The following is a 57671-nucleotide window of genomic DNA, read 5'->3' as shown; positions in this document are numbered from 1 at the left end:
GTCCATGAATGCTGAGTTTTTTATTGATGTTTTTTCTATGTTGCTCCACGGTATGGCGGCTGATAAATAATTCATCGGAAATTTCAGGATTGCTTTTTCCAGTTGCAAGCATTTTCAAAATTTCTGATTCCCTTTCAGTTAGCTGTTCAAACATAGCTCGGTGGTTATTGCGAAAAATCTCTTCTGAAATGACCCTTTGCATTTTTTTATTTAAACTGTCGAAATGGGTGATCGGAATAGTAAGGGTAAGGTATCCTAGACTTATAGATTGGAGTTTCTTAAAAAGCACCAAGCAAATACAGTAGGCATTGGTCTTAGGACTGAAAATTTGTTGATAGTTGGAGTAAATGGAACCCAATCGCTTGTTTTTAAAATAATTCCTAATTTTAGGAAACTCAAATCGCAACGTATCCGGATGGTAATATTTTTCATTGAAAGACTTTTCAGTATAGGATATGCTACCAGAAGGAAGTCCAAACCATTCTCTTCCCTTTTTGTTTAAGTGTCTTAAATTAAAATCTTCATCGATATAGGTTAAAATCTCCCTGCTCATTTCACCAACTTGCTCAAAATTCATTTCACTATTTTGTAGCAAATCCTCGTAAAAATCTAAATTTTCATACTGTTGGTTTAAAATGGAAGTTAATGTTTCCATAGTTAAAATAATTAAGGGTTAAATAAAAAAAAGCCAAATAATTGCGCTTAAAAAGCTGGTATTTCATTGAATTCAAAATTGATCGTATAAGTGCGCCCATCAACCTTAAAAGTGTTAAAAATTTCAAAGTTTTTTAATTTTACAACTGAAAATTAAATTCTGTGCGAAATCATTCTTGAACCATTGATTATTTACAAGTAACAAATATTTGCATATAAATATCAAAATAATGCCTGACAAAAACAATATTTTGCCGTCAAAATATTGAAGGTCAGTTAAGTATCAGTTATAATATCTCGCTTTTTCATGAAGCCATAAAAAAAATTAAAAATTGAACAACAAATATATTTTCACGTTTCAGAGCCCGAATAGGAGTACGATTCAGCACTTTCTCCCATCTGCTTAAGGAGGACAACGACACCAGATAATAAGCATGCAATTGAACTTAAGAGCAAGAGAAATTATTGGCCATTCCTGAATTCTGCAGTTCTATCCCAATAAAATTTGCATTCCTGTGTAATAGACCATTCCAAATCCCAGCCACTTTGTGATTACTTTTTGTTAAGATTTATTGACGTATTATTCTCTTCATTTGTCTCCTCTTTTTTAATTGAATAAAGGTCATCAAAACCCTGGAAAGAAAGTGGAGTATCAACCTCCTGAAGAAAACAGCTTCAACGATTTTGAAACTTTCACTAAATACGCTTTATTAAATAGTCAAAAAACTGGTTATTTGCCAAGCATATAAAAAATGGTATGAAAAATATACTTATCCTGATGGCCCATCCCAAATTGGAGCATTCAAAGGTGATTTCCGGGCTAGTGGCCTCTATCAATGGTTTGGAAAATGTTCAGATCAATGACCTATATGAGCGCTATCCAGATTTTAACATTGATGTGCAACATGAACAGGAGATGCTTTTCGGGGCAGATATAGTCGTTTGGATGCATCCCTTGTATTGGTATACGGGGCCACCGTTATTGCAACAATGGATAGACCTGGTTTTGGAGTATAACTGGGCCTATGGGCATAAAGGCACATACCTCAAAGGCAAATACCTGTTCAATGCGATCAGTACGGGAGGCTCCCCAGAAGCATACAGTGCAACAGGCCATCATGGTTATCCATTAAAGGAATTTCTCCTGCCCTATAAGCAAACTGCTAGGCTGTGCAATATGGAATACCTGCCACCTTTTCAAATTGCTGGCACCCATAACATTACCTGGGAGCAATTGAACCATGAGATTAATAAATTTAAAGCGCTTATCATCCACTTGAGAGACAGCCCCAATATAAGTGATGTAGTGAACCTTCCTTTTTTAAACGATTTCAAGCACTAACATCATGGAAAACGGGTTTTTATTTCAAGCAATCATCTACCTCTCAGCTGCTGTTGTCTGTGTACCCCTGGCAAAGAAATTCGGAATGGGTTCTGTATTGGGTTATTTACTGGCGGGTATTATCATTGGGCCTTATCTCTTCGGTTTTATTGGTGAAGAAGGTGAAGACATCATGCATTTTGCTGAATTTGGCGTGGTAATGATGCTCTTCCTGATTGGATTGGAATTGGAGCCATCCAAACTGTGGAAAATGCGTCAGATGATTACTAGGGTTGGCCTTTCACAGGTTGTGATCACAACACTGGTCTTTTTTGGCATCCTTTATTTTTCGGGTTTAGGCTGGCGACAGTCCCTTGCGATAAGTACATCACTAGCCCTTTCTTCTACCGCCATCACTTTACAGTCCCTTAAAGAAAAGGACCAGATGAACTCCTCTGCAGGGCGAAATTCATTTGCTGTGCTACTGATGCAAGATATTGCTGTCATTCCTATATTGGCTGTATTGCCATTAATAGCCCTCGCTGCTACATCCGATGTGGATATCGATCACATGAGCCCCATTTCCCAGTTCCCCGGATGGTTGCAAACACTTTTGGTTTTTGGGGCGGTGATCCTGGTGGTCGTTTCGGGTAGGTACGTAATAATACCCATGCTGAAATTGGTTGCCAAGACCCGATTAAGAGAGCTTTTTGTTGCCGGTGCCCTATTGATCGTGCTGGGAATAGCCTTCTTAATGGAGCTGGTGGGATTAAGCCCCGCTTTGGGTACTTTCCTCGGTGGCGTAATATTGGCCAACTCCCAATTCAAGCATGAACTTGAAAGTGATCTTGAGCCTTTTAAAGGTCTACTGCTAGGTCTATTTTTCATCGCAGTAGGCGCATCCATCAATTTTGGATTAATTGGAGAGAATGCATTGATGGTATTTGCCGCTACACTTTCCATCCTGCTAATAAAAAGCCTTATACTTTTTGGGATAGGTAAAATGAATAAAATCAGTACCGACCAAACGCTTATTTTCGCATTGGGTCTAAGTCAAGTAGGTGAATTTGCCTTTGTCACCTTTTCCTTTGCCACTGAATTGAACATTATAAATGCAAAAACAACAGAAATCCTTATGGCCGTGACTGCCTTAAGCATGACATTTACCCCATTGCTGATGATGTTCAATGAAAGGCTCTTGTTGCCTTATATAGGCACCAAAGAGAAAGAGGAGAAGCCCCAGGATGAAATGAATGAATCCAACCAGGTGATTTTGGCAGGGTTTTCAAATTATGGCAGTACCGTTGGTAGATTTTTAAGGGCAAATGGCATCAAACCAACAATCTTAGACATTGACTCAGACCGTGTCAACCTCCTTAGGAAAATGGGTTTTGAAGTCTACTATGGAGATGTCACCAGAGCAGATTTACTAGAGATGGCTGGTGCCAGAGAGGCCAAGGTATTGATTTCAGCGATAAAAAATCCCGAAACAAATAATCGCCTGGTCACAATGGTAAAGAAGCACTTCCCCAACCTGGAATTGATGGTGAGGGCAAAAGACAAAAGGGAAGCATTGGAATTACTGGAATTGGAAGTCCCACATATTTACATGCAGAATCTAGAAAGCGCCGTGAGAATGGGGAGAGATGTGTTGATAAAAATGGGTTATCGGGCACATACAGTACACCGCCTTGCACAGGATTTTATCAAATACGACGAGGACTCTTTGGTTGAGTTGGCCAAAGTGAAAAATGACAAAAAGGCTTTCATCTCCACCGTAAGGAAATCCATAGAAATGCAGGAGAACCTACTTTCCTTTGAACTCAACAAGCGCTTTAGCCTCAACGACCATGCCTGGGACTCTGATACAATCAAGGAGGGAGAGGAAAAGAAGAAGGAATAGGGTGGCTTTGGATCTAGTGGCCTCGACAAGGCTGGCTTCGACAAGCTCAGCCACCGATAACGGTATAGACCGGTCATGGACTGGTCTAAGTTTAGCGAAGCGTAACTTAGACCTATAATACCTAAAGTATTCAACTTTCATTAATTGCCCACATCGCTCAAACCGGTGGAAAGCTCCACGGGTTAATGATTTGGCTAAAGCCACAAATACGAGAGTTTCCATACAATCCCCCAGCTAAAGCTAGGGGCTATTGAAAAAAGTAATTTAGACCTCTTTTACAACATTTAATCCGGACCAATTGATCTTAGTAAAGAATTCAATAGGAATGGGCTTCAGCCCATTTATAAAGGTATTTTCGTATAAACTGGCTTTAGCCAAAATTTAGAGAACAAAAGGGTTTTTACTGAATATACCTTTGCCGATGGTTTTGGCCAGGAGATCTCCTTGGGTTATTAATTTCTTGAAACAATAAGAGCTGCAAAAATGAAACCCTTCCAGGTTGATTTGGCTTTCTAAGGTGATTTTAATACTGAAAACAAAGGATTAGCCGTTCATTTCTTTTCCCCTGATTTGCTACGCTTCAGGACAAGCCCTGAAAAAGACAGGGTAAACATGATGAAAAGAAACGAACCAAAGAAAAATCTAGCCAAAACTAATCTTCCCACCAAATGGCCCAACGCCCCTCGTAGTTTTGACTCGGCACTGCGCCCAGTCTGATCTAAGTTTAGCGAAGCGTAACTTAGACCTATAATGCTGAAAGTATTCAAATTCATTAAAATAAGCCCCATGTTTCTCCATCGCCTTAAAAGTTGGAGGTCTCCTCGATATGACTTCGACTCAGATGACTTCGACAAGCTCAGCCACCGGTGACCTTGTCAAAGTAATTCGTATATACCCGATTATCAACAGCTGAAGCTTTGGCTAATGAAAAGCAGAAATTGGGGAATCAGGGTGATCCAATTCCTGTAAGCATACCCGAATTGCATTTGAACATCATTACCTAGGCCATGACCGCAATCATGTCGAATATTTTTTCACCAAGCTTTTTGTTCCCAATTATCTCTGAATCCCTTATTGCATCTTCTCTTTTGATTCCCTTGGTAAATATTTTCCAAGCAATTTCATCCTTTATTCTGACTTCACAGTTTGGCTGTTGATTGGAAGAAATGAGCAGTTCCCATTTAGTCGTGTATTTCAAATACCAGCTTTTACTCGTTTGGCCTAAAAAGGTGAATTTAATTAAATCTCCATCTACATCTTCCAAATCTCTATAATGATGTGGAAGCGCCCTAACGGATGCGTCTAAATAAGGGAGGTACCATCTTCCTTTTAATAATTCCTGTTCGTCACCAACAGCAAGTCTTATTTGTTGTTGATGATGCCATTTTTCCGTGTACTCCCTTGCCAAATGAAACCAATTTTTTGATTCATTTTCCCCTGCCCATGCTACCGAAAAATTTGCCTTATCGTCAAGATTCAAAGTTGCCAAGAAATCACAATACTCTCTCCCAGAAATTTTTAGCAAATTGACAATTACTTTTGGACTCAATCGCTTCATAGCTTTTACCCAATCTTCATTCAACCCATTAAGGAAATCGATCAAATCCTGATAGGAGTTTATGTTTTCGGGTTTCTCTCCATAATATCCATCACGAAGCATTGAAAGTGACCTTAAATTGCCATCCAAAAGGTGTACAGCAATATCTTTTATTGTCCATTTGGGAGTAATCGTCTGTTTTTCCCAATCTTTTTCAGACAGACTTTCCAACAATTCGATGAGCATCTCATCAATCTGTGGCATTAAGTAAACTATATCTATTTTTTTGGGCTTGTTCATTTGAGGCATTTTTGATCAATCACAAAATTCGAATAAATCATTGTCTGTATGCTATCCACCTTTTCACCCGGCCTTATCAAAGTTACCCTCTTCTAAACTTTAGACCTGTAATGCTGAAAGTATTCAACTTTTGTTAAAATAAGCACAATTTGCTGCCAACGTTTTAATAGTCGGAGAGCACCTCAAGTTGGCTTCCACTCCGGTGGCTGAGCTTGTCGAAGCCACTGGTATGTGGACTTATCTTGTGCCTTGAATAGATTAGTTGTTGTACAATTTTATTCGGATTTCATCCCAGGTAATTAATTCAATGTTTTTTTCTTTGAGCTTTAACTTGACCTTCTCATTTGTGAAAAAATCAAAATCGATTTGCCTCCATTCAGAACCGAAATTGGGATGGTTGATTGTAACTCCTTTCATTTCATTGTCATCAAAGGCTGGATGAATTAAAATCAGGTTCAGACCGCTTGTTAATTCCTCGAAAATAGAATCGTAATAATCGGCAAGTTCACCTTTTTCGAAGTATTTAAACTCCCCCATATGTACGCTATTAATTAAAAAATCATCTTTTTGGATTAACTGTTCAGGATTTAAGCCGACCATTTCAAACAATTTTTCATTTATTACAACGGGAAGTTTGTACTTTTCTCCTAAACTTCTGTAAATGTTAAAAAACTCAGGGTCTGCCCCTACGCTGTACATATGAGAATCAATATGCGTTGGTTTTAACCCGAATTTGATGGCTTTTTCGATTTGAGCTTGAAGCTCCTTTTTAACGTGTTCCGCTTGTCCGTGTTTTCTGAGAAGCTCCCTTTTTTTATAGAAATGTCCATTTTCATCGACTAAACTTGGCACTTCTGAAACCGGCAACACAGGTCCGAATTTATAGTTTTCCCATTCGCAGGTTAGTGTCAAGTGTACCCCATAATCAAATTGGGAGTTATTTTTTGCAAATACTGCCATTTCATAAAACCATGGGCAGGGAACCATTATACTGTAGGAATTCACAATTCCTTTCTCCAACGCTTGAATCGTGGCCCTATTTTCAGAATGTGAAAGTCCTGCATCATCTGCATGTATTATCAATAACTTAGTATCTGTTGGGAACCCTAATTTTTGTGCTGAATTCATTTTTAACCTAACCTTTAATAATTTCCGTTTAATTTTTCCCGAATGGTAGATAACCTACAGGTAACACCCCTAACTCAAGACCACAATATCAACCTTCCTTGTTGATATTGAACTGATACTTGATGGTGTTATATACTTTTGGTGATTCCTCGGGTAGGCAGCGAAGTTAGGGAATTATGCAGTCATTTGTTTTAACTTTCCCATGAAAACAAAGGTTCAAACACTCGCTTTTTAGGCAACTGACCCCTCTTGTATCCAGGCTAGCTTTAATCTTTTAATTGTTTCAACCTATCAATAGCATTTTGATTTTGGGAATTCAATTCTAAGGACTTTTTAAAATTTTCAACTGCTTTGACTTTATTGCCAACAAATAGATATCCTTCTGCCAAACTATCAAAAAGATTTGCAGAATTAGGATAAAGCGCTACTGCAAATAAAAAAATGTTTATCCCTTGTTCAGCCGTATCAGAGTTGAATACTAGCTGTAGCGCAAGTGTGTTAAGATTTCCTTCGGGAATTTTAAATGAAGGATGTTCCTTTAAAGTTGAATCATATAACTGGGAAAGGTTTTGATAGTGCTGACTTGATGCTAAATCATTGAAATCCTTAAAAGTGAATTCGGGTCCTTCAGGCTGATTGGTGCTATGAGTGATCAAGCCATTCCTTACCCCATTCTCAGTTGGATTATTCTCGAGAAATTTTAATGCCTTTCCGTCATTTTTCAAATAGGCATTGAGGAAATTTAAAGTATAAGTGGCCACCCATTTGTAGGATTCCATTATTTCAGGATCGCTTTTGTCTTGTCTTAAATCCCTTTCTGCGAATAGCGTTCCTAAAATGCTGAAATAAGAATGGGTTAAATCATTGAATTTAAATCGGTAAGCTTTTCCTTTGGTAATATTGTCATAGAACTCAAATTTCGTATTAAGCTCAGCCTTGATATTGTCTTCTTTAAGCACTTTTTCGGGAATATCTTTTTGGGCCATATGAAGGTAGGGAACATTCATTTTTTCAATATCGAAAAAAGGGGATTCTTGTAACAGCGCATACTGATACCTTTCTGTACCGTCAAGACTGACAATCGCTTTTACTTTTTCATTTCTATTTTGGGCAATTACATTTGATAAACCACCAAAACTAAAACCCATAACTGCTATTTTGTCGTAATTGGCCATCGGGAATTTCCCGATCTCTTTTATCAAAAATGTTACATCACTAGCTTGGGTCTCCATTTCCTTTGCATTGTTATTGCTAAACCAACGGGTTTCTGTTCCACGACTTGGGCTTGAGATCACAATGTATCCGTGACTGGATATATATTCACAAAGTGCGAAATTCTCTATTGATGATGCCTGATAGCTTGGTGCGTAAACGATTACCGGGAATTTACCCTCGGCAAAATCGATTTCAGGGTAAGCTTTTGTTTGTTCCTTGAGGTGATTTTGATTTGCAGGTGTATTGGAGTAATAAAACCAATTTAAAAGTTGTTCGTCTGGCAAATATTCCCATTCCTCTTCTTCTTTCAAGATTTGAAAGTAATCCAAAATCTTCATTGGATTTTCATCTCCTTTAAGTTGTTCAGAAGGATACCATATACTTACATTAATAGGCCTCGCAATTTCTTTATTGCTGTAGTCAAAGCTTCTACTGTATGTCCTTGTGCTGTCAGACCTGATATAGTGTCGAAATCCTACTATATATTTCCCGTTGTCTAAGTTAATTCCCTCCAATGACGTTTGCCCATTACCTAAATAAGTCTGGAAAAGCAGCAAGATGAATATAAATACAATTCGCATGATAGGTGTTTTAGTACTCCTTTCTTAGGATTAGAACTTTCATTCGCATTCATTTCAATAAAATATTGAGAGCCAATGTCAAATCAATATATCTCTTCTCGGACTGGATTGCAACTTTGGCTTCCTTCACCCACTCATAAATAAAATCTTTTTGTAGAACAAAACAGGTTCCGATTATCTTCATCTAGGCGTAGTTTGAAACCTCGTCTCCTTATCCCGACCCACCACAGCCATCTTAAATTCGCAAAAAGCAGTTCCCAATAACTGGCTTCGGCTCCGCAAATCTAAGCGTAGTTTGCAACTACGCCTCCCTATCCCCACTCATCAACCGCCTAAAAATTTTGGAAAAAGCAGTTTCAAATAGCTGATGTTAGTTACATTGGCTTCGGCTCCGCTCATCCACCGTCAGGCTGAAGATTTTAAGTTTATGGCTATTACCTGGTGAAACATGTAATTACACTTCTTCCTATTTGGAAAGGTGGTGGGATGAATGATTTGGCTAAAGCCAGCGTTGCTGGGAAATCTAATATTACCTCCAGCTAAAGCAGGAGGCTATTGAATTGGGATCATTATCCTATTCCTAAACCAAGTTAAAAAGCCAGGCCTACGGTTAGCCCAAGCCTCAAGTCCTTCTTGTAATTTTCATTCAGTTCATGTGAGGTTTCGTTGGGCTTGGTGGTTGCTGTAGACCAAAGTGGCAAACCATATCCTACGAAAGCGGAAAGTGCCAACCTTTTATAGTTATACCGATAACCTGTATTTAGGCCTGTGAAAATGGCCTCATACTCGTGTTGTATATTGGCTCCGGTTGTGGTGCTTTCTTCTCCCCATCGGAATTTAGAATACAGACCAGCAAAAAGCCCATCTGCAACTTTGCCCTTAGCAAAAAAATAATACCGATACTCTAGTGCAAGAGAGTTCACCTGTTGGTCCTTATCCTCTGAAAGCTGATTTAGTTTATGTTCTATGCCCAGCCAAAAACCATTCTTTATAAAGCTGTATTCAAAGCTTGCTACCAGGCTTTGATCGGGTATACCCAAGACATTGAGGCCTATCCTATTTTTATAGGAAGGCTCGTCCTGTGCAAGAGCTGAAAACCAGGCAAATTGTAATACAAATAGCAATAAAAATGGCAGGATGGTATTTCGTTTCATGAAACTGGAGGTTTAAAATGATTCTTTACATTAATGCGAATGAAGTTTAATAGTAGTAGCATGATTCCTCTATCACTTCAGAATCCAGCTTTTTATCTGAATGGGAAGTGCTTTTTCGTCCAAATGAAGAAATCAATAGATCTGATCCAGCATTGATGCCTCTTTCCATTGTAAATAGGATTTGCCGAGCAAGTGCTGAAAAGTTCACTATGAACGGTAATTTCAGATTCAATAAACTGTTAAAAACCCAACACATCTGGTACATGGATAGCATGCCTATAATTAGTCGGGAAAGGCCACAAAACCTGACTACAATTCCGGGAAATTATTTCATTCAGTTGTAAGGGGGGATTATCTAGGTGAAATAATTTCTGATTTGGACCCTGCTGGCTTCGACCCCTTCTAGGCGTGAGTTTGCAACTACGCCTTCTTATCCCGACTCATCAAAGACCAATTTACTTAGTAGAAAAAGATTCCAATAAGATGACTTCAATTCCGCTGACTTCGGCAGACTCAGCCACCGGAATTATTCTCATGCCACGAAGCCTTTTCTATTTCCAAAATCTCAATAGCTATGGACAAAAGTCTATACCTATTGGGGTTTGTTTTTTCCTTATTATATTCACTGCAAATATTCTAATTATGGCCTCCTTCTTAAAATACTTTTGTGTTTGCATAATTTTACTCTTTATGTCTGTATTGAAAGTGCAGGCTCAGGGCTCAGGTGAAAACAATCCCATTATCACTGCTGCCGATCAGACGGATAAATACCTTCCCTACTTGAAAGGCAAAAAAGTAGCGATCATGGCAAACCCGACCAGCATTATTGGCGAAAAACATTTGGTTGATAGCTTGCAATCGCTGGGAGTGGATATTGTTAAAGTTTTTGGGCCCGAACATGGCTTTCGTGGCAATGTGGGCGCAGGAGTGCATGTGAAGGATGAAATTGACAGTGAAACAGGTATTCCCATTGTTTCACTGTATGGCGCCAAGAGAAAACCATCAAAAGAGGATTTGGCAGAGGTGGATCTTTTGATTTATGATTTACAAGATGTTGGTTGCCGTTTTTATACCAATATCAATGCTTTGGTCCGTCTTATGGAAGCATGCCATGAAAACAACCTGGAATTGCTAATCCTGGATAGGCCAAACCCAAATGGTTATTTGATCGATGGACCTGTTTTGGATATGAAATACAAATCAGGAATAGGGCAATTCCCTATCCCCATGTCCCATGGATTGACTGTGGCTGAATTTGCTTTGATGGCAAATGGTGAAGGATGGCTAAAAGACAAGGTGCAGTGTAAATTGAAAATCATACGGGTTGCCAATTACGCCCATGAAATGCCCTACACCCTCCCCGTCTCCCCCTCTCCAAATCTAAATACCCAGCAGTCCATTCTTTTATACCCCTCAACCTGCATGTTTGAAGGCACCTATATCAACCATGGCAGAGGTACTTACTTTCCGTTTACCATTTTTGGAAGCCCTGCCTATAAAGACATTTACACATTCTCTTTTACCCCAAAAAGTATAAAAGGAATGTCCCAAAGTCCTCTATTTATGGATCAGGTATGTTATGGCATTGACCTGCGTGATTATGACACCGATTTACTTAGAGAAACTGGTCAAATAAACTTAAAATGGATCATGGAGCTTTATAAAAATAGCCCTGAAAAAGAAAAGTTTTTTGACGGAAGTCTAAGCAAACAAATGAACAACATTGAAATTCAGGTAGGGTCGGGATTGTTCCGGCAGCAAATTATCGACGGGGTACCTGAAAGTGAAATACGAGCAAGCTGGGAACCAGGTTTGTCTAACTATAAATTGATGCGGAAAAAATACACGCTTTATCCTTAAAGGGTAATTATAATAAATTTCAATTGCGGTTTGCATTAAGGTGGCACTGAAATTGAAGATGAAATAGTCTTAGTTATTCAGCTGGCAAATGAGCAGCATTTTTAGGATTAACTTGTACCAGGTAAAACGTAAGGATTATGAAATTTGATTGGTTGAAAACATTGGTTTTTAGTGCTGCTGTAATAATTGCAGGCTTTTTTATTGGCAACATGCACAAAATTGGCAAGCAATATGACCGAACAGTTCAAGTAAAAGGATTGTCTGAACGTGAGGTAGATGCAGATTTGGCCGTATGGCCCATAAACATTTCGTTAATGGCAAATGACCTGAATGCACTTAGCCTTAATGTAGAAAAGCAAAACAAAGAAGTTTACAATTTTTTTATTGCTCAGGGCTTTACTGAGGATGAACTGACCAAAGGAAGCACCAATATTAGCGATTTACGAGCGGACAGGTACAATTCAAATGCTCAATACAGTGAATTCCGGTATTTGGCCAAGTCAGAATTCACGGTGAGAACCGATGATCTTGGCAAACTTCAGAAAGCACTTTCTGAATCACTCGCACTTATGTCAAAAGGCATTTTATTGGAATCGAAAAATACCTGGAGGCCCATTGAATATATCTTTACCGGACTGAACGAGCTAAAACCCTCCATGATAGAAGAAGCAACAAAAAATGCTCGTGAAGTTGCCGAGAAATTTGCCCGAGACTCCGATTCTGAAGTTGGGGAAATCAGAACAGCAAGGCAAGGCTTGTTTACCATCAATGACAGGGATGAAAACACACCCCAAATTAAAACAGTTAGGGTGGTTACCACCATTGACTTTCAATTGGAAGATTAGGCCTCCCCAATCTTCTTAAGTATCTTATACGTAATCAAATAGGCTGGCCTGACACCATCCATACCTAATGCTCCCGAAGCTAAAGTGCTACCAGTTTCCAATGGATTGTCTGAAGCATAGTAGGCATACATTACTTTTACATTCTTCCGAATGCTATTTCTGATTTTACTTGCAGATTGAATGGCTTTCTGGTAATGTGCGCCTTCCATTTCTAATCCTGCAGCTTTCCACGATGATTCCATAAAATAACCCAATACCTCCTTGTTTTGAAGGGAAGTTCCCAATACAGTAATCATTGGCCCATCATATACACCAAGTCCATATCCCTCAAAATCATTGGGGTTCAATTCATTTTTAAAAGGATAGTTGTCTGCTGTTCCTTCGAATACATGGGCATTGGGTATCATAATATCCCCCTTCTTTCCTTCCAAAATACCTGCTTTCCCCATAATAGAGGTGCTTATGATATTTAAAGGTATTTTCTTTTCCCCAATTTCATAAGGTTTTAACAATTCATCAAAACACTCATAAGCCTGCTCACCAAAAGCATAATCCATTACCACCAGAACTGGCCTCTTCCTTTTGCCTTCAGGCAGTTTTACACCTGGAATCAAAAAATCTGATACCATCTTCTCCGTATCTATAATTTGCACTCCAATATTGGTCCCCGAGGAATCTGGCACTTGTGTCAATCCATGCTTCATGGCATAGGCAAGTATTTCCTTTTCTTTACTCCCTTTTCCATTTACACTGATTTTCATGGCCATTTCTTCGATGGTTTCATAATCTTCCAATCCAAGGGCCTGAAACCCATAAATAGTATTGATGACGCTGTGAAGGTTGGCACTAATCACATGTATGGGTCTACTCAATAAGTCCTGTTCATCCAAAACCATTTTAATGGTATTGGCCCAGGATTCTCCATATACATGGTGTCCTACCCTTTCTCTAAGGGTTGCTGAGAAAGAAATCTCTCTGTCACTTCCATCCAGAATCTCTTCCATGGATAGCCTTCCCATATGGTAAATGATGGCAAAAAGACTATTGCTATTGTAAGAATTTTCAAATTTTTGAACCGCATTTTTAGTTTCCTCAAAAGTCCTCCCTGTCAAATGGCTGAGGTAAGAACAAGCGGCTTCCTTATTGAATTCTTCGCCTTTAATTTCCTTCTCTACGACCTCTTTCAATTTTCTCCAATTGAGGTTGATCCTACCTTTGGGGTCTGTACTGTTCTTTCGGATTTTCTCTGACTCTATGTATAAAAAAGTTAAGTGCGTGAGAATATCATAAATATCACTCTTCCCACGAGTCATTTCCACATACATCTGCTCCTCATCTACCCTATAGCAATTTCGCTTCCTTTTGGAAGGAATTAAGGGTGGAAAACCAGAATCCTCATAGCCTTCCCTACTGATCAGGCGAATGTACCTGCATTCTTCTATGCCTTGAGGTAGGCGCTCCATTACGTAAAGAAGCCCTTCCAACTCAAGTTTTTCGGAATCATTGACCAGGCCGTAGATTTCCGGACTCAGGGTAAGCAAAGCTTCCACCAAGGATTCACCAGAAACTCCGGTAGGTTTATAATTCCCCCGCATAAATAGGTGCCGCATGGTGATGTACAAGCGTTCAATGGCTGCCCTGGATTCCTGTGCTTTGGTCCTTTTCATAAATGTTGAGGTTTAAAAATTAGGTAATATTACAAAATTTTATTCTGCTTAGAGAAAAATAAAAGCCGATTTAACAAAAGTATAATTTATACATTGTCGGAAATCATATTATTAGGGTTTAAGAACGTCCGTTTGGTGCTTAGTTGAAATATATCTAATATTCATTAAGTTTAAACAGTCATTTGGCTTGAAGAAATACCGCAGCAGTATTATTTGAATTTCAGTATAGCCAACGGGCTATTGATACAGTTTTATTTTAGTTGACCCTCCAACAGTCAAATCATCTATGGACCGCCTTTCATTCTCTAAAGTGATACAACCCTTTTCGCACAACCAAACCACTGCCTCATTTTCATCCTCCAGGAAACTTTCCCAATCATTGGGGTAAATCCATTTTACCACTTCCGTGGGACTAAATGCCATTTCTTTTTTCCTTTTGCCATTTCCATTGTAGCCAATACAAGAATGCCTTTATCGAGGTAATTCATATTAAAAAAGTTTCAATTGTCCGTTACCTTTAAATTGACTGAAGTCGTAGGCAGGCATTTTTGAGTCTTTAGGGAGGTGTTTTTTAATAGAAAGTTGCACCATATCTGAAATGGTTTTACACAAAATGCCCTCACCTTTAAGTCTTCTGCCCCAATCCGTATCATTTGATTTGCCCCCATGTAGTGCTTCTATTTGATGCATCACTTTGTCTGTTCTATCAGGAAAATGCTCCTCCAGCCAATTTTTAAACAGTTCTTTTACCTGACCATTTAATCTGACAACGGTATAACCCACCTGCTTCGCACCCGCTTCTGCTGCTAATTTGATTATCTGTGGAATAGCGTCAGTATTAATCCCTGGAATGATTGGAGCAACCATAATGCCAACTGGTATTCCTGCCTTAGAAAATTCCTGAATGATTTCAATTTTTTTATGCGCTACAGCCGTTCTTGGCTCTAGTAACAGCTTCAATTTATTGTCCAGGTGATTGATAGAAAAATAGACATGAACCAGCTTTTTTTCTGCCAGCTTTTTTAAAAGGTCAAAATCTCGATCTATCAGGCTGTTTTTGGTAATCAAACTAACAGGATGTCGGTACTCGAGACATGTTTCAAGTATTTTTTGCGTGAGTTTATACTTGTTTTCTGCAGGTTGGTAACAATCCGTATTACCAGAAAGCATAATGGTCTGGGGACGATAATTCTTTTTTTCGAATTGTTTTTTCAGCTGGGTTACAATGTCTGTTTTCACCAGGATTTTGGTTTCAAAACCTAAGCCTGCATCATAACCCCAATATTGATGGGAATTCCTTGCGTAACAATAGATGCATCCGTGCTCACAACCCTGGTAAGGATTTACGGAGTAGTTTAAAGGTAGGTCAGGACTATCATTAACAGAGAGAGCAGATTTAGTGCTGACATTAATGAATTTAGTGCTGGGATTTTCTTCATATTCGGGCACATCAATTCCCTCTATATGTTCATGTACCAGGCTGGTATTTTCATACACATTACCCGGCTGATTCCCCGTACCTCTACCCTTAAAATCCGCACCTTTCATAAGGAGCAAGATATTAAATTAACAGCAAAAAACCTTATCAGGTATTACACACCATAATGAAAGCCGGAGGGAAGTTCTTAAGCGTAAAGGCTGTCTTAATGGTACTAAAATGCGTAGCAAACTGAAAGCGCAACAAATAAGAATAGCAAATTTGGATGAAAAAACCACTTGGCTTGAGCATCAGGCTACTTTTTTCGTAAATGGCAGTTCTGGACTCTTTCGCAATCAGGCTAAAGGGCAGTGAAGAAAGAAACAAATCTACAGGATTTCCTTTCAGGTGCTTGTCCATGTTTTCTGCTGAATCACAAATGATAACAACATTATCAGAACCATATTTCTTTCGAAGATTATCACAAAAATGCTCACTAATCTCAAATACATAAAGTACTGCATCTTTATCCATCCGCTCGATTATACCTGTGGTAATGCTGCCATCACCTCCTCCGAGCTCCACAATGACTTTTGCACCTTTGAACTCGGCAAAAGACAGCATTTTATTTACCAAAGACTTTGAACTAAATGTTACAGCGCCAGTAGTTTTAATATTGACAAACAACTCTTTGAAAAGCGAACTTTTATTCATTAGTTAATTGAATTAAACCAGGGTTAAGCTTTTAAACCTTCTGCAATTGAATTTTATAAATATTTAAATACGATCACAAATTTCAAAGTTACTAAAATCAACTTCATAAAATTCATTTTTTTTCAAAAAAAGAGAAATTCATTTTGGCGAAACAAAGTTAACAAGGCAAAATCGATTTTCAGGACAATTACCAACATTTAATAAATAACTATTCTAAAATTGACTTTTAAACCCTATTTTTAGCTTTTAGTTAAGTACAAAACATCAAAAATGAAGTCGAAAAAACAACTCATTTTACCTTATTATACTGTCTTTCTTGTTTGCACCCTTTTATTTTTAGGCCAGGCACAAGCACAAAGTGACAATAATGGGGACAGAAGGATAACCACAAGTTATTATATTTCGAATGCGACGGTCATTTCAGAACCAGGTAAAATACATAGCAATTATGCTATTATCTTTAAGAATGGTACGATTAGTGAAATCGGAAAAAACCTGACCATCCCTAAGGATGCGAAAGAAATCAAGGGGGAATCACTATTTGTATATCCCGGATTTATTGACTTGGGTAATCAATCCGGTGTCGAGGTACCTGTCCTACCTGAAAGGCCAAAAGATTTTGATACCTCAAAACCTATCCCAGAATTGGCGGGAATTCACCCCCATTTTTCTGCAGCAAAACTTTATCAATTCAATGAAAAAATTGAAGAAGATTGGCGTAAACTTGGTTTTACCATTGCACAAAAACTCCCTGAGGGGAAGGGAATGTTACCAGGTTTGACCACACTTGTTGTTTTAGGACATGAAGACAATAACAACCTAATCATCGAGAACCAATCTCAATTTTTTCAATTCAATACGGTACGTGGCGTTTATCCCCATACCAAGTTAGCCGTAATGGCCAAGTGGCGGGATCTTTTCCAGAACACAGTCCTTTACCGAGAACACCTGGCTATCTATGCCAAGAACAAGGGAATCGGTCGGGCAGAATTTGATCCTGTATTGAATGCATTAATTCCTGTATCTCAAAATCAGATACCTCTCCTTGTAGCTCCCAAAAGCGAACTAGATACCCGAAGAGCACTGAAAATGCAAGAAGAAAACAGCTTTAAACTTATATTGCTTGGTGTAAATGAAGGGGATGAACTTATTCCTATTTTGCGTTCGAAGAAGGTAGGAGTGGCACTTAACCTTGCACTGCCTGAAGATAAATTTTCAGATTCTCTCGATACTGATGAGCAAGGGAAAGATTACGAAGCAAGAATTGAAAGGGCCCGTAAGGCATTCCTTGAGCCTTTGAGTTTAGCTTCAAAATACGAAAAAGCCGGAATCCCTTTTGCCTTTACCAGTATGGGCTTAGAGAAAAAAGATTTTTATAGCAACCTAAAACTGATGATAGACAATGGTCTTTCAAAGGATGCTGCACTTGCTGCCTTAACCAGCAATCCAGCGAAAATCCTGGGAATAGAAGACATTAGTGGCAGTATCGCCCCAGGAAAAATGGCCAATATGGTATTAATGACGGACAGCCTTTTCTCTAAGGATGGTAAAGTTTCCATGGTTGTTAGTGATGGCTACCTTTTTGATTTCACAGACGATATCAGTTCAGAGAAATCTGGAAGTCAGGTTTGGAATTATGCAACTGAGACACCCGTGGGCCAATCAAAAGGTACATGGGAATTTATTAAAAAGAATGACAAATGGGAAGGTACTGTTTCTTATGACAGCCCAAAAGGAACCGGAATCAAAAAGGCTAAAATGGAAAACCTGGAGTTTACAGATGAATCTCTGTCGTTTTCCTTTATGGTTGAAACCAACGACGCAATCCTGGACGTAACGGTTAATGGAGATATTGATAATAATAAGTTTGAAGGTACCATGAACATTAAAGGTTATAACCAATTCACCGTTCAGGCTACTAAAAAAGAAAAACCGAATAAAGACCATGAATAAGAAAAGACTATTACTGGCTGGTTTATTAATTTGGTTGAGCGCAAAAGTTTACGCCCAGGAAAATCATTCAGCGGATTTATTGATAAAAAATGCCCAAGTAATCACCATAACCAATGGAACGCTGGAGAACACAGATGTGCTGGTTAAGAAAGGCATTATTACTGAAATAGGTACCAACCTTAAGGCTTCTAAAAACGCAAAAGTCGTGGATGCTTCCGGCCAATACCTAATGCCAGGCATCATTGACGCCCATTCTCACCTTGCGCTTGAAATCATCAATGAGGCAAGCAGTCCCATCACTTCTGAAGTTCAGATGAGGGATGTGATTGACCCTTTTGACATTTCTATCTACCGCGCTTTGGCAGGAGGCACAACGATCTCCCACGCCATGCATGGATCTGCAAACGTAATTGGAGGGCAAAATGTAACATTGAAACACCGCTATGGGACCAAAGATCCCAATAGGCTGATAATGGAAGAAGCACCAAGAACCATTAAATTTGCACTGGGTGAGAATCCAACACGTGTACATGGAATCGGAAAAAACTTACAGCCACGATCCAGAATGGGCGTAGAAGCAGTCATCAGAAATGGATTTGAAGAAGCACTAAAATACAAAGCGATCTGGGAAAAATGGGACTTAGAAAAGCAGAAAAAAGAAATCAATACTGCCCCACCAAAGTACAATTCAAGATTGCAAACACTTGTGGATATTTTGGATGGAAAAATCATTATTCACTGCCATTCTTACCGAGCAGATGAAATCTACATGCTTATTGAGGTATGCAAGGAATATGGCGTGGATAAGATTGTATTTTCGCATGTCAATGAAGGATTTAAAGTAGCTCCTGAACTGGCAAAATACACCATGGGTGCTTCCGTTTTTTCTGATTGGTGGGCCTATAAATTTGAGGTTTATTACTCAACTGCATTCAATGCGGCAATCTTGACAAAGAACGGTGTGGTGACTTCGATCAACTCAGACTCTGATGAACTCATTCGGCACCTTTACCATGAAGCAGCCAAAACGCAGCGCTATGGTGGACTTACTGATGATGAAGCATTGGCATTGATTACTATTAATCCAGCCAAACAATTGGGCATTGACAAATACGTAGGTTCTATTGAAGTAGGCAAACAGGCTGATCTGGTTTTATTTGACAATCACCCACTTTCTATTTATGCCATTCCACAGATGACCTGGGTAGATGGGATTAAGTATTTTGATCGAAAATCTGATGAGGCTGACCAAAGGATAAAAATAAACCTAAAAAGATCCCCTGACCCTTTTCGTCTAAGCACAGGTTCACACGATTGCATGCAGGACGTTGGCATGTTGTTTACTGAAAACTACCACAATTAATAGTTGAAAATGAAAAGGCAACTCAATTTCCTTGGTAATAATACGGTTCAAATGAAAAAGTTAAAAATATTGATATGGTCTTGTTTTTTCTTACTCAGTCAAGGTCTTATGGCCCAGATTGAAGGAGAAGTCATAAAGCCATACAAAGCCAACTTCCTGCTCACCAATGCGAAAATCCATACCATCACCAATGGAATTCTGGAAGGCCATGATTTGCTGATTGAAGAGGGTTTGATCAAGGCAATAGGGAAAGATATACCGCATGAAAACCATACTATAATTGACTGCTCAGGGAAGGCCCTCTATCCAGGATTCATTGACAGCGGAACAAGCTTGGGAATAGTAGAGATAAACTCATTGACCGAGACCCAGGATTATATGGAGTTGGGTAAATTCACACCCCAAATGCAGGCCTTAACCGTTGTGAACCCAAACGGTGTAGCAATACCTGTAACAAGGGTTAGTGGCGTCACTACAGTACTGACCCAACCCCGAGGTGGTTATTTTCCGGGAACAGCTGCACTGATTAATTTGAATGGCTATACGCCAGCGCAGATGTTCGGTGGTTTTAAAGGACTGATTATGAATTTCCCTTCTGCTTCAAGGTCGGGAAGCAATGATACCAGGTCATTAGAGGATTTAGAAAAAGCAGCAACAAAGAACTTGGATGAAATCAATGCACTTTGGGAAAAAGCAACTACCTATCTTGCGATTAAAACCAAGGGAGGGGAAATGGATTACTACCCTGAAATGGAGCAACTTTCCAGGGTTTTAAACAAAGAATTGCCATTATTAATAGAAGTAAATGCTGCCAAAGACATTGTTTTAGCTTTGGAATGGATCAAAGAAAAGGACGTTAAAGTAGTATTTACTGGAGTGGCTGAAGGTTGGAAAGTCGCAGAGAAAATTGCAGCCGCTGGTGTACCAGTGATTACTGGTCCGGTCCTGGCTTTGCCTACCAGAGATTCTGACAATTACGATGCACCTTATAACAATCCTGCTTTGCTCCATAAAGCCGGTGTAAAAGTAGCTTTGCGAACAATGGAAGCAGAAAACGTTAGGAACCTACCTTTTAATGCTGGTTTTGCAGCGGCATACGGAATGGGTACTACCGAGGCTTTAAAGGCCATTACCATTAATCCCGCAGAGATTTTCGGAGTAAGCGATAGTATGGGTTCTCTAGAAGAAGGTAAAAAAGCTACCCTCTTTATCGCTGATGGCGATCCATTTGAGCCTAAAACACAAATCCAACAGGTTTTTATCAATGGCTATAGAATTCCTATGACCAATAGGCATATTAGGCTTTACCAGGAATTCCTGGACAGGGAAATGCAACCGTAGTTTATAGGGTTACCCCATTGCCTCCTTAACTTTCCTTTCTTTTAGTGAAAACCTAAAGACCAATCAATGAAACACTCTTGCTATTTATATTTATTGCTTGTGGGGGCTTTATTTGCCTGTCAGACAGAAAACAACTCCGAGGGCCTTGAAACCATTATCTCTGAGGTCAGAGAAAGTCATGCGCCAGATAAAAGAGTGGCTCTATTTGACGTGCATTGGAAAGATGGTCAATTAAACGGTGAAACAAATTTGCCTGCCGCACATGATGAATTATTGCAGCGATTAATTTCAAACAATATTTCATTTACAGATTCCATACAACTCCTTCCAGATCCAGCATTGGGTACCAAAAACCTGGCTTTAGTGACCAATTCAGTTGCCAATATAAGGAGTGCGCCAAAACACTCGGCCGAACTAGCAACACAAGCATTGATGGGAACGCCTTTGAATGTCTTGAAATCAGAAGGAAGTTGGTACCTGGTACAAACCCCAGACAAATACTTATCCTGGGTAGATGCTGCAGCCATTGTCCTGATCGATCAAAAAACCATGGACGAGTGGCTACAGAAGGAAAAAATCGTCGTCACTGAAATGATTAGCACTGTCTATGAAAATGATAAATTCGAAGAAATAGTAAGCGATATTACAGCAGGGAATGTCTTGGAATTGGTGGGCTATGAAAATGGAAACTACCAGGTAATCCTTCCCGATCAGCGGGCAGGTGTAATCCATGGAGACCATGCCATAACCTACGAAGTATGGAAAAATAGCAGAAGTACCAGTGACACCAACTTAATCCAAACTGCGAAAAAAATGATGGGTGCCCCTTATTTATGGGGAGGCACTTCTCCAAAAGGAATCGACTGTAGTGGATTTACCAAGACCATCTATTTCCTTAATGGTATGGTAATCCCTAGAGATGCTTCTCAACAAATAAATGAAGGAGAGCTTATTGACAATGACAAAAACTGGGACAATTTACAAGTAGGCGATTTATTGTTCTTCGGGGTTCCAGCCACTGAAACGAGCAAAGAGCGGGTGGTGCACGTAGGCATGTGGATTGGAGATGGAAAATTCATACACTCAAGAGGAAGGGTTCGAATAAGTAGTTTTGATCCGGAAGACGAGCACTTTGATGCCCCAGAACTGGCCCGTTACTTAAGAACCAAACGCATACGCAATCAACCTAGTGAGCACATACTAACTGTAGACCAGGTATTACAATAATAAATATTACCCATGAAAAGATTACTTTTATTTTATTTAACAGTTGGTTTAACTTTCAACCTTTTAGCCCAATCCCAAATGGATGGCTTTTCGGAAAGTGATACAAAAAAGCAAACGGACTTAGAAGATTTATTTTTAGAGAAGGTGGATTTTGGAAGTTACAAAAACCACTTAAAAACCATTACTGCCAATCCACATACTGCTGGATCTAAAGCCAATGAAGCTGTAAGGGACTACCTGATGGAAGTGATGGGGAAAGCCGAACTAGAGACCACTTTGTATCCCTATGATGTATACATACCAAAAAACCCTGGAGATTCAAAAATAGAAATCGTCACTCCAAAGCGAAAGCCATTGAATCAAATGGAAGACATAATACCAGATAACCCCTATTCTTCTCATCCGGAACTTCGCAAAGGATGGAATGCCTATTCTGGGTCTGGGGATGTAACTTCAGAGGTAGTATATGCCAACTATGGCACGAAGGAAGATTATGAAAAATTAGCTGAGCTTGGAATTTCGATCAAAGGAAAAATCGTACTCGCAAGGTATGGAAGAAACTTCCGTGGTTTCAAAGCAAAATTTGCGGAACAATATGGGGCTGCAGGACTTTTGATTTATACAGACCCAGGCGATTATGGGTATAGCAAGGGACTGGTTTATCCTGAAGGCAATAATTACAGCGAGAGTTCCATTCAAAGAGGCTCTGTATTAACAGAATCATTTACCGGTGATCCTTTAACTCCCTTTGAACCGGCCTTACCTCTTGATGGAAAAACTAAAATCAATCGTTTAGATCCAAGCGAAACAAGTTTGCATACAATCCCAATTACACCTATTGGCTACGGTGCTGCTGGTGAAATTATGGCTTTGATGAAAGGGAAACCCGTTCCGGGAGGATGGCAAGGAGGCCTACCCTTTACCTATAGACTTGAAGGAGGAGCAGATTTAACGGTAAGACTAAGCGTCAATCAACCGAAAGCGTTTGTTCGGGTCAATAATGTAATAGGAACCGTTAAAGGTAGCGTATACCCAGATGAATGGATTATTTTGGGTTGTCACTATGATGCCTGGGCATATGGGGTCACTGATCCAGGAAGTGGAACAGCCATGTTATTGACCTTATCAGAAGCACTGGGTGAACTTGTTAAAGATGGTTACAGGCCTAAGCGATCAATTATGATAGCGCATTGGGATGCAGAAGAGTATGGTGTTATTGGCTCAACAGAATGGGTGGAGCAAATGAAAAAAGAACTGGGAACGAATGCAGTAGCTTACTTGAATTTTGACGCAGGTGTATCGGGTAGGAATTTTGGAGGTGCTGCAGCGCCAAGCCTAAAGAAGCTCATGACTGATGCTGCCAAAAAAGTAATTTACCCGGATTCTACCAAGACTGTTTTTGAAATGTGGTCAAAAAATGGAGAAAGCCTACCGATTGGTAATCTTGGTGGTGGCTCTGACCATATCGCTTTTTACATGCATGCAGGCGTACCATCTATAAGCGGAGGCACGGGAGGAAAAACGCTTTACCATACCAATTATGATGATTTTTTCTTCTATGAGAAATTTATTGACCCCAGTTTAAAAATGGGTGGTGCTGTCGCACAATGGGCAGGGATTATGTCCTTAAAATTAGCAAATGCGACGTTAATCCCTTACGACTTGCCTAGGTATGCAGAAGATTTGACCCTGCATTTTTCAACTGCAACTGACAACATAAAAGCCTATTATCCAGCATTTTCAGGGTTCCAAAAATCTGTCTCCGCAATCAAAACATTGGAGAAATCCACCAACGCATTTAGTAAAGCACTTCCCAAGGCAATCAACGAAGGTCGATTAAATGCGAAAGAAATAACGCAGCTCAATGCCGATTTGATCCAACTCGAAAAGAGCTTTCTGCACAAGGAAGGAATGCCTTTTGGTCCATGGTACCTTTCCCTGTATGCATCAAATGACCCCTACAGTGGTTATGCCTCCTGGATCTTACCCGCGATTGAATATCAAATCGCTAATTCCAAGAAGGACCAATTAAACCATTGGGATGCTGTTTACGAGAAAGTCATTTTGAACCTTAATCAAAAGGTAATGGCCATCAGCCAAAAATTGGAAAGCAGGTAATTATAGCCGAATTTGAAGGCATTTGAAAAAAAGTAACCTCAACCCAACCAATTGATAGTGTTGTTAAAAAATAACCCCGAGCGAAAACCCGGGGTTATTTTTTTTAATTTTTTTACGCTTTGCCGTAACAACTATTAGTAAAGCGTTAGAAGGGATTTTGAAATTGAGGTTCAATTCCCCTCCTGCATATTTAATTATATTTCTTTTGGCGTATCGTAAATGATTGTCCTGGTGCCTTTGTACAATTCAAATACCAAAAGTCTGCAATCGATCGTTCCATTGTAAAATGGAATCCTTCTTTTGGGCTTTAGGCCAATTTTCTTACCTAGGTCAAGGTTACCAGTAAAAACCAATCCAGTATAACCGGCGCAGCTCTTTTTCATAAAGTCACCAATCTCTCTATAGATTATCTCAAGTTCATCCTCCACGCCTAACCTTTCTCCATATTCAGGATTGAAAAAGATAGCACCCTTTTCTGTTTCCGGTATAGTAGCCTCTCTAAAATCACAAACTTCAAATTGAATAAAATCCTCCACCCCTGCCTCTCTGGCATTTGCTCTACTGGCATTGACGGCCCGCTCACTTATATCTGAAGCTATAATTGGGAAATCAGGTTGAGGTTTAATCTTTTGCTCCAACTTCTTCTTTAAGTCATAATATACCCCTGCGTCGTATCCATTGATATACATGATGGCATAATCGTCTCTATATAACCCAGGATACCTGTCTGTAGCCTTTAAGACTGCTTCAATGGCCACTGTTCCTGCTCCACACATTGGGTTTATAAATGGACTGTTTCCATCCCAACCGGAGGCAATTAAAGAGGCTGAAGCCAAGGATTCCATCATTGGAGCACTTCCAGGGATCTTCCTATAGCCATGTTTGATCAGGGTATCCCCTGAAGTATTGATATAGATGCTTGCTTGTTCTCCTTTCCAGAAGAACTGGAAAACTGCTTCATTAAGCTCAGAGCCTGAATCTGGCCTTATACCAAACTTATCTCTGAACCTATCTACGATGGCATCTTTAATTTTTACGTTAACAAATAAGGGATTGTCTACCGTCTCATGCTTTACATTACTGATGACAGAAAAATAACCATCTTTTAATATATAGTCTTCCCAAGGCATTGCTTTGATGATATCATAAAGACCTTGAATATGATCCAATGGGAAGGAATCGATCTCATAAAGCACATGACTGGCAGTTCTCAGGTGCATGTTCAAAAAAATACAGTCATTTAATGTGCCTTTTAAGGCTACATGCGTTCGGAAAACACCATCGATTTTGAAATCCAATGCAACAAGCTCAGCTTCTAAAAAGGGCGCATTTCTGTCATAACAGGTAATGACTATTTTTCCTTCCTTATTGAAATCTATCATGGCACAAATATACCTGAAAAAATTGGCTTGAAACGAAAATACCCTAAGGCTTCGGTTCTAAATCTATTGGTTTTTTAAAACCTTAAGCGCTGCTTCGTAGGAAGCAGGGTCGTTTACATTTTTAAACTCCTCCTTATCAGGAGCTTGTAATAGCGCTACATCTGAATTAATTAAAACTTTTCGCGGACAACTATAGCCCTGACTTAAATACCGGAATAAAACAGGATAAGCTCTGGGTTCCCATATGGTAACCAAAGGCTCTGGAAATTTACCTTCTGAATCCATAAAGCAAGTCGCCAATTTTGAAGGATTACGGTTGCTAATCAGAAAATCCAATGTTTTGTGACTTAAAAAAGGCAAGTCACATGCGACACTCAGCCAGGCCACATCTGGATTTTCCATAAAGGCAGAAATAAGCCCTCCCATAGGTCCCATTCCTATTAACTTATCCGTTATTGTCAATTGGCTAGCATCGAAACTTGAATCCTGGTCTGAGTTACATGAAAGATAGACGGCTTTGCAATGTGATGTCAACAGCTCGCTTACATGGTCTTTTTGACTTTTATCATGGTAAGTCAGGTTTGATTTATCACGGTTCATCCTACTGCTTTTGCCGCCTATTAAGACCAAACCATTAAGCAGTGGACGACTTTCTTCCATAAAATCAATTACAAAAGAGCGTATTTTATCTGTTTCGCCAATTTTTAATACAGGCAATTCCTCCCAGTTGGGGATATGGCTTTTAATACAATCTGGAATAGTTGTTTGGCCTTCTTGTAAAAGCAGTAATCTCACACGGGTAAGCTTTGCCAATTTTTTATCCATTGGCTTTTTGGGATCAATGACCAATACCTGGTCTTTGGCCTTGAAATGATTGGCATTGATCAGCACAAGCTCCTGATTGTTTAACCATTCCCTTTGCTCAAAAACAGATACCTGCTCTTGCCTTCTATCCAATCGCTTAAAAACAATCTTGTCTCTCAATTCAGCTACATCAGCGAATTGCATCAAGCTATCATTACTACCGCCACCTGCTAAGAGTTCATCCCCTTCTTTATGGTCGGCATCTACATAAGCCATCTTATAGGTGGTAGATAGATGCTGAATAATCTGGTGGGCTAACTTTTGTATTGTACTACAGGAAGTCCCCAGAAACCCCAATTCTATCCTGCCATAATCACCCAATGAAGGTTTGGCCAATTGAACATGTTTTTGGTGCTTATCTTTTGAAATCACGTTTACCTCCTGTTTTTTCTTCTAATTTCATTTCCGTAATCACGATATCATGTGAAAATCCTTTGCACATGTCATAAATGGTCAATGCAGCAACGGAAACTCCAGTCATGGCTTCCATTTCTACTCCGGTTCTACCTGTAACACGGGTAGTACAGCTGATAAGAATTTCCTCTTCTCCTGCTACTTCAATGGTTATCTTACAATCATCCATCCCTATAGGATGGCAAAGGGGTATAAGGTCGGAGGTCCTTTTGGCGCCCATGGTTCCTGCGATAATTGCCGTTTGAAAAACAGGCCCCTTCTTGGTCATCAGTTCTGAAACTGCATTGAGTGATTGCATTATTTCCTTACCTAAGATCACCCTGCAGGATGCCTTGGCAAAGCGTTGGGTAATTTGTTTCTCTCCTACATCAACCATTGCAGGATTGCCTGTTTTACTGTCCAGATGGGTAAATTCTTTTTTTGTCATTGCAATGCATTAAATTATGAAGCTGTTCGTAAATCATTTACCACTTTACTTATATAACTTATCGCAAAGTCCACATCGTTTTCGGTAGTAGACTTTCCAAGAGAAAGGCGCAAAGTAGCCATTGCCGTGGCCTTATCAAGGCCCATGGCGGTTAATACGTGGGAAGGCTTGTCTGAGATACTGCTGCAGGCAGCTCCAGAACTTACCGCTAATTCTTTATTGATTCTTATTAACAAAGGTTTTCCTAATATGCCCTTAAACGAGACATTGCAAACATGTGGCAATCGTACGGAAGACCCGTTCATCTGGCTTCCCGCTATTTTAAGTAATCCTGTTTCTAATTTATTCCTCAAGTTAAAAAGTCTTTGCGAATCTCCCAATTGATGGCTTAGGCTTATTGAAGAAGCTTTACCTAAACCCACTATTCCAGGTACATTTAAGGTTCCGCTTCTTATACCCATTTCCTGTCCTCCACCGGTTATTTGAGCTGCCAAAGCAATTTTGGGAATCCCTTTTCTCACATATAATGCACCTACCCCCTTAGGACCATACATTTTATGGGCTGATAATGTCAACATGTCCACGCCTAAATGTTTAACATTTAATGGTATCTTCCCAACAGCTTGTACCGCATCTGTAATAAAGAAAGCCCCGTGAGCCCCGGCCAATGCAGCCATTTCTTTGATAGGGTGCAAATTGCCTGTCTCATTATTGGCCATCATCGCAACCACCATTAACGTATTTGCCTTAAAGCTGGATTTTAATTGGTCCAGGGAGGTTTCTCCTTTTGCATTTACGGGAAGACAAGTGCACTCAAAACCTTGGCTAACCAAATGGTCAATTGTGTCAAGAACAGCCTTGTGTTCTGTTGCTATGGTAATCAGGTGTTTTCTTTTCCCTTTATCTGCCGAAGCAAGCCCCTTTATTGCCAGGTTAATGGCTTCAGTAGCACCACTGGTAAATAATATTTCTTTAGGTTCCGCACCGATCAATTCCGCTACCTCTTCCCTTGCGGTTTCAACCGCATTCTCAGCTATCCATCCATAAGGGTGGTGTACGCTAGAAGCATTGCCATAAGCAGCCGTAAAGTAGGGCAAAATTGCCTCTACTACCTCTGGATGGCATGGTGTTGTTGCATTGTGATCAAAATAAATGGGTAAATCCATCTCATGCGTATTCAGTTTATCCAATTATTTGGCCAATCTTTCAGCCATTTGAATGGCTTGATAAGCATTCACTATGCCTCCCGTTTGGCTCAAATCTCCAAAGCTTACCATTTCCTCTTGTCCAGGAAGATTAACTTGATCTCCTCCGACTTTATATACAGAGTTTTTCAGAATTGTTCTTACTTCCTCAGGTTTAAGTTTGGGATAATAGGCAAGCAATAAAGCTGCAACCCCTGAGACAGTTGGAGCAGCCATACTAGTGCCACTGTTGTTTTCATATTTTGAACCCGGGACAGTAGAGTAAATGTCTACCCCAGGTGCAAATAGGTCCACACCTTCTTTACTAAAATTAGAAAAAGTGGCGGCAAGGTTTTCATCCTCTCTTGGGCCAGAAGCACCAACTTCTATCCAGGCATCTGAGGTACCTCTCTTGGCAAACCATCTGTTAGGAAAATTATTTTCGGGCGTAACCTTCTTCGAGCTATTGCCTGCGGCATGGATTAAGAGTACTCCTTTTCTCTCCGCATATTTGACGGCTTTGTCAACATATTTTTTCCCTGGAGAGTAAGATTTTCCAAAACTCATATTGATAACTTTAGCGCCATTATCTACAGCATACCTGATGGAGTTTGCTATGTCTTTGTCTCTCTCATCGCCATTAGGCACAGCTCTTATGGGCATGATCAGTACATGGTCAGCTATTCCTTCTATTCCCAATTGGTTTCCACGGTTAGCTGCAATAATTCCTGCTACATGCGTACCGTGAGATGGATCAGGGCCTGTTGGATCATTGTTACCATAATCTTTATCTTTGTAATTTTCTGGGTCATCTCCCACAATATACCTGGGATCAAAATCAACATTATAGGCAAATTTGGCTTGCACTTCAAAATGTTCAACCGCTTTCCCAAGTTCTGCAAGGATGGTGTTGATACTTGCATCTTCGAGCCTAATCATCCCAAACATTTGCTTCAACATATCCACTGCTGCAGTAATTTTCTCATCATCAGAGGTAAACCCAGCCAATTCCTCTTCGCTGAAATCCGATACGTCAAATTCCTCCTTCACTAAATCCGCCATATTCGAAAACCCTTCCATCATGTTATTGTACATGTTGTAATTGGATTCCGCCTCTTTCTTGGTCTTCTCAAAGTTTTCATTGATTTTTTCCCAATAGGCGAACTCCTCTTTGTTTTTACGTTTTACATCTTCTTGGTCAATGTCCCCATATTTGGCTTTTAATCGGATATATTCTCTGGTCAATTCGTGTGAATCATTATCCACCTGAGAACCATCCTTGCCTCCAATAAAATTCCAGCCATGGACATCGTCTATATACCCATTTTTGTCATCATCTATTCCATTTCCAGCTATTTCGTCCTCATTGGTCCATATTTTCCCCTGAAGATCCTCGTGGGTAATATCTATCCCAGAATCAATCACAGCGACCACAATCATGGCTTTTGGAGATTTCCCTTGAAGTAATTTCTGGTAGGCTTTTTCTGCACCAGTCCCCATTATCCCATCATCTATGGGATCAAGTAAAAACCAATTGTCAGGCGTTTCTAGACTATCTTTAAGATATATAGTCTCTGAAAATGCGGATACAGAACCATAACCACTGAGAACAACACCCAGTAAAAAAGCATAAAAATAAGTTTTGAAATTTCTTTGCATAAAATTTGAAGTATAAATATGATTTAGTAGATTTTTTATTGCTGTTACTCGTGTTTTCTTAAATAGAAAGGTACCAAAGATTCAGTTTGAAACAAATCTCAAAAACTTTTACGGTAAGATTATCCTTTTTGTGGTTTAATTTTAAGACAGCGAAATCAAAGGGCCTGAAAACAAAAACAGAAAAAGCCTTGTTCTTATTTCTAAATGTTAAGTCAAATGGTGGAACAATGCTAGAATTTGTGGCTAAAATTTCAAAAATAAATAATAACAGATTAGGTGTCGGAATCTGATATTAACTCTTTAAATTTTAGAAAGTTAAAGAGATTTTTGATCTAAAGAATAGGTCAAGACTAACAATGTTTTTCTATTCCCTCTTAATTTTATTTGTTTCCTTGACAGTTTGTAACCTACTGATTACCTGAAAGATTGACTTTATATCATAAAAAATTACTGCCATCTATTGGAAAATTTAACAATGTAGGTTTATTTTGCATAATCCTTTTACTTTTTTAAAAGTGTCAGGATTTATATAGAAGAGGCAAGAGACAGGCTCGGTGACCCTCTGGCAACCTGGAAAATCCAAGGTGCCAATTCCTGCCAGATGAAAAAGTTTACATCTGGGAATATAAATTCAAAACTATATGGTTTTATTTTACAGCATAAAAAAGGATAAAGTTTCCAGAAATTTCTTCAATCATTTATTTTCTTTTCTAAAAGAATGGAAAAATTCTGCCTTAGATGCATTTAGTGCCAGGTAGTTTTGCACATTGTATACTTAATCAAGTTTATTAGAATTGATAACAAACCTAAAAAAACAAAGAACATGTCAAAAAATTATCGTTTCGAAACATTGCAGGTTCATGCCGGACAAGAAGTAGATCCTACAACCAATTCCAGAGCAGTACCTATTTATCAAACCAGTTCTTATGTATTTAATTCAGCTGAACATGGCGCCAATTTATTTGCCCTAAAGGAATTTGGGAATATCTATACAAGGATAATGAACCCTACCTCAGATGTCTTTGAGAAAAGGGTAGCAGCATTAGAAGGTGGCGTAGCAGCAGTGGCAACAGCCTCAGGCCAAGCAGCTCAATTCTTAGCGCTGAATAACTTCCTTAGCGTTGGTGATAATTTCGTTACTTCTCCTTTCCTTTATGGAGGCACTTACAATCAGTTTAAGGTTTCTTTCAAGAGAATAGGAATAGAAGCAAGATTTGCAAAATCTGACAAAGCTGCGGATTTGGCAGAAAAAATTGATGAAAAAACCAAAGCCATATACGTTGAGACCATTGGCAATCCGGAATTTAATGTTCCAGATTTTGAAGCCATAGCTGCGCTAGCCAAAAAGCATGATATCCCTTTAGTGGTTGACAATACTTTTGGCGCAGGAGGATATCTTTGCCAACCTATCAAACATGGCGCTAACATTGTCACCTCTTCTGCAACCAAATGGATCGGTGGCCATGGGACTTCTATAGGTGGCATTATTGTAGATGGCGGTAATTACAACTGGGGCAATGGTAAATTCCCTGAATTTTCTGAGCCATCAGAAGGCTATCATGGTATGAATTTCTGGGACACCTTTGGTTATAACAACCCTCTAGGGCTGCCTAACATTGCTTTCGCTATCAGAGCAAGAGTAGAAGGACTAAGAGATTTTGGACCGGCAATCAGCCCTTTTAATTCATTCTTACTATTGCAAGGTTTAGAAACGTTGTCCTTACGTGTACAACGTACTGTTGACAATGCTTTGGAACTGGCGAAATGGTTGGAACAACAACCTAAAGTAAAGTCTGTTAACTATCCTGGATTGACAAATAGCCCTTATTATGTAACCGCAAAAAAATATCTTCCCAATGGATTTGGCGGGGTGTTAAGTTTTGAAATTGAAGGAGAAAAAGAGACTGCTTCAAACTTTATTAACAATCTGGAATTAATTTCTCATTTGGCCAATGTTGGAGATGCAAAAACTTTGATCATTCAACCTTCAGCCACCACCCATCAGCAGCTTTCTGACGAAGCCCAGTTAGCAGCAGGTGTAACACCAACCATGTTAAGGATTTCTTTGGGTATAGAACACATTGAGGATGTGAAAGCCGACCTTATTGCTGCTTTTGACAAAGTATAAAACCAATTAAAATGAACCTTCAATCGCCGCATTTGACTATTGAAATGACTCAAGAAATCTTCTATTGCCAGGAAGCATTACTTTTGGAATCCGGAGAATCTTTTCCGGAATTCCAATTGAATTTCACTACCCAAGGCCAGTTAAATACCAATAAAGACAATGTGATTTGGGTATTGCATGCTTTAACAGGAGATGCCAATCCACAGGAATGGTGGTCTGGATTAATTGGGGAGGACAAATTTTTTGACCCCTCCAAATATTTCATTGTTTGTGCCAATTTCCTTGGTTCCTGCTATGGCTCAACCCAACCGTTGAGCAATGACCCAAAGCAGGGAAAGCCATATTATTATGACTTCCCTAATTTAACTACAAGGGACATTGCGGCAGCGTTGGATAAATTGAGAATTCACCTGGGATTAGATAAAATCAATACGGTTATTGGAGGTTCTTTAGGTGGGCAGGTAGCATTGGAGTGGGCAGTTACGCTGGGAAAAAACCTGGAAAATGCCATTATTGTTGCCTCCAATGCAAAAGCCTCCCCCTGGATCATTGGTTTTAATGAAACCCAGAGAATGGCGATTGAATCCGACAGTACCTGGGGCAAATTAAATCCTGAAGCAGGTAAAAAGGGTTTGGAAACGGCTAGAGCCATTGGCATGCTTAGTTATAGACATCCCTTGACATTTCTACAGAGCCAAGGTGAAACGGAGGAAAAAAGAGATGGCTTTAAGATTAGCAGCTACCTAAGGTATCAAGGACTAAAATTGGCCAATAGGTTCAATGCACTTTCTTACTGGACCTTGTCTAAAGCTATGGATAGTCACGATATAGGCAGGTCAAGAGGAGGAACAACTGTAGCACTATCAAAAATAAAATGTAAGGTTCTCTCAATTGGAGTGGATACCGACATTTTGTTTACAAGTGAAGAGTCCAGGTACATTAGCAAGCATGTTCCCAAGGGCACATACAGGGAAATAAATTCAATTTATGGACATGATGCCTTCCTAATAGAATACGAGCAATTGCAATATTTTTTAAAATCCTTTTATTTGGAAAATAACGGTTAAGAAAAAAATCAGCATTCATGATTCCATACACTAAGATAAAGGAAACTTGTTTGTACATCGATGACCTGGATTTAGCTGAAGAATTCTATCATCAGGTATTAGAAATGCCCCTAATTTCCAAGGTGGAAGGAAGACATGTTTTTTTCAGATGTGGAGAAAGTGTTTTGCTTTGTTTTCTTCCAGAAGTGACAAAAAACGAAACCAATTTACCTCCCCATTATGCCTATGGAAAACAGCACCTGGCCTTTGAGGTAAAAGCGGAAGATTACCTGGAGATTAGGAAGAAATTAAGTAAGAAAGAAATTGAAGTCACCCACACGCAAGACTGGGGAAATGGCTTAAGCAGTTTTTATTTTGAGGATCCATTTGGTCATGTACTTGAAATTGTACCTCAGGGGATTTGGGAATAATTTTATTTCATTTTTTAGGCTTTATAAAGTTATCTAGCCTGCTTGCTATATTATTTTAACAATAATTTTTCAACTATGAGTTGTGGATTGTGATTTCTTTTAGAATATTGCAAGAAAACCAACCATCAAGTTAAATGTCTTATCAATTTATTTTTACATTAGGATTGTGTGCATGTCTTTTATCCTGCACTGCCCAAAATATGGAATTTCACAAAAACAAAGTAATCGCCCATAGAGGGGCCTGGAAAGCAAGTCCGCACCCTCAGAATTCATTAGCTTCCTTACAGGCCGCAATTGACCTTGGCTGTGAAGGATCAGAATTTGATGTCTGGATGACTGCAGATGGAGTCCTTGTAGCCAACCATGACGCTGACCATGAAGAAATGGTGGTTGAAGAATCTACTTATGCCCAACTGTTAGAAAAGCCATTGCCCAATGGTGAAAAAATCCCTACTGTAGAGGAATACCTCAAACATGGCATGAAGCAAAGCAAAACAAAGCTTATTTTCGAAATCAAGCCTTCAGGAGTATCTAAAGCAAAAGGAATTGAACTTGCAGAAAAGTCTGTAGCCATCGTAAAGGAATTAGGAGCAGAAAAGTGGGTTGACTACATCACTTTCGATTATGACATTGGCTTGAAAGTAATTGAATTGGATCCAAATGCCAATGTAGCTTACCTTACCGGAGATAAAACACCGCAAGAATTAAAAGACAATGGCTTTTTTGGTTTTGATTATAACATCAAAAAAGTAAAAGAAAACCCACATTGGATTAAGGAAGCACAAGACCTGAACATGACTGTGAATGTCTGGACTGTTAATAAAGAAGAGGACATGCAATGGCTATTGGATCAAAATGTGGATTTTATCACTACCGACGAACCTGAAAAGTTATTTTCACTAATTAAATAAAAAATGAAATTTAAGGGAATTTCCTGTAGTACTGTATTTATGCTTGCATTGGTGTTGTTCATCAGCGTTTCCTGCAATGAATCATCTACATCTGATCGGAAAGTAAAGCATACCATTCTGATTGGTCTTGATGCTTTTGGAGCCAGAGGATTCCAAAAAGCATCTACTCCCTATATGAATAAAATGATCGCAAATGGGGCAATTGCTCCATTTGCTCGTTGTTTGTTACCTACGAATAGCTCCCCAAATTGGACCGCAATGTTAACAGGGGTTGGGCCTCTGCAGCATGGAGTCTATGACAACGATTGGGAAAGGGACAAAGTAAAATGGCCTCCTGTAATTGCTACAGAAAAAGGTGTTTATCCAAGCATTATTAATTGGATAAAAAATCAAATACCTTCTTCAAAAATCCATTTTTTCTATGAATGGGAAGGGTTGGCTAGATTATTCGATTTAGACGAGGTAGACAAAATCTACCGAGGAAAAAATGCCGATGTTATCTTTGAAAAAGCAGTAGATGCATTTTTTGAAGATCAGCCAGACTTTCTATTCCTCAATATTGATGAAATTGATCATCAAGGACACTCCGAAGGACATGATTCTGAGGAATACTTTGGTGCAATTGCTCATTTCGACAGTTTAATTGGGGATTTTGTCCAACGACTGGAAGTTGCTGGTTTAATGGACGAAACCTTGATAATGATTACTGGGGATCACGGTGGGATTAATAAAGGCCACGGCGGCACTTCATTGAATGAGATTGAGATCCCAATAATAATGTATGGGGCCGGCGTTAAAAAGGGATTAATCATCAATAAACCTTGCTATATCTACGATGTTCCAGTCACCCTTGCTTATGCCTTGGGAATAACACCTCCTGCTGCAGGTATTGGACGACCCATATTGGAAGCTTTTGACCCCAATAGTGCATCTGCACCTTATGTAACTATGCCTTTAATTTCTCCTACACAGGGCTTTTTCATATCTTCACCTTTAACGGTTGAAATTAAAGTGGACGATGTGGATGCCGAAATATTTTATTCTTTAGATGGGTCGGTTCCTTCAAAAGACGAAGGAAAAGTTTATAAAGGACCTATTCTACTTGAAAAAAGCACTTTGCTCACAAGCGTTTCTTATAAAAATGGAACCTACAGTCGCCCAGAGATCAACCAATACCGTATTGGAAATGGAGGGAAAGGAAAAATTTCATGGGATTACTATGAAGGTGAATTTTCACAATTACCTGATTTTAATGGTCTTAGCATTGTAAAATCAGGAACTAGTAATGAATTTAGCCTTAAAGAAATACCGCATCGTCCAGACCATTTTGCAATAAAATTTAAGTGTACGCTACAAATACCAGAAAGTGGTGACTATACTTTTTTCTCTCAGTCAGATGATGGAAGCAAAATATTGGTGAATGGGGAAGTTATTGTAGACAATGACGGCTCTCATTCCAGCCAGTTAAAGAAAAACAAAATAAACCTATCGAAAGGAAATCATCCAATTGAAGTTTGGTATTTTGAAGATTCCGCAGGTCAAGAGCTTGAAGTTTATATTGACGGTCCTGGGCTACCCAAACAAATAATTACTGATATATTTATCAAGTAGAAACTGTATCTGAATTATTTTAATACTGATCTGGGAATCGCTGCTGGCAAACGGCTAAGCATTTCATTGTTCAGCAACTGTGTCGCATTGGTAAAACTGGACACATTGATTACGTTATTTTTTTGTCTACCGATCAATACCACCTCATCGCCAACCTTCGCTTCTCGAATATGTGTGATGTCCACCATAAACAAATTCATATTTATTAACCCTACAATGGGCGCTTTTTTTCCATGAATCAATACTTGACCTCTATTTGACAGTGCTCTCGGGTAACCATTAGAATAACCTAAAGGAATAACAGCAATCTGCATCTCCTGGGTTGCCTGAAATGCCGTTCCATAACCTATAAACTCTCCCTGATCTACTGTCCGGATATCCATTATGTCTGTTTTCCAGGTGAAAATCCGTTTCATGGTAGCATCTGACTTTTTGTTGGTTTGGTGCAAATGAGCATAATAAATATCTGGACTAGGCCAAAAACCGTATTGGGCCACGCCTATCCTGACCATGTCATAAACGGTATCCTCCATGGCCAAAGCAGCTGCAGAACAAGCAATATGTCTGATTTCAGGTAAGAACTTTCTCTCTTTACAAATTTTTAAAAAGGCTTTGTACTTTTTGTGTTGTTGGTCGATTTTAAATTGGTTTGAGATGCTCTCTGCACCGCCAAAATGGGTACACAGACCTTCAAATATAAGATAGTCCTGATGTTGCTTTAGATATGTGAGGGCCTTGGGAAATTCTTTGGCGTGCATGCCAGTTCTGTTGGCTCCAGTCTCTACTTCCAGGTGAACCTTGGCTTTTTTATCCACCTGCTTTGCAGCTTCCAAAACCTTAGAAAGGCGATTAAAATTATAAACGAAAAATGCAATGCCATTGGAAATGGCCCAGCCCAGGTCTTCTTCGTAGATTATTCCCATGATCAGAATATGGCTGTCTGGTTTACAAACGCTCAATACCTGTTCTGCTTCAAATGAAGAAGCCACACAAAAATGATTGACACCACATTTTTCTGCCATGGGAACAAACACCTCAATGCCGTGGCCATAGGCATTCGCCTTGACCACGGATGAGAGAATGGGTTTTTCACCAATCTTTTTCCTAATAAAATTGATATTGCCCTTATAGGCCACTTGATTTAATTCAATTCTAGAAGAATGCTTTACCATTGTTTTTTAAATTCTAACCAGATATAAGATTTTCCCCAACTATCCTTGGCCAGTTCCATTACTGTATCCACTTCACTTTGGGGAATTTTATCCATTTTAGATGCTGCGTCCAAATTATTGTAATGAAAAGCATAGATTCTGGCCGCAAATTGGTGAATGGGAAGGGATGATTCACCATGGATTTCCCCATTGCCGTAAACGGAAGGGGTAATTCCCTGCCCCCAATTCTGTCTTCCTTCATTATTAGGATTCAGAAAATAGGCCCTTACTTCACCTTTTGGATCCTTTTCCACGCGAAGTAAAGATATGGCGTGAAAACCTAACATCTCCCCTTTCGCAGAGGTAATAAAAATTCCAACAGGGTTGGGATATACCAATCGATGTCCTCCATTGTATTCAGGATGACACATGCCATAAAACACTCTAAGGAAGCCATCAAAATCCACAATGGCATTTGATAGATAATCATATGCAGAGGCAAAGCCAATCTGGATCCATTGACCATATAAACCTGGATTCACCCATTTATGCGGATCTTCTCCTCTACCTGACGCTCTACGCATCATTTCGTTGTAGATTTTATCAAGCATTGGCACCAATGTCACAGACACTGCATCTAGCTGGTGATCCAGTTTCTGGACCAAACCCAAAGCAGATTCCGAATATTTGATTTCACTACCTTCAAAGCGGAAACTTAAATCGTCATGAACGGCCGCAGAATGAACCATGTGGATCAACTTGGCCGGAGCATGTTGACTCCACATACTTATCCCTCTTGCACTCTGGCAAGTAGGATTGTTCCCCTGCCCTACCCCTAAAGGTTGTCCCAGGATCCTTAGCAATGCACCTATTAGGTACTGTTTAGGGCTGACAACACCGGCTGAACTCCCTACTGATTTAATGATTCTTTCCTCCACTTCAGGATGAAGTGAAATGGTAAGCAGGTTGTGCAAACCGGCTCTTACTGCCGTTCTGGATAGCACCCCGTTTTCTAAGGTCTTAGACAATCCATAAATACACTGCGCATTATAGGGATGAATTACATCAGCTATTATTGAGCAAACGAATTCCTGGTGCTCGTTAAACCTAACCACACCAGACTCATCAAGCCCTAAACATTTGGCAACCAGTTCATATTTTTTCTCCTTCACCAAAAACAGCAAAAGGGTGGCATGGTAGGTACTGACCAACCCATAGGACAACATGCTTTCACTAATTTGTTCTGCTTCAGTCTTAAGTTGACTTTCCTTGAGACCACTTAAATAAGCTTCATATTCATCAAAGGTTTTATCTATAGTGCCTGAAGTAGGCCTATAAATAGAACGCTGAAAGGCTAGTAAAGCACTGTCTGCTGGATCATTGGGGTCAAGCTCAATTTTTTCTTTTACCAAAGCGATAATCCGCCGCTGTTTTTCAGTCACGACTGGTCTTTGCTCACAAATAAGTTCAAGCTCTTCAACCAGCGCAGCTTTAACCTTAGACAACTGAATCTGATCTGAAACAAAGCCAAACAAGGAATGCACCTTTTTTAACTCATGTTCACTCATCAAAAGTCTGGTTTCTTCCTGCGGCTCATTAAAAACAAACTCCAGGTTTAGAACAAGGGCTTCTTGCAGGTAACTTTCGGCTTCTTCCTTCATACTCTCCGAAGCCTCTATCTTACCTCGTGCCAATGCCAACATCCTTAGCTCACTTAACAATTCATAAGTTGAATTGGGGTGGCCGCTCTTGTAGGTTCCATTTACCAATAACGGAACCAATCTTGAGGGATTTTCCCAGGGAGTACCTTTAAATATTCCCGCCTGATCTAAGGCGGGAATGCGCTCGTAAATTTGTTGAATACCTTCTATGGTGTCGCACCATGCATCCAATTGTCCTAATATTTTTTGTGCTTTTTCCCCTCTTGTCAGCACAGTGGCTGATTTATAGCTCTCAAATAACTCTTCAAAAGATTCTAAATTACTTATTGAGATCACTCCTTCTTGCATATTAATTATTAAGATTCATTAATGATAAAAATCTACATTCTCATAATGTAGCAACAATTCTGTCATTCGATCAGGATCATCTCCTTTGAAATTAACGGTACCAAAATGATTACCGAAACCCTCTCTTGAGTTGACCTTTTGATTGGTTAATGGAGGTATCAAATTATGGTCCAGAAAATAAGACTCTTCTTTGAGTTCTTCCGGAATGATTAATTTTGATATTAAATTTTTATGAGGGTAAATCATTACGTTCCCATAAAAAGTACTCGGTCTTGCATCCAATGGGGGTAGCAACTCATTGAGTTCCTCTTCTGAGAGCTCTGGGTCATGACAACAAACAAAAGCAGCAAGGGCATCAAAACCGTAGGCTTGACCGCAAAGTTCCAATATATGTCCTCCAGGAATTCTACATGCCACTTCACCGAAACTCAGCTCATCGTCTTCTGTGAGAAACCATTCAGGGTGAATCATACCATATTGTATACCAAAGAGATCAACTAGTTTCTGCATCTCTTTCAAAATCCTATCCCTTTTGGTATGAAGGTAATTTCCTTCGGGAATAAAATTAGAATAACCCAACTTTACGTATTCTGTGATGTTCATAAAACGGATTTTACCGCCGTGGATAAATGCCTCACATGAAAACTCTTTTCCAGACAGGTGACTTTCTGCAAGACAGGGAAAATCTTCTACTTCGCATTTTTCTTCCACGTCTTGTTTTGATCGTAAAAGCCGATGCCCTACTGTTCCTGCTGAAGCAAATGGTTTGATATGTACCCAACTATCTTCTTCTCCATCTACTTGCAGGTTGGCTTGGTTCAGTCGGTTCATGAAATTTAGCACTCCCTCTTTGCTATGAACTTCTTCAAAAAGCCCAACTCTCAATCCTCCTATAAGCGCTTTCCTTTTCATCATGGCTTTGTTTCTAAATAGGAAAGCTCGATTCAATACTTTAGGATCATCTCTATACAAGGAGTTCAAAGCCCCTGCCCATTCTACTGTTTCTTCAAACAAAGGCACAGCTACATCCACACCATAAGCATCTAATTTGTCTTTCAAATCCAAAGAATTCGAAGCATCACTCCACTCATCAAACTGGTAGGACACAAAAGGAATGTTATTTTCTTTCGCGTAACTTTCAAAATCAGGGAAAGAAACAACAACGAAAGGTTTATTGAGTTTTTGCATACTTTCTATAACAGGTAAACTCCAACCCATTAGTGCAAAACATTTTGCCATTTTCTAAATATTTTTGGTTACAGCACTATAGACAACAAAAAATAGGCTAAAGTCAATTTATAATTAAAAATAAAAAAAATCTCCTATTATATTTAATTAATATCTTCATATAATGAAGTTTTATTAGAAAAAGTCAATTCAAAAACAAATAGTATGGGTTTTAAGAAAAGGAAATAATAAGGGAAAGTAAACGCTACAATAGGCATTATTTTTGATAATTGGCTTTGAATGACATTTGCATCGCATTATATCCCTATTAAATTTGTATTTTTGAGGAAATAAATAAATATTTGCAAGGTTTAGCATGAAAAAAGAAGTAAACATATCATATAAATATTATCTGGCCCAAAATAACCTTTTTGGGTATCCGATATTTGGCCCTATCAAAACCTACAGGACCTTATTTAGGGCATAGTCCCTACACTCTTTTAATATATCCTATGTGGATATTTCTATTTCCAAAAGCATTTCAATCATTCATTTCAACCAATTTTCTTAAGGCTGTCCGTCAATAGCGATTTGATGGGAGATGACGGTAAGCCAAAAAAATGCTACAATGTTTAATCAAAAATTTATTATTAAACCTGCAGGAGAAGAGCATTGTCAATATGCAGAGACCATTACAAATGAAATGGAACAGTCTGCTCAGGCAAGAGGAACAGGTATAGCAAAGCGATCCCCAGAATACATAAAAACAAAAATGCGGGAAGGCAAAGCCGTAATTGCGCTTACTAAGACGGGAGATTGGGCCGGTTTCTGTTATATTGAAGCTTGGGGCCATGGAAAATTTGTGGCCAATTCAGGATTGATCGTATCCCCTAATTTCAGAAAATTCGGGCTAGCCAGGGAAATTAAGAAGGAAGTTTTCAGGCTTAGCCGAAAAAAATATCCGGATTCTAAAATCTTTGGTTTGACTACTGGAGCTGCAGTAATGAAAATCAACTCAGAGCTTGGCTATTATCCAGTTAGTTATTCTGACCTTACTACTGATGAAGACTTCTGGAAAGGATGCCAAAGCTGTGTCAATTACCCCATACTCATGAGCAAAAACAGGTCAAATTGCTTGTGTACAGCCATGCTTTACGAACCAAAAAACGTGAAAAAGGCAGAGCAAAAGAAATTAGCCTCTGAGTTCAAAAAGAATCTTAGTCTTTTTGAGCGATTGGTCAATATTAAACGGGCCATGTTTCTTAATCTCGCAAAAGGAAAAGAAGCACTAGTAAAAGTTAAAGATAAAGTAAACCAATCCTAATAACATATATGTTGCTTTAGAGTAGCACTTAAATAAAAGGTATTAATTGTATGAAAAAAGTTGTTTTAGCATATAGCGGAGGTCTAGACACCACCTTCTGCGCCATTCACCTTAGCAAAGAAAAAGGTTATGAAGTGCACGCAGTATTGGTCAATACAGGAGGATTTGAGCAGGAGGAATTGGAGCGCATTGGCGAAAGGGCAAAAACATTAGGCGTAGCCTCCTTTAAAGTTCTTGATGTCGTTTCTACTTATTACGACGAAGTGATTAAGTTTTTGATTTATGGCAACGTATTGAAAAATCAGACTTATCCACTTTCTGTTAGTGCTGAAAGGATTTTACAAGCAAAAGCTTTAGCTGAATATTCTAAAAGCATAGGAGCTACTTCCATCGCACATGGTAGCACCGGTGCTGGAAATGATCAGGTAAGGTTTGACATGATTTTTCAAACCATATTACCAGATATAGAAATCATCACTCCTATCAGAGACCTGAAATTAAGCAGGGAGGAAGAAATCACTTACCTAAAGAAGCATGGTGTAAGTATGAACTTCGAGAAAGCTGCTTATTCTATCAATAAGGGTATTTGGGGCACTTCGGTTGGTGGTAAGGAGACTTTAACTTCCGACCAGGCGCTTCCAGAAAGTGCTTATCCTACCCAAGTGACGGTTACAGATCCAGCTACTGTTGAACTTACTTTTGAAAAAGGTGAGTTGGTAGGTGTAAATAGAGACAAATATGATCACCCTGTAACCGCTATATTAAAAGTTCAAGAATTGGCTAGTCCTTATGGCATTGGTAGAGACATTCATGTGGGAGATACCATCATTGGGATAAAAGGCCGAGTAGGTTTTGAAGCCGCAGGTCCTTTGGTCATCATAAAAGCCCATCAACTACTAGAAAAACATACGCTGACCAAATGGCAAAGCTACTGGAAAAATCAGATGTCGGAATTTTATGGCAATCATTTGCATGAAGGGCATTACCTGGATCCGGTGATGCGTAATATGGAGGCATTTATGGCAGATACACAAACCTATGTTAGTGGAGTCGTAAAAGTACAACTCGCTCCTTATAGATTCAGTATGATTGGCGTGAATTCAGAACACGACCTGATGTCCTCAAAATTTGGCAGTTATGGCGAAATGAATAAAGGCTATACGGCTGAAGATGTCAAAGGATTTACAAAAATTCTAGGAAATCAAACAGCCATTTTCCATAAAGTAAATAAAAGCTTAGACAATGAAAATCATTAAAACAGCCGTAGTTGGTGCTGCAGGATATACTGGAGGAGAATTGCTTCGTTTGTTGGTACACCATCCTAATGTGGACTTAAAATGGATTCATAGCAATAGTCAAAAAGGTAAAAATTTAGAAGAGGTGCATCCCGATTTAATCGGAGATGCATCTCTTGCATTTACAGCTCAAATCGACACAAGCAATCTTGACCTGGTATTTTTATGCCTGCCCCATGGACAGGCAAAACCATTTTTAGAGAAACATGCATTTGATGCCAATACTACGATAATAGACCTAAGCACAGATTTCAGAAATGAAACCAATGGCTTTGTCTATGGCTTGCCAGAAGTGAATCGGGAGATAATAAAAGGCGCAAAAAAAATAGCCAATCCTGGCTGCTTTGCTACTGCTATCCAATTGGCCATCGTTCCTGCCATTAAAAAAGGATGGGTGAAAAATTCCTTGCATGTCACAGGGCTTACAGGGAGTACCGGAGCAGGTAAAAAGCTTTCCGAAACCACTCATTTTAGTCATCGGAATCAAAATGTATCTGTTTACAAGTTGTTTACGCATCAGCATTTGAATGAAATCAATCAAACATTCAAACAACTTACCCCCTCTTTTGAGCAGCAGGTATTATTTGTCCCTTATAGGGGTAATTTTTCCCGTGGAATCTGGGTTACTGCTTATTTCCCATTTGAAGGAAGCCTGGAAGAAGCCTACGAAGCCTATTCGGCATTTTATAAAGATGCGGCTTATACCCATGTCAGCAAAAATGACATTGAATTGAAGCAAGTAGTCAATACCAATAAATGTTTGGTCCATCTCAAAAAAGAAGCGGGCCAATTGGTCATTTATTCGGCCATTGACAACCTGATAAAAGGTGCTTCTGGTCAAGCGGTTCAAAACATGAACCTTGCATTTGGAATTGATGAAAAAACGGGCTTACAATTAAAAAGCGCAGCCTTTTAAAAAATATTGACTATCGGACAGCAGCACCGACCTGTCCCCAAACACATACTATATGCAATTGTTTGACGTCTACCCCCTCATGAATGTCACTCCCGAAAAAGCCAGTGGCGTTTATCTTTGGGACAATAAGGGTCAAAAATACCTTGACTTGTACGGCGGCCATGCCGTAATCTCCATTGGCCATTCTCATCCTCACTATGTCCAAAGGATAAGCGAGCAATTGAATAAAATAGGCTTTTATTCTAATTCAGTACAAATCCCACTTCAAAGTGAAATGGCGACGAAACTGGGAGCGCTTTCCGGCTATGAATCCTACAATTTGTTTTTGTGTAACTCTGGAGCTGAAGCCAATGAAAACGCATTAAAACTGGCCTCTTTTGAGACTGGAAAACCGGGCGTAATAGCCTTTCACGGTGCATTTCATGGAAGGACATCTGGAGCAGTAGCCATTACGGACAATAAGAAGATTGTCGCCCCATTTAATAGCGGGCACAAAGTTTTCTTTGAGGCCTTAGGGGATTTGGAAGCGGTGGAGCAAAGATTGAAAGGTGGAGAAATTGCAGCTGTCATTATAGAAGGAATTCAAGGTGTCAATGGTATTCAGGTAGCTGGATCAGAATTCCTGATCGGTCTTTCCACGTTAACAAAAAAATACGGTGCCAAATTAATCCTGGATGAAGTTCAATCAGGTTATGGCCGGACTGGGAAGTTTTTTGCCCACCAATGGGCAAAAGCTTTATCCCCTGACCTAATCACCATTGCAAAAGGAATGGGAAATGGCTTTCCTATTGGAGGCGTATTGATCCATCCGGATATTGAGGCCAAATACGGTTTATTGGGAACCACTTTTGGTGGAAATCACCTGGCATGTGCTGCAGGACTTGCCGTCCTGGAAGTTTTGGAGGAGGAAAAGCTTATGGCCAATGCCTATACCTTGGGTGAATTCTTAATGCGCGAGTTGAAGGATGGATTTCCAGAGATCCCTGCAATAAGGGGAAAAGGCCTGATGATAGGATTTGATCTTACAGAAGAAGCTGCAGGGTATCGTTCAGAACTAATCAATAACCACCATATATTTACAGGAAGTGCTGCCTCAAAAAACACCATTCGAATACTGCCCCCACTTTGCGTGAAGCAGGAAGAATTGCAGCTATTCCTTAAGTGTTTTAGAGAAGTAATTAATAGCAAGAAGACCAAATAAAAGTCATGATAAACTTCACCAAATTTGAAAACATTGACCTTGCCAATAGTCTAATAGAAAAAGCCCTGACTTTCAAGGTAGATCCCAGGGTCAATCAAAATAAAGGCAATGGAAAACGTATCGGCTTGATTTTCTTAAACCCCAGTTTAAGGACAAGAATGAGCACCCAATTGGCTGCTTCCAATCTTGGCGTAGAAAGCTTTGTCCTCAATATGGACAAAGAAAGCTGGGCACTGGAGATGCAGGATGGTGTTGTAATGAACCAGAACAAGGTAGAACACATCAGGGATGCCGCTGCTGTCTTGGGCGGATATTTTGATATTTTGGCCATAAGGGCATTTCCTACCCTTACCAATAAGGAAGAAGATATCAGCGATTTTGTTATCAATCAGTTTATCAAATATTCTGGCGTCCCTGTAATTAGCCTGGAAAGTGCCATCCGACATCCTTTGCAAAGTCTGGCTGATATGGTGACCATCCGAGAAAATTTCAAAGAAAAAAGGAAGCCAAAAGTAGTGCTTACCTGGGCCCCACATATCAAAGCCATTCCTCATGCCGTAGCCAATTCATTTTCAGAATGGGCGATAGGTTGTGATCATGATTTGACTATCACACATCCGCATGGATACGAGTTGGATAAAAAATTCACAAATGGTGCTACCATAGAATACGACCAAACCAAAGCCCTTGCAGATGCTGATTTCGTCTACGTTAAAAACTGGAGTGCCTTTACTCCATATGGTAAAATCCTTAGCGTTACAGGAGACTGGTTATTGAATGAGGACAAGTTTGGAGACAATACACATGCAAAAGTCATGCATTGCTTGCCTGTAAGGCGTAACCTTGAGTTAAGTGATGAAATATTAGATGGCAAACGTAGTCTTGTCCAAAATCAAGCAAAAAACAGGATCTTTGCTGCCCAGGCAGTAATTGACACCATGCTTTAATAAAAATTCTCTAATGGATATCAGTGTAATTAAAATCGGCGGAAACGTAATAGACCACAAGGAAAACTGTACGGAGTTTTTAAAGTTATTTGCTCATTTCCCCGGAGTAAAAGTACTTGTTCATGGAGGAGGAGTAATGGCAAGCCGCATAGGCAGTTCATTGGGGATTGTTCCCAATATGCACAATGGGAGAAGGATTACAGACAAAGAAACGCTGGACGTGGTCACCATGGTTTATGCCGGCCTGATCAATAAAAATCTGGTGGCTGAACTACAGGCTTACGGACAGAATTCTATAGGCCTTACTGGAGCTGATGGCAATGCCATTACCTCTAAAAAGCGTCCTGTAAAGGATGTGGATTTTGGCTTTGTGGGGGATATAGATAAGGTTAACACCACATTGCTTGAAACCCTTCTGAGACAAAACATAGCACCGGTATTTTCAGCCATAACCCATGATGGGAATGGGCAATTGCTCAATACCAATGCGGATACCATTGCCTCTGAAATAGCGACCGCATTGGCAAAAAGCCACAATGTGAAGCTTTACTTCTGTTTTGACAAAAAAGGGGTCTTGATGGATGCTGATGACCCGGAAACGCTTGTACCTTTGATCAATGAAGACATTTTCAAGGCATTGCTTCAGGATCAGGTAATCCATTCTGGAATGATTCCTAAATTGGAAAATGCATTCAATGCTATTAATAAAGGCGTATCCAATGTATGGATGGGCTTACCCGAAAACCTGCTTCTTGCAGCAGCCAAGGGAGAAAATACTGGAACAACCATTGAATCGTTGTAAGGCGATTTCCATTGAAAAACTATCATATGGTGGGGAATTGAATCCACTTTAACCAATAAAAATAATTGGAAGCTTTAGCAAAATTAAAAATTGAGGCAATTGATCTTCTGAAATCACTTATCAGCACTCTATCTTTAAGTAAAATGGAAGACAAGACGGCTGATTTAATCCAAGCTTTTTTTGAAGACAAAGGAATAAAGACCAATAGAAAAGGCAACAATATCTGGGCTTTCAACAAGCTATTTGACCCTACCTTGCCTACCCTTCTGCTCAATTCGCATCATGATACCGTAAAACCGAACCAAGGCTACACCCTTGACCCCTATTCCCCAGTGGAAAAAGACGGGAAGTTATACGGATTAGGCTCCAATGATGCCGGAGGATGCCTGGTGAGCTTAATGGCCACTTTTGTCCATTATTACGAAAAAGAAATGCCCGTGAACCTGGTCATGGTAGCTTCTGCCGAAGAAGAGATAAGCGGCCGAGGTGGCATTGAAGCTGTCCTTTCAGAACTACCTGAACTTGAAGTTGCCATCGTGGGTGAGCCTACCCTATTAGATATGGCTGTGGCGGAAAAAGGATTGATGGTGATTGATGCAGTGGTAACAGGAGTGGCAGGTCATGCGGCAAGAGAAGAAGGTACCAATGCAATTTATGAGGCCCTTGAAGACCTTGTGACTATCAGGGATTTCAAATTCAAAAAAGAATCGCCTTTTCTAGGGCCAAATAAGGTATCAGCCACCATCATTAATGCTGGTAGCCAGCACAATGTAGTTCCTGACAAGTGCACTTATACCCTAGATGTCCGGGTAACGGATGCCTATACTTTAGAGGAAGCATTTCAGGAATTAAAAACCAATTTAAAGGCAGAACTTACCCCTAGGTCTCTCCGCTTAAAATCATCTTTTATAGCGGACAATCATCCAATGGTTCAAACTGCTCAAAAGATGGGCTTGAAGATGTATGGTAGTCCAACATTGTCAGATCAGGCCTTGATTCCTTTTCCTTCAGTTAAGATAGGCCCCGGAGATTCGGCAAGGTCCCATACTGCGGACGAGTTTATTTATATTGATGAACTGAAGGAAGGAATCTCATTATATGTTACACTCTTGGAAAATTATTTTTCAATTACAAAAAGAACCACCCAATGAAGCTTTGGCAAAAAGATAAAACCAGTAAAAAAGAAGTAGAGGCTTTTACCATAGGCAGAGATCCTGAATTTGATCTTCTACTAGCACCTTTTGATGTGACAGGGTCCATGGCACATGCCATTATGTTGGAGTCTATTGGTCTGCTAACCAAGGATGAATTGGAAGTTTTAAAAAAGGGGTTAAAAGAAATCCGGGAAGAAATAGCTGAAGGGAAATTCAGCATTGCTCCGGGAGTAGAAGATGTTCACAGCCAGGTGGAATTTTTGCTCACCGAAAGGTATGGTGATGTAGGTAAAAAACTGCACAGTGGTCGTTCTAGAAACGACCAGGTTTTAGTAGACCTAAAATTATATTACAGAAAGGCCATCAAAGAAACGGTAACGGAAATAGAGAATCTTTTCCAATTGCTTACCTCTTTGGCTGAAAAGCACAAAGATGATTTGATGCCGGGCTATACCCATACCCAATTGGCAATGCCCTCCTCTTTTGGTTTGTGGTTTGGCTCACTTGCTGAAGGCTTGGCAGAAGACATGGACTTATGGCAGGCTGCTTACAAATTGGCCAACAGAAACCCTTTGGGGTCAGCGGCTGGTTACGGAAGTTCCTTCCCATTAAATAGAACCATGACAACCGAACTCTTGGGTTTTGGGGACATGCATTACAATGTTATCAATGCACAAAACAGCAGAGGGAAAACCGAGAAAACACTTTCCTTTGCGATGGCGGGTACAGCAGGCACATTGAACAGGCTAGCGACAGACTCCATTATGTTTATGAACCAGCATTTTGGCTTTATAAGCTTTCCAGATGAATTGACTACAGGATCAAGTATAATGCCCCATAAAAAGAACCCTGATGTTTTCGAATTGATTCGTGCCAAAACAAATCAAATCCAGAGCTATCCACAGCAAATAATGATGCTGCTTACCAATTTGAGTACAGGTTATCACCGTGATTTGCAATTGTTGAAAGAAACCACCTTCCCAGCTTTCGAGCAATTGAATGACAGTTTGAAAATCGCCCAATTGATGCTTGAAAACATTAACATCAAGCAAGACCTTCTTGATGATGGTTTTTATGCGTATTTATTCAGTGTAGAAGAGGTAAATAGGCTTGTATTGGATGGTGTTCCCTTTAGAGATGCTTACAAAAAAGTAGGGATGGACATAGAAAAAGGAGCTTTTACTCCTGGAAAAAAAATCAAACATACGCATGAAGGCAGTATAGGACAGCTTTGCTTGAAAGAAATTAAAAACAAAATGACAAAGACGCAGGTAGACTTTGCCGATGCAGAAAAAGCGGAACAAGTTCTTTGGGAAAATAAGGCTTAGATGGAATCCTGAATAAGGTATACCATCGCCGAAGCCACTAAATAACCTCCAAGGAAGGAGAAAAAATAAGGCCATGTCAAATCATATTGTTTGTACATGGCTTTTTTCGTTTTATGCGTAAAGTCACTGATTTTTTGAAGTGGCTTAACCGGAAAAATTGAAAGGAATAATAATCCGTAACAAATAGTAAAAATAAACAAGGTTACCAAAGTCTGCATAGCTCACTTCATTTAATGCAAAGATAAAGTCTTATCAATAGCCTGCAAAAATTCAGGTTATATTTTCGAAGTTTTTTATCAACTACAATCTCAGGGTAAAGTTGTACTTCATCCTTAATTTGGACTAACGTCTCAATGTGAAAATATTGAAAAAGTCGAATCTTCTGTCTCTCTTTTTATACTTATATTTTATTTTAGCATAGGTATAATTCGGGATAATTCTAAACGAAATCAAAATGGCTATGGCCATCAAAATAGCAGAACCAATAAAAATATACTCAAAATCATATCCCGCATCTACTATAACCCCATAAACGGCTGGACCGACAGCTGAACTAAGCACCATAATAGAAGCGAAAATACTTCTTACCTTACCAATATAGGCGGTGCCAAATAACTCAACCTGCAAGGCTGACATGATGGAATTGCCTATACCTGCTGAAGCCCCCATTAGAATCATATAGGGGAAAATAACCAATGGATCACTGACTTTCCAAATGAAAATAATGGCTATTAAAAAGGGAATAAGGTAATAAGGGAAAAACGTCCTGGCGGAATACTTGTCAATCAATGGTCCAGAAAACAATATCGCAATGGATCCAGCTATGGCATAAAAGGTAAGCCCTACTGCCATCCATTCCAGGCTCCATCCTTTAAATTCAGCTATAGCAAACTGGTAAAAAAACAAGCCTGTAACCGTAAAAGCCAATACAAATAGGTTTGGAGCTAAAATCCAAAAACTTTTCGTTTTCATTATTTCCCATTGAGAAATTTCCTTTTTGGAGCCTGAAACTGAAGAATCAACTGTTTCTTCATAAACCACCAGTTTTTTCTCATCTATAAAAAAGTACAAGTACAAGGGGACCAGTATCATTACAATCAATGCATTCACTAAGAGCGATTGCCTCCAACCAAAAACATTGATAAGTGCCACAACCATAATGGGTAATGCTGCCTGACCAAAAGGATGTCCCAGAGAGGCCATGCTAATCGCTTTACCCCTCCCCTTGACAAAATACTTTGACATAGAGGTAATGGCAATGTGGCTGAACAAACCCTGCCCCGCGATTCTTAAACCAAAAAAAGCGACCGGTAATAAATACCAGTGATGATTAAAGCTCATGAGTAGCATGGACAGAATAAAGACCACTGTGGTGAGTAATGTATATTTCACCAGGCTAACCTTATCGATATACTTCCCTACTTGTGGTAATAAAAAAGCACTGGCAATAGTGGCTATCATGTAATAAACACTAATCTGTGCATTTTGAAGTGAAAATTCTTCAATCAAATAAGGTACATAAAGTGCCAAAAGATAGGTCTGCCCATACCCAGAAAGGCAGGTCATCAATAGGCCAAAAGTCAACAACTTTTTGTTCTTAAATACAAAATTCCAATAACTCATCTATGGCAAATATTTAAAAGAAAAATAAAAAAGGCTTTTTGGCAAGTAGAAACACGAGCTGCGAAATTAAGTAAATATTCAGGTTATAAAAACCAATTAACTAAATGAAAAAAAGATATTTGCAAAATATAAATTTATACAGGATAATAATCCCTATTAAATGGCTCAATTGTACTAAATTTTAAATCTTTGTACTTTTAAAAGGTTTTCAAGATAATTGACACAAAGCCACTCCACACTAATGGTATAGTGGTTTTTTTTTACTTATTTAGCCGTTTATAAACAGAAAATCTAAATTAACATGACTACCGGATTTCAACACCTCCATTCCTTTCTGGCATATATCGTTTTGGCTGGGATAATATTCAGTTTTATTTCTGCACTTATTGGCGCCTTAAGCGGTAGAGCCTTTACCGAAAAAGACCGTAAAATTGGCTTAATTGGAATGATATTGGCTCATATCCAATTATTGGTGGGCATTGGCGTTTATTTTTTAAGTCCTTTAGGTCTATCTAATCTCAGCGGTGAAACGATGGCTGATTCAATGAGTAGATTGTATGCCTTAGAACATCCGCTTATAAATATTATCGCAATTGCACTTATCACGATTGGTTATAGCAGAGCTAAAAAACTAACAGAAAGCAGAAGCAAGTTCAGAAGTATTTACATGTTCTATGGTATTGCCTTCATTCTGATTTTAAGTAGAATACCTTGGGATGCTTGGTTGAATTAATCATCAAGCAATATGGACAAAAATATACTTTTGGAAATTGTTTCAAAAAAAATGCCCTTTGGTAAGTACAAGGACCGGCTAATCTGCGATGTCCCTGAACATTATTTGATTTGGTTAAAAAGAAGTGGCTTCCCGAAAGGTAAATTGGGAATGTGGTTGGAAACGATGTATGAAATTCGTCTAAATGGTTTGGAATACCTATTAGACCCTTTGAAAAAAATGAGATAATCCACTCTATTTTTGCCATAGTGTTGCAAATATTGCATGATAAGGATATCTTTGTTTGTATAAAGTATTCCAATCATTCAAATTACTACAGTGCGATTTATCTTTCTACCAATTTTCATACTGGTAACGATAGGCAATTCTATCCTTTTTGCTCAGTCTACACCGCGTTTTTCTATCACTGGCACTATTTCAGACGAATCTGGAGAACCATTAATGGCGACTATCCTTATTCATGAGCTGGGAACTGGAACCGTTGCCGACCTAAATGGCAATTACATATTAAGAGATTTAAACCCAGGAAATTACCACCTGCATGTTTCCCACTTGGGTTATAAATCGCTAACCAAAACAGTTTCCATTGGCAATAAAGATGTAAACCTTGAATGGCAAATGGAATCCTCTGCCATAACGCTCCAATCCCTTACCATTGAGGCCAACCCATTTAAAAATGGGCCCGTCGAACAATCCCAAACAATAGATGTCATTGATAGAGATTTTATAGAAAAGAATAATTCAGGCACTTTTTCCAATGCCCTCGAAAAACTACCAGGAATCAGCACTATAAATACAGGAGTAGGTATTAGCAAGCCCGTTATCCGTGGAATGAGTTCCAATAGAATCCAGGTCAATGACAGAGGTATAAAGCAAGAAGGCCAACAGTGGGGTGCTGATCATGGATTAGAAATTGATCCATTTGATGTTGATCGAGTAGAAATCGTAAAAGGCCCCGCTTCTTTAATATATGGATCTGATGGCATGTCTGGTGTTATTAATATCTCTCCAGCGCCTATTCCAAACGATGGAGTTATAAGGGGGCATTTGGTCAATAGCTATCAGACCAATAATAATATGCGTAGTCATTCGGCTACGGTTGAAGGAAATGAAAATGGGTTCATTTATAAAGGTCGACTTACCTTCCAGGATTATCAAGATTATCGTGTGCCTGCAGAGGAATTCACCTATGCCGGATATGTACTACCTGTTTATGAAAACCGCTTAAAAAACACGGCAGGTAAGGAAAGGCATTTTTCTTTAATGACGGGAATAAGAAAAAAATGGGGCAAATCTACCATTACCCTAAGCCGGTTTGGGCAGCAAGCTGGCCTATTTATAGGAGCTGTTGGCATACCTAATAGCTATAACCTACAGCACAATGGGGATTATGGGAATATAGAATTGCCAAATCAGGACAATTCCCATCTCAAGGTTATTTCTAACACCACAATTCAGCTGAATCAAAACTGGTTGGAAATTGATTTGGGATACCAGAGAAATGAAAGAGAAGAACATTCCCTACCTCATGCACATGGAATCAGTTCAAGTGAACAAGGCAACCTGGCTTTGGCACTTTACCTTAATACTTACACAGCAAACCTAAGATTTAATCACCACATCAATAATAAAGAACAAGCCATTATAGGTTTTCAATCCAGTTTGATGGACAACCAGTTTGGAGGTTTTGAGTTTTTGTTGCCACAATTTCAATCGAAGTCTGCCGGCTTCTTCTACTTTCGTGAATACCGGTTGAAGGACAATTTTATTTTGAATGCTGGATTGAGGGTAGATGTTGCCAAACACCAAATTGATGCACACTCCCAACCTACCTATAACAATGGAGAGGCTACTGGAAATGAAGTGCTGAGAAACCCTGATATTGATCGTAATTACACGAATCTAAGTGGGGCGACAGGCTTTTCATGGATTGTTAATGACAAAAGTAACCTCAAATTAAACTTTGGAAGCAGCTACAGAGCCCCAAGCCCCATAGAGTTGGCCTCTAACGGGATCCACCACGGAAATTTCAGGCATGAACTGGGCCATTCAAATTTTAATAGCGAGCGTAGCTTTCAGGGTGATTTGAATTTCACCTATTCTAAAAAAAACCTTCTTATTGGATTCAGTCCTTATTTTGCCTATTACCTTGACTATATCTATCTTTCCCCTACTGCCATATTCTCAACATTAGCCGGCGCTGAATTCTTATGGGAATACCGACAAAACAATGCCATTTTCTCAGGGGGAGAATTAAAAATCCAATGGGCCATCCTTCCTAAATTACAAACATCAATGGCTGCGGAATACGTATACAGCCAAAATTTAGACACTAATTTGCCACTTCCTTTAACACCACCTGCAAGCGTATTAATTGGCCTTGAATGGGATTTACCCTACAATTATCAATGGCTGCCTGCTAGTAATATGTTTATAGAATACAGGCAGGTGGCAGCGCAAAATAGGGTAGATAGGAATGAAAGGGTCACAGAGGGATATGGTCTTTTGGAAGCAGGATTAGGCCTGGAAATTTCTTTGGCCAAACAAATTTTCAAATTCAGAATCAGTGGAAAGAATTTATTAAACAGCTACTACTTTAATCACATGAGCCGTTACAAGCTTTTAAACCTTCCAGAACAAGGTCGGAATATAAATATTAGCTTAAAAATTCCCTTTCAAATAAAAAATCAGTAGCAATATATTTCTCTTCTTGGAAATATAAAAAGGAATGTATATCATTGCAACTTACTTGCAAATGCAATATTATTGTATTTAAATATTTAAAGATGAAAAAAATCAACACTCTGTTCGCGGGGATTATTGCTTTAAACTTACTTTCTTGCGAATCCACAAGCGAGTCCCCTCAGGACTTGATAGCTCCAGTAATAGACCATGCTGACTCAGAAGATGAAATCAGCCCTGATCATGGAGAGGTTTTTACAGCTACTATGGATCATATCCCAGTTAGTTTTTCTGTGACAGATCCTTCAGGTGTAGGCCAAATAAAGGTAAATGTCCATGCAAATTTTGATGGACATAGTCATGCCAGGGTTTTAAATGATTTTGAATTATTGGTTATTAACGATATTTATGCTGTAGATGCCAGCGACCAAAATTTTCAATTCCCTGCTAATTCAACCAAAGTTAATGTAAATTCATCCGCCACTGATATCTATTGGTCTGGATCCAATTCAAGATTAAGCGCACCTATTTTAGCAGGTATTTATGACTTTTCTATTGCAGCTACGGATATTTTCGGAAATCAAACCAATTTTGCAGATGCTTCAAGCTACCTTACCACCATTCATATAAGAACTACTTATGCACCAAATATAGCTGTCACCAACCTTGATGAGGATGAACTGATGGGAACCAAAGGACAGCCACTAACTGTAACAGGTGAAATCAGCAAAACCACCGATGATTTAAGTGCTCCATTGGCTTTTGTTTGGATAAAATTGGGAGAAGAAGAGGACGAAGATGACCACGACCATGATCATAATGAAAGGGTAAGTAACGACGAATATGTATACGACAATATGTGGGGAAGTTCCCAATGGATTACAGAAGGCCAAGGCCCTGATTTGCCAAATGATCAATTAATTGACTTAGCGACGCTTTTAACAGGTGAAAATGCAATTATTCTTCCTACATCAGGAGAGCATCTTGACCTAACCATAAGAGCTGAAGATGTCAATGGAAATACCACAGAAAAAACATTCCATGTGGATATGGATTGATTGTTTAAAACCGCTATAAATATAAAATTCAAAGGCGTAATGTAAAAGTTACGCCTTTTCTCGTCCAACAATATTATTGACCGATATAGGTAATCCCTTCACTTTATATAAAAAATGAAGTAATAAAAGTTCAAAAGAAAATATTCCTATCATTTAAAACTTACAATCACCTGACTTAATACAATTTGACTTGAATTAACCAGAAATTGCTCTACCTTTTCAATTTTAATTTTATCTTTTGAGATTCTTCTTAAGATAGAATCATTAAAACTAACAAAGCAGAAAAAAAGAATTATAGCGATATATTTTAAAGAGAGCTTCATTTTTTTATGTTTAACAAACACCTAACAATGATTAAACAATATTGTTTTGATAGTTACAAAAACAATGCAAAAAATAGTGAAACCTAATAATAAAATTGAACTTTACTTTATTGCGTCAACAATTGACAGCTATTGCGTCCATTTTTGATATAGGTATCATAATAAAAAAATAGAAAATCATAATTATCAGCTCTTGAGCGTGTTCATTAAATGGTAAAAATATTTATTCCAATCTTTGGGCTAAATCACTTTACAATAGTATGCGTCCCATTTAAAAAGTTTAAGTTGTGGTTGACAACCCGTACTACATATTTATTTTCATCCTCCATGGCTTCTCGCAGCTCTTCTTGAGCAGGTCTGCTTTTTTCTCCAATTTCATCCAATACCAATGCGGCATTTAATCGGACCCATTCATCACTACTTCGCAAAGACTGGGTTAAGGTAGGTAATCCAATCTCCTCATACCCTAATTTGCATAGTCCTCGTGCTGCTGCAATTTGTACAGAAGCATACGCATCATCTAATAAAGCAATTAATTGAGAATGCAACTGCGGAGTAGCATTAGCTGAATAATTGCCTATACCCGTTGCTGCCCAATAACGGACCACCTCATTTTTATGTGTAAGGTTTTTGGTAAATAACGCAACATCATTGGACAAAGCGGTTTTTTGAATTTCATCTACTGGGATGTTGTTATCTCTCCAAATCGAATATATGGGTTTGCCATTACTTTCCTCCCAATCACGTAAAATTGGTTCGGGAATTAAACCTGTATCCCCTACCCTGGTAGACCATGCAAGGTGCGCTTTCCGCATTTCCTTTAATTTTTCAGAAAACTCAGGATTCTGTGCCAAATTGTGAAGTTCCAGCGGGTCATTGACTAATTCAAACAATTCCTCTACAGGTTTATTATTTGCCATCAGTTTCACTCCAGCCTCAGGTAAGGTTCCTTCAGCATAAGCCCTACGTATTTCCTGCATAATCTCTCCTTTTTCAGGGGTATTCATGTACTGGACGAAGGGCTTTGTAAACTCGTAATAACGGATATATTTAAACTCCTTATCACGTACGGCGCGTTGCATGTCATAGCGCTCATCCATTCGGTCTCTTGAAGCGTAAACATATTCTCTTTGGGGACTTAAATTAGTGCCCAGAAAAGCCCTTCCTTGCATATTCTCAGGTATTGGAATTCCTGCAAGGTTTAAAGCAGTTGGGGCCAAATCCACAAAACTAACCAATTCATCTTCTGTTTTCCCCGCACTTTGTGGCAACAAATGGCGATAGGCTTCCGGCGCATATACGATTAAAGGAACCTTTAACCCCGTATCATACAGCCACCTTTTGTGCATTGGCACACCTGCTCCATGGTCGGAATAAAACATGATAATGGTATTTTCCGATAAACCGTCTTCTTTTAATTGAGCAACTAAATCGGCTACGTAACTATCGAGTGCTGTTATATTGTTATAATACCTGGTCCACAATTCATTCACTACAGGAGTGTTCGGAAAATATGGTGGAAGTTGAACTTCTCCTGCTTTTATTAATTGATCTTCGGGAATAGCTTTAACTACTTCCAAGTGCTTTTCTTTCAGATTTGTCG

Annotated in this window: 47 protein-coding genes and 1 riboswitch (2 of these 48 running past the window's edge); of the genes, 26 read left to right on the top strand and 21 right to left on the bottom strand. The window is 39.2% G+C overall.

Annotated elements, in window-relative coordinates:
- Positions 1–655: the 5' portion of a response regulator transcription factor gene (locus AC0L7T_RS12110; protein ID WP_473342897.1), read on the bottom strand. It extends 44 nt beyond the left edge of the window; 655 of the gene's 699 nt are visible here — the first part of the coding sequence; it begins with the start codon at positions 653–655; its stop codon lies off the left edge, out of view.
- Positions 656–1411: 756 nt separating this feature from the next.
- On the opposite strand from AC0L7T_RS12110, the gene kefF reads away from it, so the two are divergent.
- Together kefF and AC0L7T_RS12100 are read left to right on the top strand one after the other, a co-directional pair.
- On the top strand, positions 1412–1996 hold the full coding sequence (gene kefF, locus AC0L7T_RS12105; RefSeq protein ID WP_473342896.1) for a glutathione-regulated potassium-efflux system oxidoreductase KefF: 585 nt from the start codon (positions 1412–1414) through the stop codon (positions 1994–1996).
- A gap of 4 nt (positions 1997–2000) precedes the next feature.
- Entirely contained in the window at positions 2001–3878 is a 1878-nt protein-coding gene (locus tag AC0L7T_RS12100) for a monovalent cation:proton antiporter-2 (CPA2) family protein (protein ID WP_473342895.1), read from the top strand.
- Positions 3879–4878: 1000 nt separating this feature from the next.
- On the opposite strand, the gene AC0L7T_RS12095 is transcribed toward AC0L7T_RS12100, so the two are convergent.
- The 5 genes from AC0L7T_RS12095 to AC0L7T_RS12075 form a co-directional block, all read right to left on the bottom strand.
- Complete coding sequence (locus AC0L7T_RS12095) at positions 4879–5715, bottom strand: maleylpyruvate isomerase N-terminal domain-containing protein (RefSeq protein ID WP_473342894.1); 837 nt, start codon at positions 5713–5715, stop codon at positions 4879–4881.
- 258 nt (positions 5716–5973) lie between these two features.
- Positions 5974–6843, bottom strand: a complete 870-nt coding sequence (locus tag AC0L7T_RS12090) for a polysaccharide deacetylase family protein (RefSeq protein WP_473342893.1) — start codon at positions 6841–6843, stop codon at positions 5974–5976.
- A gap of 266 nt (positions 6844–7109) precedes the next feature.
- Positions 7110–8639 carry a prolyl oligopeptidase family serine peptidase gene (locus AC0L7T_RS12085; RefSeq protein ID WP_473342892.1) on the bottom strand — a complete coding sequence of 510 codons (1530 nt, stop codon included), beginning with the start codon at positions 8637–8639 and terminating at the stop codon, positions 7110–7112.
- 590 nt (positions 8640–9229) lie between these two features.
- Complete coding sequence (locus AC0L7T_RS12080; RefSeq protein ID WP_473342891.1) at positions 9230–9793, bottom strand: hypothetical protein; 564 nt, start codon at positions 9791–9793, stop codon at positions 9230–9232.
- A gap of 46 nt (positions 9794–9839) precedes the next feature.
- Positions 9840–9962, bottom strand: coding sequence for a hypothetical protein (locus AC0L7T_RS12075; RefSeq protein WP_473342890.1), 123 nt, complete (start codon positions 9960–9962; stop codon positions 9840–9842).
- A gap of 521 nt (positions 9963–10483) precedes the next feature.
- On the opposite strand from AC0L7T_RS12075, the gene AC0L7T_RS12070 reads away from it, so the two are divergent.
- Both AC0L7T_RS12070 and AC0L7T_RS12065 read left to right on the top strand, forming a co-directional pair.
- Positions 10484–11653, top strand: a complete 1170-nt coding sequence (locus AC0L7T_RS12070) for an exo-beta-N-acetylmuramidase NamZ family protein (protein ID WP_473342889.1) — start codon at positions 10484–10486, stop codon at positions 11651–11653.
- A gap of 137 nt (positions 11654–11790) precedes the next feature.
- Complete coding sequence (locus AC0L7T_RS12065; protein WP_473342888.1) at positions 11791–12498, top strand: SIMPL domain-containing protein; 708 nt, start codon at positions 11791–11793, stop codon at positions 12496–12498.
- On the opposite strand, the gene AC0L7T_RS12060 is transcribed toward AC0L7T_RS12065, so the two are convergent.
- The 4 genes from AC0L7T_RS12060 to AC0L7T_RS12045 form a co-directional block, all read right to left on the bottom strand.
- Positions 12495–14165: a DUF6909 family protein gene (locus tag AC0L7T_RS12060; protein ID WP_473342887.1), complete on the bottom strand. Its 1671-nt coding sequence runs from the start codon at positions 14163–14165 to the stop codon at positions 12495–12497. The genes AC0L7T_RS12065 and AC0L7T_RS12060 overlap by 4 nt on opposite strands.
- A 237-nt stretch (positions 14166–14402) precedes the next feature.
- Positions 14403–14588 (bottom strand): hypothetical protein, encoded by a 186-nt coding sequence (locus AC0L7T_RS12055; protein ID WP_473342886.1) that lies wholly within the window; start codon positions 14586–14588, stop codon positions 14403–14405.
- Positions 14589–14654: 66 nt separating this feature from the next.
- Positions 14655–15713: a PA0069 family radical SAM protein gene (locus tag AC0L7T_RS12050; protein ID WP_473342885.1), complete on the bottom strand. Its 1059-nt coding sequence runs from the start codon at positions 15711–15713 to the stop codon at positions 14655–14657.
- A 37-nt stretch (positions 15714–15750) separates the two neighbouring features.
- A complete protein-coding gene (locus AC0L7T_RS12045) occupies positions 15751–16296 on the bottom strand; it encodes a class I SAM-dependent methyltransferase (RefSeq protein WP_473342884.1) in 546 nt (181 codons plus the stop codon).
- Positions 16297–16566: 270 nt separating this feature from the next.
- Between AC0L7T_RS12045 and AC0L7T_RS12040 the strand changes: the two genes are divergently transcribed.
- The 5 genes from AC0L7T_RS12040 (at position 16567) to AC0L7T_RS12020 (ending at position 24298) form a co-directional block, all read left to right on the top strand.
- Positions 16567–18249, top strand: a complete 1683-nt coding sequence (locus AC0L7T_RS12040; protein WP_473342883.1) for an amidohydrolase family protein — start codon at positions 16567–16569, stop codon at positions 18247–18249.
- Positions 18242–19612: an amidohydrolase family protein gene (locus tag AC0L7T_RS12035; RefSeq protein ID WP_473342882.1), complete on the top strand. Its 1371-nt coding sequence runs from the start codon at positions 18242–18244 to the stop codon at positions 19610–19612. The genes AC0L7T_RS12040 and AC0L7T_RS12035 overlap by 8 nt, the downstream gene beginning before the upstream one ends.
- A gap of 51 nt (positions 19613–19663) precedes the next feature.
- Positions 19664–20953, top strand: a complete 1290-nt coding sequence (locus AC0L7T_RS12030) for an amidohydrolase family protein (protein ID WP_473342881.1) — start codon at positions 19664–19666, stop codon at positions 20951–20953.
- A gap of 66 nt (positions 20954–21019) precedes the next feature.
- Entirely contained in the window at positions 21020–22180 is a 1161-nt protein-coding gene (locus AC0L7T_RS12025; protein WP_473342880.1) for a C40 family peptidase, read from the top strand.
- Between the two features lie 12 nt (positions 22181–22192).
- Positions 22193–24298 (top strand): M28 family peptidase, encoded by a 2106-nt coding sequence (locus AC0L7T_RS12020; RefSeq protein WP_473342879.1) that lies wholly within the window; start codon positions 22193–22195, stop codon positions 24296–24298.
- 194 nt (positions 24299–24492) lie between these two features.
- On the opposite strand, the gene AC0L7T_RS12015 is transcribed toward AC0L7T_RS12020, so the two are convergent.
- From AC0L7T_RS12015 to AC0L7T_RS11995, 5 genes are all read right to left on the bottom strand, one after another.
- Positions 24493–25680, bottom strand: coding sequence for a THUMP domain-containing class I SAM-dependent RNA methyltransferase (locus AC0L7T_RS12015; protein WP_473342878.1), 1188 nt, complete (start codon positions 25678–25680; stop codon positions 24493–24495).
- 63 nt (positions 25681–25743) lie between these two features.
- Complete coding sequence (locus AC0L7T_RS12010; protein WP_473342877.1) at positions 25744–26916, bottom strand: NTP transferase domain-containing protein; 1173 nt, start codon at positions 26914–26916, stop codon at positions 25744–25746.
- Entirely contained in the window at positions 26900–27385 is a 486-nt protein-coding gene (moaC, locus tag AC0L7T_RS12005) for a cyclic pyranopterin monophosphate synthase MoaC (protein ID WP_473342876.1), read from the bottom strand. The genes AC0L7T_RS12010 and moaC overlap by 17 nt, the downstream gene beginning before the upstream one ends.
- A 14-nt stretch (positions 27386–27399) precedes the next feature.
- Entirely contained in the window at positions 27400–28575 is a 1176-nt protein-coding gene (locus AC0L7T_RS12000; RefSeq protein ID WP_473342875.1) for a cysteine desulfurase family protein, read from the bottom strand.
- Entirely contained in the window at positions 28576–30228 is a 1653-nt protein-coding gene (locus tag AC0L7T_RS11995; RefSeq protein WP_473342874.1) for a S8 family peptidase, read from the bottom strand.
- 522 nt (positions 30229–30750) lie between these two features.
- Positions 30751–30860: riboswitch (SAM riboswitch) on the top strand.
- A 191-nt stretch (positions 30861–31051) separates the two neighbouring features.
- Here AC0L7T_RS11995 and AC0L7T_RS11990 point away from each other — a divergent pair.
- From AC0L7T_RS11990 to AC0L7T_RS11970, 5 genes are all read left to right on the top strand, one after another.
- Positions 31052–32356 carry an O-acetylhomoserine aminocarboxypropyltransferase/cysteine synthase family protein gene (locus tag AC0L7T_RS11990; protein ID WP_473342873.1) on the top strand — a complete coding sequence of 435 codons (1305 nt, stop codon included), beginning with the start codon at positions 31052–31054 and terminating at the stop codon, positions 32354–32356.
- An 11-nt stretch (positions 32357–32367) separates the two neighbouring features.
- Positions 32368–33423 carry a homoserine O-acetyltransferase family protein gene (locus AC0L7T_RS11985; RefSeq protein ID WP_473342872.1) on the top strand — a complete coding sequence of 352 codons (1056 nt, stop codon included), beginning with the start codon at positions 32368–32370 and terminating at the stop codon, positions 33421–33423.
- Positions 33424–33443: 20 nt separating this feature from the next.
- A complete protein-coding gene (locus AC0L7T_RS11980; RefSeq protein WP_473343367.1) occupies positions 33444–33833 on the top strand; it encodes a VOC family protein in 390 nt (129 codons plus the stop codon).
- Between the two features lie 200 nt (positions 33834–34033).
- Positions 34034–34744 (top strand): glycerophosphodiester phosphodiesterase, encoded by a 711-nt coding sequence (locus AC0L7T_RS11975; protein WP_473342871.1) that lies wholly within the window; start codon positions 34034–34036, stop codon positions 34742–34744.
- Positions 34745–34747: 3 nt separating this feature from the next.
- Positions 34748–36355, top strand: coding sequence for an alkaline phosphatase family protein (locus AC0L7T_RS11970; protein ID WP_473342870.1), 1608 nt, complete (start codon positions 34748–34750; stop codon positions 36353–36355).
- 14 nt (positions 36356–36369) lie between these two features.
- On the opposite strand, the gene alr is transcribed toward AC0L7T_RS11970, so the two are convergent.
- The 3 genes from alr to AC0L7T_RS11955 are packed head-to-tail and all read right to left on the bottom strand — an operon-like array spanning position 36370 to position 40754.
- Complete coding sequence (gene alr / locus AC0L7T_RS11965) at positions 36370–37527, bottom strand: alanine racemase (protein ID WP_473342869.1); 1158 nt, start codon at positions 37525–37527, stop codon at positions 36370–36372.
- A complete protein-coding gene (locus AC0L7T_RS11960; protein WP_473342868.1) occupies positions 37521–39515 on the bottom strand; it encodes a hypothetical protein in 1995 nt (664 codons plus the stop codon). The genes alr and AC0L7T_RS11960 overlap by 7 nt, the downstream gene beginning before the upstream one ends.
- Before the next feature lie 18 nt (positions 39516–39533).
- On the bottom strand, positions 39534–40754 hold the full coding sequence (locus AC0L7T_RS11955; RefSeq protein WP_473342867.1) for an ATP-grasp domain-containing protein: 1221 nt from the start codon (positions 40752–40754) through the stop codon (positions 39534–39536).
- 556 nt (positions 40755–41310) lie between these two features.
- Between AC0L7T_RS11955 and AC0L7T_RS11950 the strand changes: the two genes are divergently transcribed.
- The 8 genes from AC0L7T_RS11950 (at position 41311) to argH (ending at position 49649) form a co-directional block, all read left to right on the top strand.
- A complete protein-coding gene (locus tag AC0L7T_RS11950) occupies positions 41311–42006 on the top strand; it encodes a GNAT family N-acetyltransferase (RefSeq protein ID WP_473342866.1) in 696 nt (231 codons plus the stop codon).
- 50 nt (positions 42007–42056) lie between these two features.
- On the top strand, positions 42057–43262 hold the full coding sequence (gene argG / locus AC0L7T_RS11945; RefSeq protein ID WP_473342865.1) for an argininosuccinate synthase: 1206 nt from the start codon (positions 42057–42059) through the stop codon (positions 43260–43262).
- A complete protein-coding gene (gene argC / locus AC0L7T_RS11940; protein WP_473342864.1) occupies positions 43249–44217 on the top strand; it encodes an N-acetyl-gamma-glutamyl-phosphate reductase in 969 nt (322 codons plus the stop codon). The genes argG and argC overlap by 14 nt, the downstream gene beginning before the upstream one ends.
- 52 nt (positions 44218–44269) lie before the next feature.
- Complete coding sequence (locus AC0L7T_RS11935; protein WP_473342863.1) at positions 44270–45418, top strand: aspartate aminotransferase family protein; 1149 nt, start codon at positions 44270–44272, stop codon at positions 45416–45418.
- Positions 45419–45423: 5 nt separating this feature from the next.
- Positions 45424–46365 carry a Rossmann-fold NAD(P)-binding domain-containing protein gene (locus tag AC0L7T_RS11930; RefSeq protein ID WP_473342862.1) on the top strand — a complete coding sequence of 314 codons (942 nt, stop codon included), beginning with the start codon at positions 45424–45426 and terminating at the stop codon, positions 46363–46365.
- A gap of 13 nt (positions 46366–46378) precedes the next feature.
- Complete coding sequence (argB, locus tag AC0L7T_RS11925; RefSeq protein ID WP_473342861.1) at positions 46379–47167, top strand: acetylglutamate kinase; 789 nt, start codon at positions 46379–46381, stop codon at positions 47165–47167.
- Positions 47168–47232: 65 nt separating this feature from the next.
- Positions 47233–48318: a M20 family metallo-hydrolase gene (locus tag AC0L7T_RS11920; RefSeq protein WP_473342860.1), complete on the top strand. Its 1086-nt coding sequence runs from the start codon at positions 47233–47235 to the stop codon at positions 48316–48318.
- Positions 48315–49649: an argininosuccinate lyase gene (argH, locus tag AC0L7T_RS11915; RefSeq protein WP_473342859.1), complete on the top strand. Its 1335-nt coding sequence runs from the start codon at positions 48315–48317 to the stop codon at positions 49647–49649. The genes AC0L7T_RS11920 and argH overlap by 4 nt, the downstream gene beginning before the upstream one ends.
- Here argH and AC0L7T_RS11910 read toward each other — a convergent pair.
- Both AC0L7T_RS11910 and AC0L7T_RS11905 read right to left on the bottom strand, forming a co-directional pair.
- Positions 49646–49867 (bottom strand): hypothetical protein, encoded by a 222-nt coding sequence (locus tag AC0L7T_RS11910; protein WP_473342858.1) that lies wholly within the window; start codon positions 49865–49867, stop codon positions 49646–49648. The genes argH and AC0L7T_RS11910 overlap by 4 nt on opposite strands.
- A gap of 124 nt (positions 49868–49991) precedes the next feature.
- Positions 49992–51272 carry an MFS transporter gene (locus AC0L7T_RS11905; protein WP_473342857.1) on the bottom strand — a complete coding sequence of 427 codons (1281 nt, stop codon included), beginning with the start codon at positions 51270–51272 and terminating at the stop codon, positions 49992–49994.
- A 301-nt stretch (positions 51273–51573) separates the two neighbouring features.
- Here AC0L7T_RS11905 and AC0L7T_RS11900 point away from each other — a divergent pair, with 301 nt between their 5' ends.
- The 4 genes from AC0L7T_RS11900 (at position 51574) to AC0L7T_RS11885 (ending at position 55745) form a co-directional block, all read left to right on the top strand.
- The gene (locus AC0L7T_RS11900; RefSeq protein ID WP_473342856.1) at positions 51574–52005 is read left to right on the top strand and encodes a hypothetical protein; all 432 of its coding nucleotides are present in this window, start codon (positions 51574–51576) and stop codon (positions 52003–52005) included.
- A 12-nt stretch (positions 52006–52017) separates the two neighbouring features.
- Positions 52018–52233, top strand: coding sequence for a DUF3820 family protein (locus tag AC0L7T_RS11895; RefSeq protein WP_473342855.1), 216 nt, complete (start codon positions 52018–52020; stop codon positions 52231–52233).
- Positions 52234–52323: 90 nt separating this feature from the next.
- Positions 52324–54699: a TonB-dependent receptor gene (locus AC0L7T_RS11890; protein WP_473342854.1), complete on the top strand. Its 2376-nt coding sequence runs from the start codon at positions 52324–52326 to the stop codon at positions 54697–54699.
- Positions 54700–54791: 92 nt separating this feature from the next.
- Positions 54792–55745 (top strand): DUF4625 domain-containing protein, encoded by a 954-nt coding sequence (locus AC0L7T_RS11885; RefSeq protein WP_473342853.1) that lies wholly within the window; start codon positions 54792–54794, stop codon positions 55743–55745.
- A gap of 568 nt (positions 55746–56313) precedes the next feature.
- Here the strand turns inward: AC0L7T_RS11885 and AC0L7T_RS11880 are convergent.
- On the bottom strand, positions 56314–57671 hold the 3' portion of the coding sequence (locus tag AC0L7T_RS11880) for a sulfatase-like hydrolase/transferase (RefSeq protein WP_473342852.1). It continues 529 nt past the right edge of the window; only the last 1358 of its 1887 coding nucleotides appear in the window; the start codon falls outside the window, past its right edge — the gene reads right to left on this strand; it ends in the stop codon at positions 56314–56316.

The sequence above is a fragment of the Cyclobacterium sp. 10D3-21 genome (assembly GCF_055809755.1).
The sequence above is the reverse complement of the archived record's forward strand: the minus strand, read 5'-3'. Positions and strand labels throughout refer to the sequence as shown.

Coding starts and splice junctions, on each gene's coding strand:
- kefF (WP_473342896.1), top strand. CDS start 1,412: ATGAAAAATATACTTATCCTGATGGCCCATCCCAAATTGGAGCATTCA.
- AC0L7T_RS12100 (WP_473342895.1), top strand. CDS start 2,001: ATGGAAAACGGGTTTTTATTTCAAGCAATCATCTACCTCTCAGCTGCT.
- AC0L7T_RS12095 (WP_473342894.1), bottom strand. CDS start 5,715: ATGAACAAGCCCAAAAAAATAGATATAGTTTACTTAATGCCACAGATT.
- AC0L7T_RS12090 (WP_473342893.1), bottom strand. CDS start 6,843: ATGAATTCAGCACAAAAATTAGGGTTCCCAACAGATACTAAGTTATTG.
- AC0L7T_RS12085 (WP_473342892.1), bottom strand. CDS start 8,639: ATGCGAATTGTATTTATATTCATCTTGCTGCTTTTCCAGACTTATTTA.
- AC0L7T_RS12080 (WP_473342891.1), bottom strand. CDS start 9,793: ATGAAACGAAATACCATCCTGCCATTTTTATTGCTATTTGTATTACAA.
- AC0L7T_RS12075 (WP_473342890.1), bottom strand. CDS start 9,962: ATGGAAAGAGGCATCAATGCTGGATCAGATCTATTGATTTCTTCATTT.
- AC0L7T_RS12070 (WP_473342889.1), top strand. CDS start 10,484: ATGTCTGTATTGAAAGTGCAGGCTCAGGGCTCAGGTGAAAACAATCCC.
- AC0L7T_RS12065 (WP_473342888.1), top strand. CDS start 11,791: ATGAAATTTGATTGGTTGAAAACATTGGTTTTTAGTGCTGCTGTAATA.
- AC0L7T_RS12060 (WP_473342887.1), bottom strand. CDS start 14,165: ATGAAAAGGACCAAAGCACAGGAATCCAGGGCAGCCATTGAACGCTTG.
- AC0L7T_RS12055 (WP_473342886.1), bottom strand. CDS start 14,588: ATGGCATTTAGTCCCACGGAAGTGGTAAAATGGATTTACCCCAATGAT.
- AC0L7T_RS12050 (WP_473342885.1), bottom strand. CDS start 15,713: ATGAAAGGTGCGGATTTTAAGGGTAGAGGTACGGGGAATCAGCCGGGT.
- AC0L7T_RS12045 (WP_473342884.1), bottom strand. CDS start 16,296: ATGAATAAAAGTTCGCTTTTCAAAGAGTTGTTTGTCAATATTAAAACT.
- AC0L7T_RS12040 (WP_473342883.1), top strand. CDS start 16,567: ATGAAGTCGAAAAAACAACTCATTTTACCTTATTATACTGTCTTTCTT.
- AC0L7T_RS12035 (WP_473342882.1), top strand. CDS start 18,242: ATGAATAAGAAAAGACTATTACTGGCTGGTTTATTAATTTGGTTGAGC.
- AC0L7T_RS12030 (WP_473342881.1), top strand. CDS start 19,664: ATGAAAAAGTTAAAAATATTGATATGGTCTTGTTTTTTCTTACTCAGT.
- AC0L7T_RS12025 (WP_473342880.1), top strand. CDS start 21,020: ATGAAACACTCTTGCTATTTATATTTATTGCTTGTGGGGGCTTTATTT.
- AC0L7T_RS12020 (WP_473342879.1), top strand. CDS start 22,193: ATGAAAAGATTACTTTTATTTTATTTAACAGTTGGTTTAACTTTCAAC.
- AC0L7T_RS12015 (WP_473342878.1), bottom strand. CDS start 25,680: ATGATAGATTTCAATAAGGAAGGAAAAATAGTCATTACCTGTTATGAC.
- moaC (WP_473342876.1), bottom strand. CDS start 27,385: ATGACAAAAAAAGAATTTACCCATCTGGACAGTAAAACAGGCAATCCT.
- AC0L7T_RS11995 (WP_473342874.1), bottom strand. CDS start 30,228: ATGCAAAGAAATTTCAAAACTTATTTTTATGCTTTTTTACTGGGTGTT.
- AC0L7T_RS11990 (WP_473342873.1), top strand. CDS start 31,052: ATGTCAAAAAATTATCGTTTCGAAACATTGCAGGTTCATGCCGGACAA.
- AC0L7T_RS11985 (WP_473342872.1), top strand. CDS start 32,368: ATGAACCTTCAATCGCCGCATTTGACTATTGAAATGACTCAAGAAATC.
- AC0L7T_RS11975 (WP_473342871.1), top strand. CDS start 34,034: ATGGAATTTCACAAAAACAAAGTAATCGCCCATAGAGGGGCCTGGAAA.
- AC0L7T_RS11970 (WP_473342870.1), top strand. CDS start 34,748: ATGAAATTTAAGGGAATTTCCTGTAGTACTGTATTTATGCTTGCATTG.
- alr (WP_473342869.1), bottom strand. CDS start 37,527: ATGGTAAAGCATTCTTCTAGAATTGAATTAAATCAAGTGGCCTATAAG.
- AC0L7T_RS11960 (WP_473342868.1), bottom strand. CDS start 39,515: ATGCAAGAAGGAGTGATCTCAATAAGTAATTTAGAATCTTTTGAAGAG.
- AC0L7T_RS11955 (WP_473342867.1), bottom strand. CDS start 40,754: ATGGCAAAATGTTTTGCACTAATGGGTTGGAGTTTACCTGTTATAGAA.
- AC0L7T_RS11950 (WP_473342866.1), top strand. CDS start 41,311: ATGTTTAATCAAAAATTTATTATTAAACCTGCAGGAGAAGAGCATTGT.
- argG (WP_473342865.1), top strand. CDS start 42,057: ATGAAAAAAGTTGTTTTAGCATATAGCGGAGGTCTAGACACCACCTTC.
- argC (WP_473342864.1), top strand. CDS start 43,249: ATGAAAATCATTAAAACAGCCGTAGTTGGTGCTGCAGGATATACTGGA.
- AC0L7T_RS11935 (WP_473342863.1), top strand. CDS start 44,270: ATGCAATTGTTTGACGTCTACCCCCTCATGAATGTCACTCCCGAAAAA.
- AC0L7T_RS11930 (WP_473342862.1), top strand. CDS start 45,424: ATGATAAACTTCACCAAATTTGAAAACATTGACCTTGCCAATAGTCTA.
- argB (WP_473342861.1), top strand. CDS start 46,379: ATGGATATCAGTGTAATTAAAATCGGCGGAAACGTAATAGACCACAAG.
- argH (WP_473342859.1), top strand. CDS start 48,315: ATGAAGCTTTGGCAAAAAGATAAAACCAGTAAAAAAGAAGTAGAGGCT.
- AC0L7T_RS11910 (WP_473342858.1), bottom strand. CDS start 49,867: ATGCAGACTTTGGTAACCTTGTTTATTTTTACTATTTGTTACGGATTA.
- AC0L7T_RS11905 (WP_473342857.1), bottom strand. CDS start 51,272: ATGAGTTATTGGAATTTTGTATTTAAGAACAAAAAGTTGTTGACTTTT.
- AC0L7T_RS11900 (WP_473342856.1), top strand. CDS start 51,574: ATGACTACCGGATTTCAACACCTCCATTCCTTTCTGGCATATATCGTT.
- AC0L7T_RS11895 (WP_473342855.1), top strand. CDS start 52,018: ATGGACAAAAATATACTTTTGGAAATTGTTTCAAAAAAAATGCCCTTT.
- AC0L7T_RS11885 (WP_473342853.1), top strand. CDS start 54,792: ATGAAAAAAATCAACACTCTGTTCGCGGGGATTATTGCTTTAAACTTA.